We start from the raw sequence: 56,804 nt of genomic DNA on the forward strand, positions 1-56,804 counted from the left end.
GAATTTCCTGGTGGCCTTTGAGGAGGGGGTACACCCGATCCCATTCCGAACTCGGAAGTTAAGCCCTCCATCGCCGATGATACTGCTAGGACCGCTAGTGGGAAAGTAGGTCGCCGCCAGGTTCCTTTAAGAAAGGCCCGCACCAAAATGCGGGCCTTTCGCTTTTCGGGCGTACAGTGACCGCACCTCACCCAAAGCTCCGCTTTACGCGTTCAATCCACCATCGACCTCGATGGTGGCTCCGGTCACGAAGGACGCTTCCGGGCTAGCCAGGAAGGCCACCACGGCCGCCACCTCTTCGGGCTTGCCATAGCGGCCCAGCGCCGTGGCTTGTTTCAGGCTTTCGGCGAACTCGCCCTCGTCGGGATTCATGTCCGTGGCGATGGGGCCGGGTTGCACCACGTTGACGGTAATCCCTTTGGGACCGAAGTCCCTGGCCCAGCCACGGGTGTAGGCGGTGACGGCTCCCTTGGTCGCGGCGTAGTCAGCCAGTCCAGGGCCTGGGACATGGTCGGCCACGCAGGAGCCGATGGTGACAATCCGGCCGCCTTTGCCCATGAAAGCGGCGGCCGCGCGGACGGCGGCCGCCACACCGCCGACGTTGACGGCGAATTGGCGCTCCAGTCCGGCGAGGTCGCTGGTGGGGGCTCCGGTTATGCCGTAGACCGCGATGCCCGCGTTGTTGACCAGGATGTCCAGACGGCCGAAGCGTTCGATAACCGCCTCGACCAACGCCCGGACCTGGGCCGGATCGGCCTGGTCGGCCTTGATTGCGGCCGCTCGCACGCCCTTGGTTTCAAGGCCGCGCGCCACGGCCTCCGCCTTGTCGGCAGAGGCCGCGTAGCTTACGGCCACGTCCGCGCCGTCGTCCGCAAGGGCACGAGCGATGGCCGCTCCCATGCCTCGCGATCCTCCGGTGATCAGGGCCACCTTGCCCGCAAGTATTTTGCTCATGGCTCGCTCCTCGTTTTCGTCTGGACGTGTCGGCCGCCCCTCGGCGCTCATGGCATAGTGCCCATTCTCCACCGTATGATTGGGGCGGGATTTTCCGTCAACATGTTTATGGTCCAGGGCTCCGGCAATTGAACATCGCGTTGGAAGGGTGTATCCGCGCACATCGCCGTTGTTTCGGCGAGACGAGCAAAGACTTTTTTGAAGGTATACAGAGCATGCACCTTTCCCCCTCTTCCCCTATAGGCATCTTCGACTCGGGCGTGGGCGGCCTCACCGTGGCCCGCGCGGTCATGGAGCGCCTGCCCCGCGAGAACATCGTCTACTTCGGCGACACGGCCCGCGTGCCTTACGGCGTGAAATCCCGCGAGACAGTGGCCCGCTTCGCCGAGCAGATCGCCCGATTCCTTTTGGCCAAGCAGGTGAAGATGCTCATCATCGCCTGCAACACCATGGCCGCCGTGGCGTATGACACCGTGCGCGCCCTGTCGCCCGTGCCCGTGCTGGAGGTGATCGACGCGGGCGCGCGCACCGCCGTGGCCCGCACCCGCAACCGGCGCATCGGCATCATCGGCACGCCCTCCACCATCGGCTCCGGGGCGTATGTCACCGCCATACAGCGCTACGACCAAAGCGGAATGTTCCTGGCCACGGAGGCATGCCCGCTCTTCGTCCCCCTGGTGGAGGAGGGCTGGCTGGATCACCCCGTGACTCGGCTCACGGCCTTCGAATACCTCACGCCGCTTTTGGCCCAGAACATCGACACCCTTGTGCTCGGCTGCACGCATTATCCGCTGCTCAAGCCCATGCTGGGCTCGGTCATGGGGCAGGGCGTGCGTCTGGTGGATTCGGCCGAGGCCGTGTCCGAGCGCGCCGAGGATCTTCTGCGCGAGATGAAGCTTGAGAATCCGGGCCAGGGCGAACCCGAACATGTTTTCCACGTCACGGACGTGCCGCAACGCTTTCGGGAAGTGGGCGAACGTTTTCTCGGGCGCAGCCTGGGAACGGTGCGCGTTGAGAGCCTGTGCTGAACATCAACCACAGAGAAGGAACCATCCATGCCAAGCGACACCATCGTCATCAAGCAGGAGGACATCCCGGTCCGCAAGAAACAGCCCCCGCCGGGCAAGGCCATCCGGGACCCCAAGGCGTACCGCCGCCATCCCAAACACAGAAACCGCGACGACGGCGCCATGCGCCACGAAAAAGCGCCCGACGGGGACAACCCGCCGGGCGCTTCGTTTATTCCGGGGCCTTGGGTGCGTCAGGCAGTCTCGCTCAGTTTCTGCTCGATGAGGTTCTTGGCGCGAAGGGCCAGCTGGCTGACCTCGGGCTTGGATATCTGGTCGTCAGCGCCCACGGCCGTTCCCTTGTGGCGCAGCTTGTCGGTGATGAGCGAGGAGAACAACAGCACCGGGAGCTTGCCCAGGGCCGGGTCTTCCTTGATGCGCTTGGTCAGGTTGTGGCCGTCCATGGTAGGCATTTCGATGTCCGAGACCACCACCTGCACGTAATCCGAGACGGCCTTGCCTTCCTTTTCAGCCGTGGCCTTGATTCCCACGAGGCGCTCCCAGGCCTGCAGGCCCGTGGTGACCACCTCCACGTCGAAGTTGGCCTTTTCCATGAGGTCGCGCAGCATCTCACGCACCAGGGCGGAGTCGTCGGCGATGAGCGCCCGGTAGCGCTTGCTGGCCTTCCAGTCGATGCTGGTGTCCAGGCGCAGGCCCAGTTCGGGATTCAGGTCGGCTACGATCTTTTCCAGGTCCAAAAGGAAGACGATGCGGTCCTCCAGTTTGACCACGCCAGTGATGGAGTCGCCGCTCAAGGAGGAGACATAGGTGTTGGGCGGCTCCACGGCCTCCCAGCTCAGACGGTGGATGCGCGTGACGCCGGACACCAGGAAGGCGGAGGTCACCTTGTTGAACTCGGTGACGATGACCTTGGGGGATTCGTGCTCCGCGCGCTGCTTGCCGAGCCACACGGAGAGGTCCACCAGGGGGATGATGTGGTTTCGCAGGTTGAACGCGCCCTGCACCGACGGGTGTGAGACCTCGGGCAGCGCGGTGACGCGGGGCAGGCGGATGATCTCCAGCACCTTGGCCACGTTGACCCCGTAATAGCCCTTGTAGGACGTGAGGCCCGACGGGTCGCCTTCGGGCACGGCCTCGTCGAGGAAGAATTCGACTATTTCGAGCTCGTTGGTCCCGGCTTCGAGAAGAATATTGGTCTGGGCCATCGAGAGGGTCCTCCGCGGCTAGAGCGTGCGCAAAATCGCTTCCACCGAATCGATTATGTTTTTGGGCGTTGAAGCTCCGGCTGTCAAGCCGATACGGGTTTTGCCCCGCATATTTTCAAGCGGGAGTTCCGCTTCGGTCTCCACATGAGCGCAGGGCACTCCCTGGGCCTCGGCCACCTTGGCCAGGCGACGCGTGTTGCCGCTGTCGCGCCCGCCAACCACCACCATGAAGTCCACCTGCTTGGCGATGGCGATGGCCTCTTCCTGACGCTTCTGGGTGGCGTCGCAGATGGTGTGGAGTACGGGAATCTCGCGGCCGAGCAAGGCGAAAAGATAATCCCGGATGCGTTCGAACTCGGCCTCGTCCTGGGTGGTCTGGGCGGCCAGGAAATAGGCGTCGGCCGGGTCCGGGGCATAGGCCTGGATCTCCTCCAGGCTGTCGAACACGATGGCCCCGTGGGAGGCGTGGCTGAGCAGGCCGCGCACCTCGGGATGGGCCTCCTCGCCGTAGAGGAGCAGGATCTTCCCCTGGTCGGCCTCCCTGGCGATGAGCTTCTGGGCCTTCTTGACCTTGGGGCAGGTGGCGTCGGCCACGGTGAGGCCCCGGGCGGCCAGGCGTTCGTCCATCTGGCGGGGAATTCCGTGGGCCCGGATAAGCACCGTGGCCCCGGGGGCGATGGCCTCGGGCTCCTCGGAGCGGCGTACGCCCTTGGAGGCGTACTCCTCAAGCACCTGCGGATTGTGGATCAGGGGCCCGAACGTGTATAGGGGCGCGCCCGAAGCGTTCTCGGCAAGCAGCTGGTCGAGCTTGCGCAGGGCCAAGTCCACGCCCATGCAGAATCCCGCGGTTTTGGCTCTCAGGACGTCCATTCCGGTTCTCCCAGGTTGTCAGGATGGTGTTGCGGGCCGGTTGCCTGCCCGGCCACCGGTCCGGACTCGGCGATGCGCGCTGTGATTTCGCGCAAATGTTCCCACGAGGCGCAGGAGGCCACCTCCAGGCGCAGCGTGCGCGCCCCGGCCAGGTTGCGCACGTAGCGGGGCACGATGGAGCGCATGCGCAGGAGCGCCCGCTCCGGACGTCCGTGCTCGCGGATGAGGTCTGCGTGGCGTTCGATCATACGCGCGACCTCGGAGCCGGAGGGGCCGGAATGCGCGCTGTCCGGGCAGAGCAGGAATTTGCGGAACACGGCCGGGTCGTACATGGCTCCGCGCGCGAACATGACCCCGTCCACGCCGGTCTCGTCAATGCAGCGTTTGGCGTCCTCGGCCGTGAACAAATCGCCGCTGGCCATGACGGGAAGATTCGAGCGGCGCTTGAGCTCCCCGATATGCTCCCAGCGGGCCGTGCCCGAATAGCCTTGCCGGGCGTGGCGCGGGTGCAGGGTGAGCCAGGCAGCGCCTTCGTCCTCGAGGGATTTGGCGATGTCGAAAACGCTTAAGTCCTGGGCGTCCCAGCCGGTGCGCAGCTTGACCCCAACGCTGTCGGGACCGGCCTTGGCCACCATGGCCGCCACCACCTTGCGCAGCACGTCCGGGGTGCGCAGGAGCGCCGCCCCGGAGCCGGTCTTGACCACCTTGGCCACGGAGCAGCCGCAGTTCAGGTCGAACCAGCGAAAACCCGCCTCAAGGAGCATGTCCATGGCCCGGGAGAACATTTCCGGCTCGTTGCCGAAGAGCTGCACCACCAGGGGAGCGTCACCGGGGCAGGTGGCCAGGAGGTCCTTGGTCCCGGGGCTGTAATAGACCATGCCCTTGGCGCTGACCATTTCGGTGACGGCGCAGGCGGCACCCATCTCACGGCAGAGCATGCGGAAGGGCAGGTCGGAGTATCCGGCCAGGGGGGCCAGCCAGGGGCGGTCCGGGCCGATGGGGGGAAGATTCATGCGCGGGGGAACCTCGAGCCTTGGGGAATCGCGTGGCTTCCGGGAAGGACCCGGCGGCCAGTCGCGCCCGGTGAATCCTCTAACCATTCGTCTGGGTATTGGCAATGCCTGGATGAGCAACCATGCGGTTTCCCGGGGCATCCTTGACCTGGTTTTTGCTTTTGCCTATCCTCCAAGGTTCAAGCCCGTCCGCCCTGGCTTTCGGGTAATACCACCAAAGAGGAATCTATGTCGCCCAAATCCGAGCTTATCTGGTTCGATGGCGCCCTGGTGCCCTGGGATAAGGCCCAGGTGCATGTGATGACCCACACCCTGCATTACGGCGTGGGCGTCTTCGAGGGCATCCGCGCCTACAAGAGCGCCGGCGGCGGCTCCGCGGTCTTTCGTCTCAAGGAGCACGTCCACAGGCTCTTCGACTCCGCCAAGATCGTGGAAATCAAGATTCCCCACACCGAAGAGCAGATCGCCCAGGCCATCCTGGACACCCTCAAGGCCAACAAGATGGAGGAGGGCTACATCCGGCCCATCAGCTTCATCGGCACGGGCATGTCCCTAGGCGTTTTCCCGGGCAAGAACCCCATCCACACCGCCATCTGCGTGTGGCCCTGGGGCGCGTACCTGGGCGAGGAAGCCCTGCAGAAGGGCATCCGCATCAGGACCTCCTCCTTCACCCGGCACCACGTCAACGTGATGATGACCAAGGCCAAGGTCTGCGGCAACTACGTCAACTCGGTGCTGGCCAAGAACGAGGCCCTGGCCGACGGCTACGACGAGGGCCTGCTGCTGGACACCGAAGGGTACGTGTCCGAGGGCTCGGGCGAGAACGTCTTCATGGTGGTGAACGGCGTCATCAAGACTCCGCCGCTGACCTCCATCCTGTCGGGCATCACCCGCGAGGCGGTCATCACCCTGGCCAAGGACCTGGGCTACGAGGTGCGCGAGACCCGCTTCACCCGCGATGAGCTCTACACTGCGGACGAGGCGTTCTTCACCGGCACCGCCGCCGAGATCACCCCCATCCGGGAGCTCGACCGCCGCACCATCGGCGAGGGCAAGGCCGGTCCCGTGGCCATGGCGCTGCAGCGCGAGTTCTTCAAGGTGGTCAAGGGCGAGAATCCCAAGTACGCCTCCTGGCTGCACGGCTACACCATCTAATGCACCCACGCCGGGGGGCCCTGCGGCTCCCCGGCTAAAATACATGTCAGCCCAAAGCCTCACAGCGAAATACCGGCCGCAGCGCTTCAGCGACGTGGCCGGGCAGGAAGCCATCAAGCGGATCTTGTCCAAGGCGTCGGCCGAGGACAAGATCGCTCCCGCATATCTTTTTTCCGGCACGCGCGGGGTGGGCAAGACCACCCTGGCCCGCGTGCTGGCCAAGGCCCTGAACTGCGTCACCGCGCCCACGGGCGAGCCGTGCAACGAATGCTCCCAGTGCCGGCAGATCACGGCCGGGGTCTCCCCCGACGTCATCGAGATCGACGCCGCCACCCACGGCACCGTGGACGAGGCGCGCCGCCTCAAGGAAGACATCGGATACGCCCCCTTGCAGAGCCGCTACAAGGTCTTCATCATCGACGAAGCGCACATGCTCTCCAAGGCGGCCTTCAACGCGCTCCTGAAGACCCTGGAGGAGCCGCCCGGGCGTGTCACCTTCATCCTGGCCACCACCGAGCCCCACAAGATCCTGCCGACCATCATCAGCCGCTGCCAGCACTACGTGTTCAAGCGGCTCATGCAGCCCGAGCTGGAGGCCCACCTCACCAGCCTGCTGGACCGCGAGGGCATGGGCTTCGAGCCCTCGGCCGTGAGCCTGATCGCCAGGCGCGGGGCGGGCAGCGTGCGCGACTCCATGTCGCTTCTGGCCCAGGTGCTGGCCATGGGCGGACCGACGCTTCTCGAGCAGGACGTGCGCGACGTGCTGGGCCTGGCCGGACAGGACGTGTTCTTCTCGTTCATGCGCTCCTTCAAGGAGCAGGACTGCCTGGGAGTGAGCGGGCTTCTGCGCCAGGTGCTGGACCGGGGCCTGGACATCGGCTTCTTCCTGCGCGAGCTGGCCTCGTGCTGGCGCAACATGTTTCTCTTGAACCAGTCCGGCGAGAAGGCCCTGCCTGCGCTGGAGCTCACCGAGGAGGAAGGGGGGCAGTGGCTCTCCTGGGCCCGGGAGTTCGAGGCCCGGCACATCCACGCCTGCTGGCAGATGACCCTGGAGGGGCAGCGCCGGGTGATGACCAGCCTGGAGCCCGCCCTGGCCCTGGAACTCCTGCTTCTCAATCTGGCCTACATCCCCAAGCTTCTGTCCCTGGAGGCCATGAACGCGGGGTCGGCCCCGCGCCCCGGTCTTGCGGGATCGGGGGGCACGGGCGGCGCGCCCAGGCCCGCACCTCTGCAACCGGGACAAACCGGGCAGCCGGGCCAGGGCTACGCCCCTGCGCAACGGCCCGCTCCCTACGGAGCTCCGGCCCAGGCACAGCACCAGCCCGGACCGGGGCCTGCCGGCGCCCCGTATGGGGCTCCGCCCCAAGCTCCGCGATACGCGCCGCCGCAGGGGGCCGCGCCCGGGGGGGCTCCGTATGGAGCGCAGCCCCAGACCTCCCCACGGTACGCCCCGCCGCAAGGGGCGGGGCAGCCTGCATCGCGCGCCCCTCAGCCCGCTCCGTATGGGGCTCCGGCGGGCGAGAACGCCTCGCCGGGCGCTTCCAGGCCGGCGCCTTACGCAGCTCCAGCTTCCGCTCCCGGCGGACCCAGGCCGCATCCGGCTTCGGGACAGGATGGGCAGGGATCGCCCAAGGAGGGGCCGCAAAGCGACGAACCTCCGCCCTGGCGGGAGGACGACGTGCCCGCGCCCGCCGCGCCATCCGTCGCGCCGCCCTCGGCCGGGACTTCCGATAGCTCGGGGACGGCCCCGCACGAGGCTTCCGGTCGCTCCGGGAATGCCGCGCCGGGGCTTGCCTCTTCATCAGCAGGGCAGGCGCACGAAGAGGCCGGCACGTCCAGCGGCCCGGGTATGAACGGCTCTTTTGGCGGACCTGGAGAACCGGGCGCGCCCGGCATGGAAAGCTCCAGCGCCGGCAGCCCCCCTTGGGAGCAGGACGAGGACGCCTCCCCGCCGGAGGATCAGGAGTACGCCGCGCCGCCGCTAGAGGCCGCGCGTCCGCTGGGTCCGCCCACATGGAAGGGGTTCGTGAACTACGCCATGCACGAGGTGAGGAGCAATCCGCTGCTCAAGGTGGCCTTTCCGCAGATGACCGGGGCCTACGACGCCATGAACAGGGGCGGCACATTCCGGATCACCTGCAAGAACGAGTTCCAGGCGAACCAGATCAAGGGAAAGCCCGAGAACCTGGCGCTACTCCAGCGGCTGGCCAATGCCTACTTCGGGACGGCGGTGACGCTGGAACTGGCCGCCGAGCAGGGGCAGAAGCTTCTGAGCCAGAAGGAGCTGCGGGCCAAGGCCGAGCAGTCCGACCTGTTCAAGGAAGCCCGCGAAAGCATGGGCGCGTACATCATCGATGTGCGCGCCAAGAACTGACCGATATATCTACCGGAGGACGCCATGAAAGGTATGGGAGATATGCTGCGCCAGGCGCAGATGATGCAGAAGAAGATGCAGCAGATCCAGGAGGACCTGGGCAAGCGCACCGTGGAAGCCACCGCCGGGGGCGGCATGGTGACGGTGACGGCCACCGGTTCCCAGGACGTCGTGTCCATCGTGATCGACAAGGCGGTAGTGGACCCCAATGATGTGGACATGCTCCAGGACCTCGTGCTCGCGGCCGTCAACGACGCCCTGAAGAAGGCCCGGGAGATGCAGCAGTCCGAAATGGGGGCGCTCACCGGCGGCCTCAAGATTCCTGGACTTTTCTAACGAATGAAAGCCCTTCCCAAGCCGCTCGCCGACCTGGTGAGCGAACTGTCCTCGCTGCCGGGGCTCGGCCCCAAGTCGGCCCTGCGCGCGGCCCTGACGCTGCTCAAGTGGCCCAAGGAGCGCACGCAGCTCCTTGGGCGCGCCGTGCACGACCTGCGGGAGAACCTCTTCCTGTGCTCCAGCTGCGCGGGGTTGGCCGAGTCCGACCCGTGCCCCATCTGCTCGGACCCGGCCCGCAACGCCGAATCGCTGTGCCTGGTGAGCGAGTGGGACTCCATGCTGGCCCTGGAGGAGACCGGCCTGTACAAGGGCCGCTACCTGATCCTTGGCGGTCTCATTTCGCCGCTGGACGGCGTCGACCCATCGAGTCTTGAGATCGACCGCTTCCGGCGCAGGCTCTCCGAGGGCGCGGTGCGCGAGGTCATCCTGGCGCTGGGCACCACCCTGGAGGCCGAGGCCACGGCCAGCTACTTAAAAAACATGGTGGAGCGCGCCCATCCCGGCGTGCGCCTGACCCGCCTGGCCCAAGGCATCCCGCTGGGGGCCGAGGTCAAGTACGTGGACAAGGAAACCCTCAAGCAGTCCATGGTCCACAGGCAGGACCTCTGATCCCCCCATGCCCGCCGAACTGACCTGCGAGGTCCACACCGTCACCTTCTATTCCGAGGCCACCAGCTATCTGGTGGCCAAGGTGGCGGCCAAGGGCGAACCCGGCATCGTGACCATCGTGGGCACCATGGGCCAGGTGACGCCCGGGGAAACGCTTTTCCTGCGCGGCGAGTGGACCACACACGCGCAGTATGGCCGCCAGTTCAACGTGGAGTACTTCGAGCAGCGCATGCCCGCTTCGCTGACCGGCATCAAGCGCTACCTGGAGTCCAAGCAGATCAAGGGAGTGGGGCCGGTACTGGCGGCCAAGCTCCTGGGCGAGTTCGGCGACAAGGTGCTGGAGGTGATGGACGAGGACCCGGAGCGCCTGCTCAAGGTCAAGGGCATCACCCCCAAGGTGCTGGAGAAGATCACCGCCAGCTGGAACGAGCAGCGCGAGGTGCGCGGGCTCATGCTCTTCTTGCAGACCCACGACGTGCCCACCACCTTCGCCCAGCGCATCTTCAAGCACTACGGCGGGGGCGCGGTTCAGAAGCTCAAGGAGAACCCCTACGGACTGGCCTACGACATCCAGGGAATAGGCTTCAAGACCGCCGACGCCATGGCCCTGAAGCTCGGCTTCGCCCACGACTGCCCGCAGCGCCTGGAGGCTGCCGTGGTCTACGGGCTCTTCACCCAGAGCGACTCCGGGCACCTGTTCTACCCGAGGGACGAACTGCTGGAGAAGGTGGACGCCATGCTCGGCGGAGTGGGGCTGCACCTGCTGCTGGAGGCCCTGGAGAGCCTCATGCAGCAGAAGCGGGTGCGCGTGGAGTCCCTGCCCCAGCAGGACGTCTCCCACGCCGTGTACCTGACGCATTTCTACAACTGGGAGCGCGAGATCGCCGAGCGGCTTTTCGCCATCGCCTCGCACCCGGCCGCGTCCCCGGCCGAGAAGGTGGCCAAGCTCCTGCCCGCCGTTGAGGCCGAATGCGGCATCAAGCTCTCCAGCGAGCAGCACCTGGCCGTGTACCAAGCCTGCTCCAGCAAGTCCTTCATCATCACCGGCGGCCCCGGCACGGGCAAGACCACCATCACCAAGGCCGTGGTGAAGGTCCTGGATAAGCTCAATTACAAAGTGAAGCTGTGCGCTCCGACAGGGCGCGCGGCCAAGCGCATGAGCGAGGCCACGGGCTATCCTGCGTCCACGCTGCACAGGCTTCTGGGCTCGCAGCCCGGGGGCGGCTTCGCCCACAACGAGGAGCACAAGCTCAAGGCCGACGTGGTGCTGGTGGACGAGGCCAGCATGCTGGACGTGCAGCTTCTCTTGAGCCTCCTGCGCGCCCTGCCGCTCACCTGCCGGCTGATCCTGGTGGGGGACGTGAACCAGCTGCCGTCGGTGGGACCGGGCAACGTCCTGGGCGACCTGCTGGATTCCGGGGCGGTGGACCAGGCCCGTCTGACCCACATCTACCGCCAGGCCCTGGAATCCATGATCGTGGTCAACGCCCACCGCATCAACGAGGGCCAGTTCCCCCAGCAGTCCTTCAAGAAGCCTCCCGAGGCGGACTTCTTCTGGGTGGAGTGCGACGACCCGGCCCTGGTGCAGGAAAAGATCATCGACCTGGTGGCCACGCGCATCCCGCGCACCTACGGATACGATCCCCTGCGTGACATCCAGGTGCTTTCGCCCATGCACAAGGGCGAGGTGGGCACTCAGGCCCTGAACGAGCTGTTGCAGGACAGGCTCAATCCCTCGGGGCGGGAATTGGTCAGGGGAAAAAACCGCTTCCGCGTGGGCGATAGAGTCTTGCAGACGCGCAATAACTATGAAAAGGACGTCTTCAACGGCGACCTGGGTTGGATCGTCGAGGCCGACCCCCACGCGAGCGAGCTCACGGTGGATTTCGACGGCCGCCTCGTACCCTATGAGGCATCCGACCTGGACGAGCTGGCGCTGGCCTACGCCGTGAGCGTGCACAAATCGCAGGGAAGCGAATATCCCGTCGTCATCGTGCCCGTCGTCACGCAGCACTTCGTCATGCTCAAGCGCAACCTCATCTACACCGCCCTGACCCGGGCCAGGAAACTGGCCGTCATCATCGGCGGGAAAAAGGCCCTGGGCATCGGCCTTCATTCGGCCGGGACTTCAAAGAGATTCACGCACCTGCGCTACCGCCTGCAGGAATGCTTCAATCGTTAGCAGGATAAAACAAGCAGCAATGATCTTGAAAAAAACCGTCAGCCTGGTCTTGCGTACCGCCCTGGTCGGGGCGTGCCTGGTCTACGCCTTCTGGGGAGTGGACTTCGCGGAACTGGGAAAGGCCTTCGCCCGCTTCGACGCCACGGCCATCGCGATCACCACAGTGGTCTCCATACTCGGGTACGGGGCCATGGCGTTGCGCATGAATTTCCTCTCAGGATACACCTGCGGCAACGCGGTCGGGCTCAAGGCGTTTTTGTTGTCCATGGCCGTGAACAACGTCGTTCCGGCAAAGCTGGGCGAGCTGGCCAAGGCCTTCTACCTGCGCAAGGAGTGCGGCTATTCCCTGAGCCAGAGCATCAGCATGGTTTTCTGGGAACGCTTTTTCGACCTGAACGCCATCCTGGCCATGGGGTTGGTCGTGGCCTTCCACTTCAAGCTCAAGATGGCCTTTTTCCCGCTGGCGATCGGTGTGGGCAGCATCTGGGCCTGCCTGTTCTTCGTGCGCAAATGGCCCGAGAAGGCCGAGCGCATCATCGCCATCATACCCTTCGAGCGCTTGCGCGAATTCATCGTGGAAGTGAAACTCCAGCTGGTGCACGGGGTGACGCTGCGCTACCTGATCCTGCTCGGGGTCTACACGGCCCTGGTTTGGGCCCTGTACGCCGTGCCTACGTTCATGGTCATCTTCTGGGTGGCCGGGCTCAAGCTGACCATGGGCCAGACCCTGGCCGTTTTCATCATTTCCTCGCTGGGCATGGCCATGCCCTCCTCACCGGGAGCGGTGGGCGTGTTCGAAGCCGCGGTTATTTTCGGCCTGGGGCTCTTCAAGGTGGACAAGGAGCTGGCCCTGGCCATCGGCCTGCTCATCCACATGATGCAGTACATCCCCACCACGGTGACGGGGCTTCTGGTGCTGGCTAGAAGCGGGCTGTCGCTCAAGTCCATCCGGCACAGCGAAGAGGCCATGGAGGACGCATGAGCGTCGTCCCGTGCGTCCTGACCATCGCCGGGTCCGACTCCGGCGGCGGGGCAGGAATCCAGGCGGACCTCAAGACATTCATGGCTCACCGTTGCTACGGTTTGAGCGTCGTCACCGCCCTGACCGCCCAGAACACCATGGGTGTCGCGGGCATCCACGCCCCTGAGCCGGAGTTCGTGGCCCTGCAGCTGCGCACTGTCCTCGAGGACATCCCCGTGCGCGCGGCCAAAACCGGCATGCTCTTTTCCGCGCCCATCGCGAAAGCCGTGGCTGGGGTGCTTGCCGAAAGAAAGGATTTTCCCCTGGTGGTCGATCCGGTGTGCGTCTCCCAGAGCGGGCACGCCCTGCTCCAGGAGGACGCCGTGCGGGCCATCGTGGAGTCGGTGTTCCCCCTGGCGGACCTGGCCACTCCCAACCGCCCCGAGGCGGAACTGCTCACGGGCTTGGCCATCACGGACAGGCAAAGCCTCTTCGCCGCCCTCGAGCGGCTTCTTTCCTTCGGCCCCAAGGCTGTGCTGGTGAAAGGCGGGCACATGGAAGCGCAGGGCGGCATGCTGACGGACTGGCTGGCCGTTGCGGGCGAGGAGCCCTTGGCCCTGCCCGTTCCGCGCGTGGACACCCCCCACACCCATGGCACCGGATGCACGCTGTCGGCGGCGATCACCGCGCGCCTGGCCTTGGGCGATCCCCTGGCCCAGGCGGTGAAAAACGCCCAGGCATACCTCAACAAGGCCCTGGCATCCGGGTTCGCGGTGGGGCGCGGGGCTTCGCCTCCCGACCACCTGATCGGATTGCGCTGACCAGGCGCGCCAGGGTTTGGAGCGACCCGGCAGACGTTCCGGTCTTCGATTCGGGCGGCGGCGCGCGGCGCGCCCACCCCGGTTTGCGCTTAAGGCCGCGAGGTTCGGCGCTCAAGCCCCGCGCGCGGCCCGTCGAATCATGAGGCTGGCGAACTTCCGCGAGTCATGATAGGCGCGTGTCGCCTTATGCGAGAGTGGCGGAATTGGTAGACGCACCAGATTTAGGATCTGGCGGGCAACCATGGGGGTTCGAGTCCCCCCTCTCGCACCAAATCACGGTTCAGGGTGGTCCGATACGGTCCATAAGTCCTGAAAATAACTAAGAAGCCGGGCTAGAGATAGTCCGGCTTCGTCTTTTGTGGTCCATTGACATCCGCTGTTTTTGGGGGCACTTCTGGGGGCATCGTCAACGTGTCGGAACTTTTGGGGGCACTTTGACCGAAAATCCCCGGTATCACTGGATGCAGTATGCCGAGGTCCCGGAGGACCCGAACCGCCATGGCAAAGAAAGTCCTGCCTCTCACAGATGCGGCCATACGTAACGCCAAGCCTCAGGCCAAAGCTTACAAGCTGTCGGATGGTCTTGGCCTCTACGTGGAAATCCTTCCAACTGGGGGGAAGTCCTGGCGGTTCAAGTATCGTTTCGAAGGGCAGGAAAAGCGCCTAGTGTTCGGATTATGGCCGGATGTGAGCTTGAAGCAGGCCCGGCAGCGCCGTGATGATGCCCGCGCCATGGTGGCGGATGGCGTTGACCCTGGAGAGAAGAGGAAACAGGACACCGCCGCCCAAGCCGAGGCGCAAGCCGTTCAGGCCGCGACCTTCGAGCTTGTGGCTCGCGAATGGCACGCCGCTCAGGTGCGGACCTGGAGCGAAGGCCACGCCGTCAAGGTTCTCTCCACCATGGAACAACACCTGTTCCCGGTCTTCGGGGCTGAACCTATTTCCCTGCTACGCGCCCCGGCCATCCTCCCCGTCCTGCGGGCAGTGGAAGCCAAGGGCATCAACTACACGGCCAAGCGCTTACGCCAGTATTGCGAAGCCGTATTCTCCTACGCCATTGCCACGGGCAGGGCCGAACGCAACGTAGGCGCGGACCTGCGGGGCGCGTTGGCCCCCTGCAAGGTGACGAACCGTCCGGCCATCGTTGAACCCAAGGCCGTGGGCAAGCTCCTACGAGCCATGGAAGGCTATGAGGGGAGTCCTGTCACCCTGGCGGCGCTCAAACTGGCCCCGCTCCTGTTCGTGCGTCCTGGCGAGCTTCGGCATGCAGAGTGGGGGGAAATCGACCTGGACGCGGAACACGGGCCGCAATGGCTCATTCCTGCCGAGAAAATGAAGATGCGGACGGCGCATATCGTGCCTCTGTCCCGCCAAGCCGTGGAGATCATCACGGACCTTCACCCCCTGACCGGGGCAGGGCGCTATCTGTTTCCCTGCAACCGGGCCAAAGGGCGCTGCATGTCAAACATGACCATCAATGCCGCCCTGCGGCGTCTGGGCTATGACCAAGGGGAGCATTGCGCACACGGCTTCCGGGCCATGGCTTCCACGCTCCTGAACGAACAGGGCTGGCCTTCCGACGTGATCGAGCGCCAGCTTGCTCACGCCCCAAGAAATAAGGTCCGGGCTACTTACAACCGGGCGGAGCATCTGCCGGAACGGCGGCGGATGATGCAGAAGTGGGCGGACTACCTGCACACCTTGAAGGCAGGCGGCAAGGTGGTCCCTATTCACAGAGAGAATGTAGGCTGACCCCGACAGTTATGGGCGGATCGGCATAATGGTCCGCCCAAGGTGGTGTCACCCTCCTGGCACAGGCCGACCCCTACTAGCCTGGAGGAAAGGCCGGGACTGCGCCCTCCCGTCAGGAACCTCCGCTGGGCGAGTTTGACGAAACCAGCCAGGGCTGTGAGCAAAATAACAGCAAGTCCGAGTCCATGGTCCTGGAGTTGGAGGCGATCCGCGTGAGGGCAACCCTTTGGGAGCACTCGTGTCCAAGGACATGACGGTCCCGCCCTCTGTCAATCACCATCCCCAACTTCGACAACTGCCGTCATCCGGGCATTCACTTCTCTCTTCTCTACATAGAGGCCTGCGGCCTTGCCGCGAGCGATTTCGGCCGTGATGGCCGCACCCATCTGCCCGGCCTGCGCAGCCTTGTCTCTCAAGACCGCCAGCGTTGACAGGTGCTGGTCGAGCGTGAGCATAGCCTTTTCAGCTGCAACAGCCCGTAGCGCGGCAATCCTTGAGGAAATTTTAGGGTGGTCGAGGAGCTGTTTCGCACTCTGCCCAATAGAAGTTTCCTTCGTATTCACACGTATTTCGTACGATTCGCGATAAGCTGCGGACGCATTTCCATTCAAGACGAAATGTTGGGCAAACGCTTCTTGCTTCGGGGTCAGAACAGATTGTGTGATCATGCAGCCTCCTCCGGTCTTGATGACTCACAGATAACACCAGGCAAATCGAAATACACTGGACTACCTGTATATGCTCCTCGACGATGGGCTCCATGTCGGTCCGATAGCACTGCCTTAAATTTTCACAGAACTGGCCCTGGCGCGCGTCGCGGACGGGCGCACAGGGATTGGCTGGTTCGGGGAACTTGGAGGGCCTGGAGGGGTCTTTATGTAGGCCTGGCAGGAGGATGTGTCTGGGGGGCGGCAGCGCCAAAGCGAAGCGATTCTCTGTTTGGCTCTGTCAGTGCGTGAATGTAACGGGCGGCCCCGTCGCGGGCATGCCTTTCTCGATCCATGCCCGCATCAACCCAGGGATGCCCAGGAGGTCGCCAACGTCCTTGCCCACCGGTACCGGCCAGGGCACGGAGGTACGGAATTCCTCTTTCCACCACGGCCACGCCGCCTTTCCGGCCTCATCGAAGTCCAGTGCAACCAGGATCACCGGAGCAGCATTCAAAATCGCCGTGGCGGCATCATCGGGCTTCCCCCTGGCGGTTCCGAGTGCGACGGCGGTCGCGATATCCCCGGCCTCCTGGGAGATCAGGGCGGCGTCCAGCTCCGACTCGACCGACGACCACCGGATTTCCGGGTTCGGAATCGAGGACATAGAGGGACTGGCTACCGCCCCGAACGGCCCAGTACTTTGGAAAAGGGTCATCCGGGTGCCAATCCGTTCGCCGAATTTTGAGGGCCGTCACCACATCGCCGGTGGTCGTCGGGATCACCAACTCCGCCGAGAGCCAGACCCGCCTGGGCTTCCCTGACTCCGGATTCATCTCCTCGGGCAGGCCCCAAACGGTCCTAGGCTGGTAGCAGTCGGTGAGGTTCCAGCCGATGCCCACCCGTCGACAGGTCTCCGGGGGCAAACCTTGGCTGGAGACGGAGTCCTGACCATCCAAGTTCCAGGCCAGCGTTCGGTCAACCTCCTCCTGGGTCATGGACTCAGTGGCGCGAGTGGCGCGAGTGGCGCATTGTTCCAGATCATAATATATGTACCGTGTTATTTTCTCTTGATTCAAAGTGAATATAACAAATTTCTTCTCGGTAATCCCGAAACACGCGCCACTCACGCCACTCACGCCACTCATTGGGGCCTCCCCTTGGCGAACTTGAGCGCTATCCCGGCCAACATCCTGACCCCACCCGTGCTTTTGTGCAGTTGGACGCCCAGACGTTGCAGGCGTGAGGTAAACTTCTTCCGGCCCAACAGTGGCCCACCCCCCGCTTCCTCAGCCCAAGATTTATAGTCTGTATAGATGTAACCGCTCGGCGTATGCAGTCCCGGCTCCAGCACACACTGATCCTCGACGAAGGCAGCGACCTGGTCACTGTCGAGCCTCCATTCCTTCTTGGCTGCTTCGCAGGACTCGGTGCGGGTGAATTCACCGCGCTGGATGACCTCGGCCAGGGCCTCCAGCGCCATGGCCATGATTCCCGGCAACTCGCTCTTCAGCTTCTCCACCAGCTGCCGGTCCTGCTCCTCTTCCTGGAAAGTCCGGTTGAAGGTCAGGATGTTGGCCCGCCGGAAGAGGGCGTCCGAGAAGTCCCGAGTATTCGGCATGTGGTTGGTGCCGAACCAGCACGTGCAGAAGGGGTTGAAGTCGAAGGGAGGGCGCATCTTGTGCTCCGCCGTGGTGAGCTCGCCGGACACGATGGCCTTGAGCTGAGCATCGGCCATTTCATGGCCTTCTGCGATCTCGGTTACGATGTTCACCAGCCTCCCATGCAGGTGCGCCCGCTGGAAGCGATTGTCGAACTGCGAGGGCTGGACTGCGGCCACCTGTTTAGGCCCGACCAGGGCCGCCAGCACGGCCAACAGGACACTTTTGCCGTTTGCTCCCGGCCCGATGAGCAACATGAACTTCTCGAAGCGGCAGGTGGCCATGAGGCTGTACCCCATGCATTCCAACACGAGGCGCTTTTTATCCTTTTTGTCCGGGTCGTCGCGGAAGATTTCGTCCAGGAACTGCAAGAAGCGCGGGGCTGCGGCCTGCGGGTCGTACGCGACCGGTATCTGAGTGGTCCTGTAGCTCTCGCGGCAATGAGGTCGAAGTTCCCACCGATTGCCTTCCCAATACAATTCCCCGTTGCGCACGTTGACGGCGTCCTGGATGGCATCGAATGCGTGCCCAGGTCGGAAAGTTTCGTTCACGGCCAGCTTGAAAACCGAATCAACTATCGAGGCCGTCAAATCGTCGACTTCCGCGACCCGATGAACTTTCTTCTTGATCTCCAGGTCATCCATTTTGCGCCAGACACCAGCCAGATCCCACTTCCAGAAGAAATCCTGCGCATGCAGGAGGTTACCTTCCCCGTACGACTCAATGACGCGCAGGGCCGTCTCCATGTGGTTGAACTTGTCCCCGTCGCTATCGCCCCCGGAGGCGCGCGCCAGCCTGACGGCTGCCCGCAGATCATGGAGGGAGGTACCGGTCCTCTTCTTGATGAGCTTCAGCAGATATTCGACGTCGGGGACCGGTAGGCCGCTCTTGGCGATGGCCTCGGCGACCGGCCCCAGGAGTTCGTCGAAGTCCTCGGTGTCCTTGATACGCGCTTCCAACTCCTGGCGGATGCCGGACGCCTCCTCGCGATTCATGGGCGACTTTTTAGCCTGTTTGTCCGTGCCCAGCGTGTACTTCTTCTTCCCGTGCGCGTGGGAGAAGATAACAGGGGGCTTGCCGTCCTTCGCGCATATCCACCCAATGTCAGGGTCGTTGTTATAGCCCGGCTCCATCGGATCGGCGCAGCGCTTGTCGTGGAATTTGGCGGGCTCGGCCAGAATGTCACGGACGGTTACGGTAGGGCCGTTGTGGAGATGGATTTCCTGATCCTCGCAGAGTTTACCATTTTCCAGAGACCTGCGGAACAGTTCTTCGATGATGGCGAACTCGGGCTCGCTTTTGGCCGGGTTTTTGACCCTAACCTCTTTCATCCGCGTGGCGGTCCAGGCTTCCTTTTTCGCGTCCATTTTATCACGCACGACCTCCTTGGCGTGCTGTTTGAGCAGGGCGAGCTTCTTCTTCTCCTCTGGCGTCAAGTCGTGGAAGGCTGCCCGCGTATCGAGGAATTCGGCGTCCGAGTCGATGATTATGGGCTCCGGCTTCTTCTGGACCAAGCCCGGCCCGAGGACGGCCGCTCCGGCGAAATCGAGCCGTTCCGGCGACCAGACCGCCGTATCGGTGCAAGAGCGTTCGAGGAGAGCTCCAGATTCGCTCACGTCGTACCGCCCATACCCCGCAAGCCAGAGCCGGTCGTGAAGGACCTGCCCGGCCCTAGGTATGTCTGTCGCATCCCGGACGAAGAGATAAGCGCGGAGCCCGCCCGGCCCTTTCAGGCATTCACCGGTTTGGGTGTAGATATGAGACGACACGCTGGCGGTGACCACCAGCGGCGCTTTTACCAAGCCCGGAGCAACGCTCGTGAAAGCTTCAAGCAGCCGCTCGGCTGACCAAGGTGTAGAGCCGTCTTTAGGCGGATCGTAATCCGTCATCATTACGCCAGGCCCATCCGGCCACTTGAAGTTTTCCTTTTGGCGCGTGACCTGCCCAGGCTGGAGATACCCTTGCGTTCCGATGAAGCAGAACTGCTCGGGTCCCAGGCCAAAGCCCAGGGCCTGGCTCGGTTTCAAGTTTTTGAGAAGCTCGGTGAACTCCAGCGGCGTGACGGCGACGGTTTTGGAATCGCCTTCTGCCATACGACCACCGTTGGACTTCACCAGATTGCCATCTTCGCCGAGTTTAAATCCTTTGGACAGCTGTGCGGGCCGGGTGGACGTGAACACGGTCAGTTGTGCCTGGGGGCCGATCATTGATGGCCCTCCTGCCCGGCCGCCGGGACCGCGAAGATGTTCCCCATAAAATTTTGGGTAATCAAGCTGAACGAGAAACCCAGCGACACGCAGGGCCAAGACCATCTGAATACCGCGAAGGCACGTTGTAAGCGCCTCCAAAGGGGGCACTTATCCACTTCGTAGAATACGGCCAGCACCTTTCCCTTGCCGCCGGGGACCAAATGGTCCCCGAACCAGTCCAAGCAATTGGCGATCAAGGCGGCCAGGTAGATCAAGAAGGTGGGCTTACCCACCTCAGGGGCCCCAGATACGAAACCGAGCTTTCCGGTCAAGAAAGAGTCGAGAAACACCCAGACCAGCGAGAGCAGATCGAGGTTGATGATGATCCCCGACTTGTGTGCAATGATGTCAAACCCGGTATAGAAACCGGGCTTGGTCGAGTCTTCCTTCTCACCGATCGAGCCCACCCCCGCCGTGAATTTTTCCTGCCGGGCGGGCATATGGGCCAGGGCCGCCTCGATGGCAGCCGAATCGTCACCCACGGACTGCTGGCTCGCGACGGAGCCAAAGTAATAGAGAGCACCCATCACGCGCCTTCCTTGGCCCAAATGTGAGCCCCGGCCCTGAGCGCAGCCATGCAGAGGATATCGTTGGCCACGTTCAGGATAAGTTCCTCGGGAATATCATCCCGGTCCACCGTGCTGCCGTGAATCCGCCACCAACGCCCATCAGGGTAGTCGATCAGGACAGGAAGGACCGGGGCAAAATTCGGGTAAAACGCGAAGTAGCAGTTGGCTTTTTGGGATTTGTTGGGATTATTCATCGCAACCTCCCCCTCCAAAGAAGCAAGGCAACTTTCCCCACCTCTGATACTTGACAAGGTCCGCCCCTTCGTCTGAAGCCAAAATTCGGACGCTAGATACCAATCCAAATTCAGCCATATCCCACAGCACGCGAGGGGATTCGGCCGTGGTGTAAACCCTCCAAGCCCAGCCATCGAGATTAAGTCCACGGACTTCATAGAGGCTGTTGTTGCTTAACGTTGCCTTACCCATGAATAGAGGTGGTAAACCATTATTCTGGCGCCAGAGCACGTCAGATCCAGATCTCGTCCCAATGAGTCGAGAACTGAAAATGCCGTCGGCTTCAAAAGTTTCCCAAAGACCCTGAACCGAGTCAGCCGTGGTGAATATCTTCCAAGACAAATTATTGGGGTATTTTCCCCGGACTTCATACAGATTCCCGCCACCCAAAACCGCCTTGCCCTGGAGAACTGCTTGTATCCCGCTGTCCATCTGGTTGCTTCCAGGACAACCCGGCTTTGCGCCTTTGATCCGCAGCCTTCTGAACCCATTCTTCTCGAACACTACCAAAAGGCTGCGAGAAAAATCTGCGGGAAGCGAAAACTTCAAAACTTCGTCAGTAGGGCGGTGTTCTTGGGCTTCCAAACAAATCAAATGATCGTTTTCAATGCCGAAGGTGTTCCTTTTCATGACCTACCTCCCCATCTCGGCGGACGCCAAGCGGTCAACAAGAGCGGTAATGTCGGACGCCTTCCAAGCCGTGCAGCGGCCGATCCGAACGGGTTTCGGGAACTCCCCAGACGCAACCTTGGCCCACCACGTGGACTTGCTCACGGGGATGATGGCCGGGATGCCCTTGCTGGGGTTGCCGATGATGGAGGAAAGCCGGAAAAGGGTTTCCGGGATATGCGGGTATACATTCATGGAGTGATCTCCTTTGGCTTGAGGCGGCCCGGCATGGACCGCCTCGGAGATCAGCTATTTAAAGATATTGAAAACGGCGGGGCCGTATGCGGGAAAGAAAAAACCGTATACGGTTTTAATGAGGTTTTATATCAATAATTTCGAAGGCTTCTTTGAGGGCGGTACGCGCGGCATCTTCTGAGACTCGTACGCCCAACCGCTCTGTCTGACGCTCTATCTTTCCTGGGAGCGCCGATCCTTTGAGGGGTTTCGGCACTCCGTTAAGGCACAGTAAAGCCGCGATGACCCTCACGTACGTGTTCTCCTTGCGGCGGTCTAAAGGTTTGTCAGTGGGGTCGTGTATGTGCTCGTTGTTCCGAGCATTAAGCCTGTCGACGTATTTCTTTGATTCGATGTCGCCATACGCAGCTTTGCAATGCTGTATGACGTCGCGAACAGGCAGCTTAACCATGCTTAATCTATATAATAATTTTTCACTTTCGTAACTTTCGTGAGGGGCCCCCCATTGCCTTCTCTTGGGTTCATTGAAGAAGAAAGTTTCCGAAATTGAAGGCACGGGCGTCGAATTTTCAATATTATAACAAGGGCATCCACGCCTCAGAATATCTTCAATCATGACGACGGGCATCCCGACTTTTTCATGCAAATCAAGTCCCGAAATGAAAATATCGTCAACCATCACAAGCCCCCTCGGCTTTCCCCTGAATGAATTCCCCGCCCAGGCCGCCAGGGTCGCGACTTTTCAGATGGCCTATCCTAGGGGGGGAACTGAGCTGGCCATCTACATGGTTGACGCCCCCGAAGGCAAATTTGCACAAAACTACTTTTTTCAACCTATGAAACCTCGCCATGGCACTGGCCTTGAGCACCTACGCTTCGACGACTCCGTCCTTGCCCCCCGCGAAAGAAGGCTCGAGTGGTGGCGTTGCCTACGACGAGATGACTCGCCTCCAACTTGAAGACGACGGGCCAACGTGCAGAAACTCATGGCATGGGGATAGAATCACCTAGATGAGGTTTGGTACGCGGCCGGGTTGTAGGGGACAAAGGGGGGGTGTTCATGTCGGCAAGCAGCTCGAATGCCCGGCGCTACCGCGCTTGAGGGAGAACTCTTCGCGCATGGCCTGCTCGATTCGGGGGTGATCCGCTCGGCTGCGCGGATCGCGGGGGCGGCCTCGTCCATGAGCTGTTGGTGAGCGTCGGACAGGAGCTTGGCGAACTACTCCCGGGTGCTCTTCTTGTTGGGCTCCCAGGCGATGGTGTCCGAATCGTGGGGGGCGGCGGGGGTATGGCCGCTTACCCGTTTGCTTTCCAGACCGCTTGCTGCACTTCCCTTTCGGGATGGACAGGCCTTACAGGGCCTGAATCGTATCTCTCCGCACCCCGGGCGCAGAGAGAGGTGCATCGCTGAGGGTCGCGAGGGGAAAAATCCGAACCATCGGCTTAGGAGCGCAAAGCTTCGGGAATATGGCAAGGGGAAGGGGATCCATCCGGGCTCACAGACCCCAAGCTGGGCCAGGATCTCTCCTAGCGATGAAGACGGCCCCCAGGGGGGGCGTCGGGCATTTGATGTCTCGTTTTACGATAGGTTTGGACGCGGAGGTCGGCTTCCGCACTTTGCCCGGTGACGTTCAGCAGGGGCCTGACGTGGTCTGCGGGGTGGTTTGGCTTTTGCCTCTGGATATAATTTTCGGTTGTCACGAGGAATCGAGCGACTAAGTTCGGCGAGGGGGACTTCCACGATATCTCCGCGCTCAATAGTTCGACCTAGGCCCCATGACAATGCGAGCCTGAGATGCCGTATGTGGTCGGGCTCTTGGTAGCCTCCAGTATTCTCTTCGGGCTGCGGAGGTTCCATTTCTCCCGGCCAGTCCTTCACTAGATAGGTCCCGCAACGCATTGGACCGCGTTTTGGCAAGGGCTCTTGCTCCTTTCTGAATTTTTCGACTGATGATCGCTTCCATGGGCTTGGGAAGTTGTAACGCTTTAGTTGCAACAGATTTAAGACCGGAATCCTGCGTCTTTTCATTATGTTTGCTCCTATCAGCCTTTGCTGCCTGACCAGGAAAGTAGGGGGGCACATTTCATCCCCGGCGTAGCCCATGTCCATACATGTGATCCCACTTCCAGGCACTTTCATACACCCTCTCGCCGTGGTCCATGGCGGCCTTTGCCAGAACAGCCCACTTGCGGGAGGTTGGGTGGGCCTATGATAAGCTGTTCAGCGGCTCAATCAGCCCTGCATCCTCATTCTTGGGTGAATTCACCCTGGTGCTCACTCGGTACGCCCACATGTCCGACCAGGGGCGGCTGGCCAGGATGTCCGCCACCTGGGCGGGATCGCCCTTTTGGGGGTCCAGCCAGCGGGCATCGTCCTGCGGAGCGACGATCACGGGCATGCGGTCGTGCAGCGGCGAGACCAGTTCGTTGGCCTGGCAGGTGATGATGGCCACGCTCTCGATGATCTCTCCCTCCGGGCTCTCGTAGTGCTCCCAGATCCCGGCCAGGGCCAGGACGTCCTCCGGGGTGCGTGACGTGATGAACCAGGGTTGGCGGTGGCCGTTCTCCTCGTGCCATTCGTAGAATCCCTGGGCCGGGATCAGGCAGCGCCTGCGCCGCATGGCGGCCTTGAAGGACGGCTTCTCCGCCACGGTCTCCGCGCGGGCGTTGATCATCTTGTAGCCGATGGACGTATCCTTGGCCCAGGAGGGAATCAGCCCCCACTTCAGCAGACGCATCTCCCTGCGCTCGGGAGTCTGGACAACCGACTCCACCAGCTGGCCGGGCGCGATGTTGTAGCGGGCCGGGGCCTGCGGCACCTCTGCCAGTTCGAAGCGCTCCAGCAGGCGCTTACGCGGTATGCCCAGGGCAAATCGTCCGCACATGCGTCACCTCCTGTCGGAATAGCCCCCCCTAGCATGTTGCTGTGAGAAAATCACTCGAGAAGACATAGTTATTGCAGGACAATTTGTCATGTCAAAAGATACATCGTAAGTTATAGCTTGCCAAGATCAAGGACAGCTTGCTAGACCGCAGGCCATGGACGCACAGCTTCATACCAAGGGCATTGAGATGCTGGGCTTCGATCCTGGCGAGCCACTGGAACTGCCCTTGCTACTTTCCACGGTCCCGGCCGGGTTTCCTTCTCCATCCGAGGACTACATCGACCAGCACTTGGATCTGAACGAGCATGTGGTTCGCCATCCGGCGGCCACCTTCTTCGTGCGCGCGTCCGGCGAGTCCATGGCTGGGGCTAACATCCAGCCCGGGGACATCCTGGTGGTGGACCGGGCACTGGAACCGGCCAGCGGGCGAATCGTCATCGCCGCCTTGGAAGGCGAGCTCACGGTCAAGCGCCTGCGCATCAAAAGCGGACGTGTCTCCCTCGAACCGGCAAACCCCTCGTTCAAGCCCGTCGAGATCCTGCCGGACTCCGACTTCGAGATCTGGGGCGTGGTGACATTCATCATCCACAAGGCCTAGCGCCATGCCCGTGTACGCCCTGGTGGACTGCAACAACTTCTATTGCTCTTGCGAGCGCGTGTTCGCCCCGCACCTTGCAGGGCGCCCGGTGGTGGTGCTGACCAACAACGACGGCTGCATCATCGCCAGGTCCCCCGAGGCCAAGGCCCTGGGCTTCAAGATGGCCGAGCCGGAGTTCCAGGCTCGGGCCAGGCTCAAGCGCCACAACGTGGCCGTGTTCTCTTCCAACTACGCCCTCTACGGCGACCTGTCCGCGCGTGTCATGTCGACACTGTCCGAGTTCACGCCCCGGATGGAGGTCTATTCCATCGACGAGGCCTTCCTGGACATCGCCGGGATGCCGGAAGAAGCGGGGCGCTACGCCGCGCGCATCCGGGAAACCGTGCGCAAGCGCACGGGCATCCCGGTCTCCATCGGCATAGGCCCCACCAAGACCCTGGCCAAGGCCGCCAACAAGCTGGCCAAGAAGCGCCCCGAGCTTGGTGGTGTGCTGGACATGTCCTCCCTTGAGGGCCGGGAAAAACTCCTGTCAGGGCTGGATGTGGAGGACGTCTGGGGCATCGGCCACCGCCACTCCAAGCGGCTCAAGGCCATGGGAGTCATGACCGCCCAGGATTTCACGCGTCTATCGCGGGAGTGGGTGCTCAAGAAGATGACCGTGGTGGGCCTGCATACCTGGCTGGAGCTACGCGGCATACCATGCATCTCCATGGAGATGGCTCCCAAGCCCAAGCAGACCATCGTGTCCTCGCGTTCTTTTGGAAAGCCCGTGACCACCTTGGAGGAGATGGGCGAGGCCATGACGCGCCACGCCAGCCGGGCCGCCGAGAAGTTGCGTGGCGAGAAGGGGCTGGCAGGCGCGGTGCTGGTGTTCATCCAGACCAACAACTTCATCGAAGGCGAGCCCCAGTATTGGGCCAGCCAAAGCCGCGGCCTGAACCCGCCCACGTCGCACACGCCGGAGATTGTTTGTCGCGGCCGCGAGATCCTGGAGCGCATCTTCCGGATGGGTTTCCGCTACAAGAAGGTGGGGGTAATGCTCTCGGGCATCGAATCGGAGGCCTCGGCCCAGTTCTCCCTACTGCCGAGCCCAGGAGAGCGGGGCAAGCAGCTCATGGACGCGCTGGACAGGGTGAACGCCAAATGGGGCCGGGAGACTCTGTTCGTGGCGGCCACCGGGACCAAACGGGTCTGGAGCATGCGACAGAATTTCCGGTCGCCGAGGTATACGACGGTGTGGGGGGATCTGCCGTACGTAACGATTTGAAGCAAGCATCTATTGCCACCCCTGCGCGAGCTAGACGACAAGGGGCTGCGCGAGGTTCCCAGCCACAGGCTGAAGGTGATTGATTTCGGCGTGGTAGCCCTCACCGGACAGTAAAACCCGTGAAGGCCAATGCCTTGCTTGGGCGGAGCCCTCGCCCAGGAAGAAGAACCCCTCCAGGCTTGGCCGGAAGGGGTTCTTCGCGTTTGCGGGGGGCGGGAGGTCCCCGCTCCTTAGCAGGGCCACCTCAGAGCGGCTCGAAGCTCTGGGAGACGTCCCCTGATAGGGCAGTTATGCGCGGATTGAGCTTGTGGATCGGTCTGCCTTCGGTAAAATCGAGCCGCGAAAGGTCAACCCAAATCACATTTGGGTTCTCAACCCATGAGAAATACTGGTAAGACTCGGGGCTGTAGGAGGTCCGGTTCAGGATTCTATCGAGGAACTGGCGGACGTAGGGGGAAATCTTCTTGAAGGATTCCGGGGCCAGATCGTGGAGGGCCTGCCACAAGGATTGAACGGAAGGTATAATTGGACAAGATGCTGCTGAATTTCGATTAGATACCTACATCGATTCAATCAGGCGAAATCCTGGGACTTACTGGTGAACCGCCGTATGGAACAGGCTTGCCCCGCTCGGCATGCTTGGCCCGCTCGCGCGGGGTTGTGTCGGCATCGATGGCAATTTGATTCACCCACCGGTCGAAATGGTGCATGGCCTGTTGGATTTTTCCACTCATTAACCTTCATGCCAAAGTTAGCGAGCATTGCTACACTGTGGCCTTAGCAGATCATACCTTGGAAGAAGCGTTCAAAAACATACTATGACAAACAAGGCGAAGATACCATATAGCGAGCTGATGGCGGCCAGCAGTCTTCCATCTACAGTGCCGCGACGGAAAAGCAACCAGAGAAAAGTGATCGCAAATGCAGTAATGATACCAGATGCCAGCAGTGGACCGTCAAAGTGCCATGGTGTGAAAAATATGCCTAGTGCGCTCGGGACGGTGGCTTGAATCATCATCGCACCTGATATGTTTGCCAATGCTAAACGCTCTTTACCTTGGCGTACCCAAATCACGGCATTCATTGTTTCCGGAAGCTCGGTTGCTACAGGGCTAAGAAACAACGCAACAAGATGCGGCGACCAATGAAAAATTGTTCCAATGGTTTCAAGCTGATTGACGAATATATGCGAAGCTACACTGATGGCAGCTAATGCCAACACGGCTTGAAGCACGGCCCACCCTAAATGAGGTTCTTCCGCCGAGGGAAGAATTTTCAAAGGCTCAAGCGTCTCCTCCTCGGGAGCCGTGTCGCCAGCTTTGATTTCATTCCAAACATAAACCGCATAGGCTGCCAGAAAAAGGAAGCCAAGCCAGGGTTTAATTGCAAAGACAACTAGGCCAAGCGCAACTTTTACAGCAAATACAACAAGAAATGCCGCTTGGTCATGACTCAACCGCACATGATCCACTTGTACGTGACATGTTTTGCGGGCTAGGCAATTTTTATTGAGGAATAAGAAAAAGCCAACAACAGCATATGCTAGTGTTGCTAAGACGAGTGGGCCTCCCATTGCAGCACCCACACCAAGATCTTTTTGGGCAGGCGTGTTCCCAAAGGCTACGGCCATAAACGTTACGGCGCTTTCAGGAAGTGCAGTGCCGAAGGCGGCGAGGACCGAGCCAACAGCCGTTGCGCCCAGATTGAGACGACGGCCACACCATTCAATCCCGTTAACGAAGTATTCGCAGGCCCAATAGATAGCGCCTGCGGATAGCAAAAACAGAGCAAATGTTTGGAGCATGAGAACAGCCTAGCCGGGCAAGCGAAGAACCAATGGACCTACAACACGGCTCGCCCGGCTGGGTGCGCGTTGAGGCCAGTGGTCTCGCCAGGCTATCTCTGCAAGGGTGCAGAGGCTGTCCACGCCATGAAGGATCAAGTTCCCTCAAGTTTGTTGACGTGGACCCCTTAACTATCTGTTAAGGTTGGCTACTCCCCAATGACGGGTGCGATTGCTATCAATTTTTGCCGTGAACGTCTACCTGTGGTCTCAGCTGTCCTGTATTCGTTGTCGATCTGTTATAATCATAATTTCCATCCGTTGAAATGAAGATATGCTGGAAAGTCATTCAAATCTGAGGAGTTTCGATTCCATGGCTTCAGGCTGGTATAAAATTTGTTGCAACGAAACTGGGCGTCGTCGTAGGCTTTGTCCATGCCAATAAACAGATCCATGCTGGGGAGGCTGAGAAAAAGCGTTTCCCACGGTTTCATCGCTCCCTTTACATAACCGGTCAGGGGCCAGTGTTCATAATAGAAGCTTGTAAAGGTTCCTTCGCCGGACGGCAGAGTTTTCAGGGAATCGAGTTCGAGCAACTCCGCTTTTTGCGCAGCCTCCAGGATACGCGTGTGCTTGGTCGCCACGCGGACATCCATCACACGGTGGACATCCGCTCTGAGGGCCACCTGGATGTTATCGTCCCTTCCCACCGACGGGAGCCTACTGGGCAGATGCTCCCCAAAGAACGAAACTCGCTCTGCGGGCCACTCATCTGGATAGGAACTAGGTGGAAGAAACTCAGTGGGGATGCTGATCGCATAACAGCCGCAGGTGTTGGCGGTGGTTACCAGAATGGGGCGGTTCCAGGCATCGAGGGTCAGGATTACCAGCACTCCGACATTGTCCCCCGCACCCAAGTAAAAGGGAACCAAGCTGAAGGGGACCTTTGGGAAATGTATCCGGTACACGAGGTTGGTGTATGTGCCTTTGTCGGTGATGAACGGGCGGACGCCCGCGTAGATGGCCGGTAGTTCAGTGTTTATGGACACATGCTCCCGGCTCTTATCCTTCTTGGCTTCCACTCTCCCGATCCTGTTGTGCTGGGACTGCGCCCCCTGGAGGACGAAAGAAGGTGCCATCATTGCCAAGTCAGGTGTTTCGGAAGAGGCGTCGGCAGTCACCACTAGCTCTTCTTGCACGACGGATATGGAACGACCGGCGCATCCCGAAAATAGCATGACCAGCAGGAGCAACAGGAGAACAAGCCCTGCAATCGCACTTCTGCCAGACTCCCCTCCGGCCCCGAACGGTTTTGTCGGAGAAAGTAGCGGTCCCGTTGAGTAAGGCCGTCTTGGGAAGCAAGGTGGGCTCCACCGATCGAAGCTGTAGCGTCCTCCCTGGTACGCGGCTCGCCTCTTTTCGCCCATCCGTCCCTCCAAGTCGTCGTCGGAAAATGGCTCTGACTCCACCGATCAAAAGACCTGTGGAATTTGACCATATTCTAGCACCTAGGAAGCGTCAAAAGTCAACTCCGGACTCCACACGCAATCCGCAATTCGCGATATGAACCAACCTGTCGCCCCTTTGTGTAGGGCCAGTTGTTGCCGACCCTGGCTTGCCCGGACCTCGTCCGTACGGTAACAAAGGCAGATGGGGCACTCCTACGCGCGCTTGCATGGAACTCGGGAAGAAGCGGAAGTTGCTACGAACCGGTGCCGTCCGGCCTTGGGACGGTTTCGGTTCTCCCTGTGCTTGTGCCTGGCCCTCCTTCCCTGGGCATCACGGTTCTGGGCCGCCGAACCGCAAAACCCGTCTCCCGAGGCCCTGTTGGCATCCGCCCAGGAAAGATTTTCGAAGTTGACTTCCTATCGGGTGACGATGCGAACCGCATATGGAGATAATGTCGATACGATCCGCTATTTCTACAAGAAGCCCGGAAAGATCAGAATGGAATTCATGGAGCCCCATGCTGGGACCGTACTTGTCTACGACCCGGCCAAGAAAGCGGTCACCCTGCGCCCCTTCGCATCTGAGAGGGAGCTCAACTTGACCTTGGGGCCGGGAGCCAGCCTGGTGAAAGGCCCATTGGGACATCGGGTGGATGAATCAGACATCGGGGTTATGATCACGCGGGCACGACTCCTCATGGAGCATGGCCAAGCCCGGGTCCTGGGCGAGGAAAACATAGGAGGGAGGCGGACCACGATCCTCGAGGTTGAGTCTGGTCAGGGTTTTTCCCTGGCGGGGACAACCCGCTGGCTCATCAGCCTGGACGAGAAGAACTGGCTTCCTCTTCGGATCATGGCCTACGGCGAGTCCGGAAATTTGATCGAAGACCTCCGCATGGACGACCTGGAGCTGGATGTCCAGATGGACGACAGTCTGTTTCGGCCCTAGTGGGCCTCGTGAAAAGGGGGGGGCTGTGCCTCAACCACGCGTCCCCAAAGCTTGCTTGGCAAGGCTTAGCTACAGGGCAAACGGGTTGGAGCCAGAGTCCGGGCAGTGAGGATTTGCGCCAAGGAGATACGGTATGCGGACACTGAGCGTCGTGTTTTTCATGATCCTGATCCAAAGCATGGTGTTGTGCTTGTGTTGGGCTGGCCCCGTGGATAACCAAGGATATGCTGCATTGCTCAGGTCGTATGTAAAAGATGGCGTAGTCGATTATGCTGGCCTCAAAAGGAAGGAATCTGATTTGGACGCATATCTGGTTACTTTGGAACAAATATCTCCGGGCACCATGTCCAGGAATGACCAATTAGCATTTTACATTAACGCGTACAACGCTTGGACCCTTAAGCTCGTCCTGATGAACTATCCGGTCAAGTCCATCCGGGACATTGGCGGGATATTCTCAGACCCTTGGAAAATCCAATTTGTAAAAATCGATGGAAAAACAACCACATTAAACTATATTGAGCACAATGTCCTGCGTCCTCGTTTCAAAGACCCAAGGGTGCATATGGCGATCAACTGTGCTTCCAAGAGCTGCCCGCCCTTAATGTCCATACCTTTCGAGGGTGACAAGCTAGAAAGTCAACTTGATCAAGTTACTGGGGCCTTTGTCAATGATATGAAGTCGAATCGAATTGAAGGAAGAACGCTGTATGTCAGTTCAATATTTGATTGGTTTGGTGAAGACTTCGGAGGTAAGTCAGGTGTGATATCTTTCTTCATTCGTTATTTAAAGCCAGAGTATAAGGCACGCCTCGAAGCAGGACGCGGTGATGTCCAGCTGGGTTACCTGAAATACGATTGGTCTCTTAACGGAAATTAGTATATGCAACAACGTTGATACAATATATGATGTTGTGTGGTCCTTAAGGCGAGCGCTTCTCAATCTGTCGAATCACGTGCTCATCACGTGACGGTATCGTTAAGCTAAGCTGTGCCAGCCTCTCGCATATGAAAGCCTGATGGCGTGGTCGCCACAGCGGAGTTCTTCAAAACCTAATGCGCCTAATGGGCGCTTTTCAGATAGGCGATGACATCAGCGCGGTCCAGGGGGCTGTCCATCTGGATGTTCATTTTCTGTCCCGGAACCAGCTTTTCCGGACCAGCAAGCCACTTGTTCAGAGTGGCCGTGTTCCAGGTGAGGCCCGAATGCTTCAGAGCGGGTGAATAATCGTAACCGGCGACGCTTCCGGCCTTGCGACCGTAGACGCCCCGGTGCATCGGGCCCACGCGATTGGCATCGAGGGAGTGGCACCCGGTGCAGATGCTGTCGTACAGTTCCTTGCCATGCTTAGGGTCGCCCGATGACTGCTTGGCCTGGACCGAGAAAGCCGCCAGGCACGTCAGGATCACAAAGCAAGCCAGAAGCATTTTTGCAGGGGTCATGGATCGTCTCCGAGGTGGCAGTGGGCGCCCGGAGGCGCCCACTGTGTGTTTGTTACCATGAAGCGGGTCAGGCGCCGAATTGCATGGCCTTTGGCAAGGGCAGGCCGAGTACCGATTCCAGCGTGGTCCAGTGCACGGTTTCGTCGGCGGAAAGCCTCCCAGAAACTTTTGCAAGTCCACGGTCGGCAAAACTGGGGATGACTCCCAAATAGGCGTTGATAGCGCCGAGTTCAAGGCGCAGGGCCAGCTTCAGCACGTCCTCCTGGCTTTTGAGGGAGGCAGCATTGAGTGCCTTGGCATACTCAGGCATGCTCTTGGCCTCCACTGGTTTTCCCCCCAACTTCTTGATGGCATCGATCAACAGGTCCCGGTGTACCTTGTGGTCATCCTGAAACTTGACGGCTGTCTTCAACACCTCAGGCGTGAGCAGCTTGCTTTCCGCGCCGAGCTGGTAGGCAGCGATGCCCTCGTGCTCGAGTCCCAGGGCGACATTGAGGATGCCCACGTCTCCGGAGGGACCGGCGGCCTGGGCAGTCCCGGCAAGTAAAACAGGTGGGGCTAAGGCTCCGGCAGCGATGCCCGCACAGGAAAGAACGGTACCACTTAACATCTGGCGACGAGTTAGGGAATTGGTGTCGGTTGCCATTGCGAGTCCTCCTGATGAATGTTTGATCCGCAACAATGGGCTAGATACCCAAGATGGCCCTCGGCTTCTCGAGATTTACTCCTGTTGCAACAACCATGTCTGCATCGCATTGTAATTTCTCTACAGTTGGAAGATTCAAACTAGCTACCTTTACCCTGATTCATCCAGGCGGCATGGCCGCCTTCCAGGTAGGGTACGTCGTGCCCCTGGTCGGCAAGCGCTTCCTGCGTGGATTTGCTTATGGAGCCTCCCCTGGCGCAGTAGATCACGGCCCGCCCATCTTCGGGCAGGCCTCCCGCCCACTCTCCGGCCTTGGCCGGGTCCATCCGGACCGCGCCAGGCAGGAGTTCGGGGTCGGCCTCGAAATCAGCCTGCCTGCGTAGGTCGTATATCATAAGCGTCTCGCCGGACTCGATCCTGCACTTGAGTTCTTTGGCTGTGATCGTATTGGCCATGGGGAGGCTCCTCGCGTTACTACTTCTTGAACATCATCTGCACGGTCTGGAAGATAGTCTGGTCGCCGGTGAAGGTGATGTCGTTGTAGCGGTTCAAATCATACACCAGCTTGGCCTTCACTGTGAACTCGCTCCCCTTGACCCCAGGCTCCCAGGTAAGCACCCGGTCTTCACCGGCTTTTACCGGGGCTTCGTGCGGACCCTGGGCGTCGGCCTGGGAGGCGGAAATGGCGTCTGGGAGGCTCTTGTCCGCTTCCAGGAAAGACTTGTCGTCGGGCCGTTCCGCATACCAGGGGGCGAACATCCACTGCTTCTCGGCCAGGACCTTGCCCGCCTTGTCCACGGCCTGGGCCTGGAGGTAGATGCCACGCCTATTGGACCCGGAGGGGGCGGAATGGCCGGTGCCGATGTTGATGATGTGGAATTCGAAAGCGGTCTTGCCCGCCGAGGGCTGGACGATGGTCACATTAAGAGCGCCCGCCACCCGCTTCTCGGAGTGGCCCCCGGTCCATAAGTGCCTGGACACGGGCCGCGCGGGCACGTCGTAGTCCTCGGCCACTTTCCGCGTCGTCCTGGGCATGTGGCAGTCCTGACATTGTTGGCTTCCAAGCTGGGCCTTGTGGAAGTCCTCACGCCATTCATAGAAGGTGTTCGTCTGCATGCCAGGCACGCGCTTTCCTTTGGCATGGCAGTAGGCGCACATGACTGCGGTGTGGATGCGTGGCTCGACCACCGTGGCATGGGGAGCGGTCGCGCTGACATCATGAGGAGCTCTGATCTTGCCTTCCGGGGTCAGGTGGCAACTGGCGCAGGTCACACCCCCGGCCTCCTCGCCCACGGGTCTCGGCTCGGGCTTCCCGATCTCCAGAGTTTCCATGTCCGGCAGGTTGAAGGCCTTTGGGAAATGGCAGACGTTGCAGGACTTGCCGCCTGCCTCAACGTCCCGGGCGTGGACAGGGAAGGGGTCGGTTCTGGCCCCTGCATGCGCGGTCGGAGTGGCCGAGGTGGCGGCGGGCATGGTGAGGATCTTGTCGCCCTTGGTCTTGTAGACCATTTCCTTGTAGTTGATGTCGCCGCCAAAACCGGTCGCATATTCGCGGTAGATAGCCTGGTGGCAGGCCCCACACTCCTCGGAGGAGGTGGCCGTGCCTTGGAGGAAACTTTTGCTGGCCTCTTTGGCGGCCTGTTTCGGAGGTTCGTTTTGGGCCAGGAGGCTCCCCCCTGCTGCGAGCAAGGTCAAGCATCCGGTAAGAATGAAAAGTTTGAGAGTCCTCCTCATGTTCCGCCTCCTGGAGGTTTAAGTTCGCACTATCTTCTGCCTTACGATCAACACCGCCTGGAAAACCCTTCGGGCCGATTGATTAGCACGACCCATTAAGATTTTCCATGTCTTAATTGAAAAGTATCAGACACCTCGATGGAGCAGCACGCCCGCCACAGCCGCCACGGCTATGAGCAGAGGCTCGGGTACTTTGAAGCGCCACAGAACAAGCGCGCTCACTAAGCCGATGATCGCAGTAGGTACGTCAACGATGGAGCCTTGGGCCAATATGACCGTGGCCCCGGCTATGGCCCCAGATGCGGCTGCCGTGGCCCCCTTCACGAACCCCTTCAGCATAGGGTGCTCCCGGTAGCGGACGATGTATCGGCTCATGAACAGGACGAAGACGTACACAGGGAGGAAAACACCGCCAGCGGCGATGGCGGAACCCCAGAATCCTGCAACGAGATAGCCCACGAATGCGGCGGTGATGACCACCGGACCAGGGGTGATTATGCCCACGGCCACCGCGTCCAGGAACTGGCGCTCGTCGAGCCAGTGATGATCCAGAACTACCCCCTGGTGGAGGAAAGGTACGATGGCCAGTCCGCTGCCGAAGGTGAAAGCACCGGCCACCACGAAGAATCCTCCTAGGCTCAGGAGTAGGGGCATGGCCACTGCTGGAGCAGGCGCACCTCCCAAGGAAAACAAGAAAGTTCTCATCCCCTGGTGGTCCTGTTTTTTCCAGGGAGGCGAGTACAGGATGACTCCGATGATGCCCGCCACGATAAAAAGCACCGCGATCTCGGCGCGGGCGAATACCGTAATCCCGGCCATCACGGCGAACACCACCCACATGGCCTTTGCCTTCCCCACGGTGGTTTTGGCCAACCGGATTGCGGACAAGAGCACGATGGCGATGACCACGGGGCCGATTCCGTAAAAGAGAGCCTGCACCAGCGGCAGTCCCTGGTAGGCCACGTAGAAAACGGAAATGACCAGGACGATGAGATAGGTCGGGAGGATGAAGACCAGACCGATGAGCGAGGCCCCAATCGTCCCGTGCCTGATGTAGCCGATCCACATGGCCAGCTGGGCTGCCAGGGGGCCGGGCATCATTTGGGAGAAGGCCAAGCCTTGAAGGTATTCCTCGTGGGTTATCCACCCCCGGGGTTCCAAGTCTCTTTGCATGTACCCGGCCAAGGCGATGGGGCCGCCGAAACCCAGTGCGCCCAGTCGCAGGAAGTAGGCCACCAACGCCCACAACCCGACATGCTGCGGTGGATGGGTGTCTGCCATGCGCTTTGGCCTCTTACTTGGAGTTCATCGCGTCCAGGGCGGCTTTCAAGCCCTGGGCCAATTTCTCAGGCTCGTCGACTCCCCAGAAGTGCATGAAGAAAAGTCGAGGCGTCTCCCGAAGCATATGACTGTGAACAGCCGTGACCTCGATCCCGTTTTTCACCAAGGCCTTGGCCACAGGGTTCACTTCTTCGGCCACCAGCACAAAGTCGCCGGATGCTTCAGCCTTGCCGTTGACCACCCCCATGTTGATGGCGGTAGCCATGCCCATGGCGGGAGGGATCACCATTCCGCCCTCCTGGATGGGTTCCTTGCGGGGGAAACTGAACTGGGCCAAGTTGCCCCTCTTCTGACCCGTTGTCCCCAGGGTTTTCTCAACAGCGCTCCAATCCGGTGCCGCGCTGGCCGGAACGAACATGGCTTCGCCCGATGGGGTGCCCGTCGCGGCTAGGGCAGAGCGTAGTCCTTGGGCTAGCTTCGCAGGATCTCCCATGCCGCTGAAATGCAGGTAGAGGACGTTGGGGCTGGTCCCCAGAAGGTGGTTGTGCAGGGCGGTGAGATCGATGCCAGAGGAGAAGAGGGCGGCCATGGCCGGTTGGACTTCCGTTTCCAGGAGCACCAGATCGCCCATCACCATGGCTTTGCCCTTGCTCCCGACAAAACCCATCCAGGAGGTGAGGGCCACCCCGGGGGCCACGGGAATGCCCGCCTTGGTGACCTTGAGGTCGGTTCTGGGGAAGGCGACCTTGTATACTCCCCCCGCCTCCGCGCCCTTTTTCCCCAGCGCCGATTCCACGCCGTCCCAGGGGCCTGATTGCCCGAAGGCAGCCAGGGCGCTGGCCAAAAGCATCATGATAGAAATACAGAGCGTTTTCATGGTGTTGCCTCCAATACGGAATCGTCGGCCTAAGCTCCAGGACAAAAGGAGAGGCCCAGCATAGCCCACCGTATGCACCCTGGCCCCTAGGAAGAGAAGGAAAAAGTGGGAGTGATGGCGATCAAATCACGAGGCGTGGTTGACCAGGGTCTGAACAATTCCCTATCTACCAGCATGGAAAAATGCCGGTATGGAGGGCGAGCCATGCTCCAGCCAATTTCGACAAGGTTTCGGAACGCGGCATTGATCGTTCCCGCGTTCGTATTCTGTCTGGCCTTGGCCGATCAGGCCTATGCCCAAGAGGTGTTTCGGCTTGAGCACACGATTCCCCTGCCGGGCGTGACCGGGCGCATCGACCACATGGCCCTCGACGGCCAAGGAAAGCTCCTCTTCGTGGCCGCCCTGGGCAACAACACGGTTGAGGTCGTCGACCTCACCTTGGACTCGCGCATCCATAGCATCAAGGAGTTGAATGATCCGCAAGGCGTCATCTTCGTGGATGAATTCAATAAGCTATTTGTCGCCAATGGCGGAAACGGTGTGTGCAAGGTCTTTGAGGGGGGCTCCTGGAATCTTGCGAACACCATCTCGTTCCCCAGCGACGCGGACAATATCCGTTATGGCCCCGATGAGCGGAAAGTCTACGCCGGGCATGGGGACGGTGCCTTGGGAATAATCGATCCGAACACCCCTCGCTGGGTAGGGGATATTCAACTCTCGGGACATCCGGAATCATTTCAATTGGAGCGAAACGGCCCGAGAATTTTCGTCAATGTGCCCACCGCCCGCCAGGTGGAGGTGGTGGACCGGATTCAGCGCAAAGTAATCGCCAAATGGGGGTTGGGGGATGTGAAAGACAATTTCACCATGGCGCTTGACGAAGCTGGCCACCGCCTTTTTGTCGGATGTCGCAACCCCGCCAAGGTATTGATCTATGATACGGTGTCCGGAAAAGTCGTCGGGGATATAGGGATTGCTGGAGACGTGGACGATCTTTTCTTCGATGCCGAGACGATGGGTCTTTATACCTCCTGCGGCGAAGGCTTTCTTCAAGCCTTTGCGCAAAAGGACAGCGACCATTTTTTTCTCGTTAGGAATCTGGCAACGGCCAAAGGGGCGCGCACCTCATTTTTCGACTCGAAGCGGAAGCGCCTTTTCCTGGCGGTGCCAAGCCACGGAAGCCAGCAGGCGGAGATACGCGTGTACGCGGTGCGGCCGTGGTTTCAGAAGGAGTAGCTTAGTTTTTGGAGGGCGGGCAAAGGATCAGAACAGGTTCTCAGAGATGCCAAAGAGCACGTGTAAATCGTGTGTAAAACACGTGTCCCTTCATGGGATTTCATGGCCCAATGTGTTTACATAATTTACTGATATTGCTCATGAATCAAGTACGAATTGGGCGGGGCCACAGTTCTGTCACGCCAGTCACGCCGGTAAGCCCAAAGGAGCCCCTTTTACGACAGCTGTTACGATACGGGTGCCGGGAAACGTCGTAAAATCGACGCAAATTGTCGTAAATTATTCCATTTTATTCCATAATTACAGCGCATAGCCTTACACCCGCCTACCTTGGGCGCAGGGGGCCTAACTGGGGCAGGGTACACCGGCAGCGTTTGATTTTAGGGGCATTGAAGAAAATAAAATTTATTTAATTCAACTAACACAGGTGTTTATTTGCCAAATACCGAGCCATCTGCATCCGGGTGGTCCAAAGAAGTCCACAATCCCTGATGAATACGGAGAAGCTGGGCTCGAGAGAGTCCGGCTTCGTCTTTTTTGATCCATGGAATCCCGACCATCCCCCAAAAGCAAGCCCGCGAGGTAGGCCAAAAAACAGACTACGGCATCCCGGCGCTGAAAGCGACTTGCACTGAAACTCGAGAATCGCCCCGAAAACGCCCTCCACTCCCCTCTCTCACGCTTCATTCCCGTCAATTTTGCATTGACCCTCTATCTCCGCTTGTCTAGATACTGAAATATGGTTCCTTGTTTTCCTGGACTGATTTCCCTCTCCCCCGACCTGTTTTTAGGGGGATGTCCACACTTCGAAAGGGGAGCGTATGAACGAAGAAAAATATCTTTCGTTGCGCTATCTCAGGCGGCGCGCCGATGAAGTTCGCGACATATGGCAGGGGGTGACCCTCAGCGAGACCAAACAAGGGCGGCGCTGCTGGGAAGACTACTACCGGCGGCGCTGGCAGCACGACAAAACGGTGCGTTCCACCCACGGAGTGAACTGCACCGGCTCCTGCTCCTTCGACGTGTTCGTCAAGGACGGGTTGATCGTCTGGGAGGCGCAACGAACCGATTACCCCACCCCCCACCCGGATTTCCCCGATTACGAACCCCGAGGCTGCCCGCGCGGGACCTCCGCCTCCTGGTATGTGTACAGCCCCTCCAGGGTGAAGTACCCATACGTCCGCTCGGCGCTTCTCACGGCCTGGCGCGAGGCCAAGGCCAATCATTCCGACCCTGTGGAGGCCTGGGCCAGCATCGCCGACAACCCCGACAGGTCGAGGCCCTACAAGAAGGCCCGGGGAAAGGGAGGACTGGTGCGCTTCTCCTGGGAGGAAGCCGCCGAACTGGTGGCCGCCTCCCTGGTGCACACCATCAAGACCCGTGGTCCAGACCGCATCTTCGGCTTCACCCCAATACCGGCCATGTCCATGGTGAGCTACGCTTCAGGATCTCGCTTTCTGTCACTCATCGGGGCCAGCATGCTGAGCTTCTACGATTGGTATTGCGACCTACCCCCGGCCTCGCCCCAGATTTGGGGCGACCAGACCGACGTGCCCGAGAGCGCGGACTGGTACAACGCCGGGTACATCCTCGTCTGGGGCTCCAACCTGCCTCAGACCCGCACCCCGGACGTACATTTCTTCACGGAGTCCCGCTACAGGGGGGCCCGCGTGGCGGCGGTGTCCCCGGACTACTCCGAATACGCCAAGTTCGCCGACCACTGGTTGGCGGCTCGGGCCGGGACCGACGGCGCCCTGGCCATGGCCATGGTCCACGTAGTGCTCAAGGAATTCTACCTGGATCGCCAGGTCCCCTACTTTCAGAACTATGCTCGACGCTTCACGGACCTGCCCTTCCTGGTCCTGTTGGAAAAGGAGAGTGAAAACCTCAGCGCAAGGCGGTTTCTGCGAGCCTCGGACATCGGGCGCTCTGGCAACAATCCGGAGTGGAAAACCGTGGTCTTCGACAGTAGCCGCAAGGGACCCGCGGTGCCCCGGGGGAGCATCGGCTGTCGCTGGGGCGAGGAAGGGGCCTGGAACCTCGAGATGCGTGACTGCCAGGACGGACAGGAGATCGATCCATGCCTCACCCTGGCCGGAAATCCACAAGCACACTGGGTTGAGGCTTCCTTCCCGATTTTCGGGATCGAGGGCCCGGCGATGCGCCCGGGTCTGGTCCCAGCCCTCGGGCTTCGTTTTGAAGGCAAGGAACTCCTGGTGGCCACTGTCTTCGATCTTTTCGCGGCCAGCCTCGGCCTGGATCGGGGCAAAAGCGGTCGGGCCGCCAAGGATTACGACGATCCCGAAGCCTGTACCCCGGCCTGGCAGGAAGGCATAACCGGAGTGCCCAGGCAGGACGTCATCCGGGTGGCCCGGGACTTCGCCCGCAACGCGGAGGCAACGGGCGGAAAATCCCTGATCTGCATGGGGTCCGGGATCAACCACTGGTTCAACAACGACGCCACCTATCGGACCATCATCAGTTTGGCCATGCTCTGCGGTTGCGAGGGGGTCAACGGTGGCGGTTGGGCCCACTACGTGGGGCAGGAGAAGGTCCGTCCCCTGGCCGGTTGGGCCACACTGGCCTTCGGCCTGGACTGGAGCACCCCCCCCAGGCACCAGAACGGCACCTCCTTCTTCTATTTCGCCACGGACGCCTGGCGCTACGACCCAATGAACACACAGTCGATGTGCCCGCCGGACGGCAAGGGGGTGATCCCCCTTCATCCAGCCGACTGCAACGCTGTGGCAGCCCGGCTCGGATGGTTGCCGTCCTACCCGCAATTCGGCGAGAATCCGCTGGAGGTCTGCCGAGAGGCCGAAGCGAATGGGGCGGCAACGGACCAAGCCATCGTCGACCGCGTTGCCGAGCGATTGCGCTCGGGCGACCTGACCATGGCCGCTGAAAATCCTGGCAATCCGGACAACCATCCGCGCGTGCTTTTCTTCTGGCGGGGCAACGTGCTCGGTTCGAGCGGCAAGGGGCACGAATACTTCCTGAAACACCTCCTGGGCGCGGACAACGCCGTGCTCCAGGACGAGTCCGAGGTCCGGCCGTGCGAATTCCCTTGTTACCCCGCGGATCCCGACGGGAAGCTCGACCTGCTGGTCACCTCGGAAATCCGCATGAACACCAGCACGCTGTATTCGGACGTGATCCTGCCTGCCTCCCACTGGTATGAGATGCACGATCTGTCCTCCACGGACATGCACCCCTTCGTGCACCCCTTCACTCCGGCGATGGACCCCCCCTGGGAGGCCCGGACCAACTGGGACCAGTTCAAGGCCATAGCCGAGGCCTTCACCCCCATGGCCGAGAAGCATCTGGGTGTCCGCAAGGACCTGGTGGCCTCACCGCTAGTCCACGACACCCCGGACGAACTCGCCCAGCCTATGGGTCAGGTGCGCGACTGGCGCAAGGGGGAAACCGAGGCCATCCCGGGCAAGACCATGCCCAAGTTCAAGGTGGTCGAGCGGGACTACGGGGCGATTCTCAAGAAGTATGGCTCGCTCGGCCCTGAGATCAGGGGCGAGGCCGGTATAAGGATCAAGGGCCTCGCCTGGAGCGCGGCCAAGGAGCACGACCAGCTCAAGGAGCGTCTGGGCACGGTGGCCGAGGCGGGCGTGAGCCACGGCCTGCCCCGGATCGACACCGGTCGTGACGCCTGCGAGGTCATCCTGACCCTCTCCCCGGAAACCAACGGCGCGGTGGGGGTGCGTTCCTGGAAATCCTTGGAGAAAAAGACCGGGCTTTCGCTCTCAGACCTCTCCGAGGAGAAGCAGGGGCATTTCATCACCTTCGAGGCCATCACTGCGAGGCCCGGCAAGGTCATGACCAGCCCCGTCTGGAGCGGCATCGAGACCGGGGGGCGCACCTACTCGCCCTTCGTCCAGAGCATCGAACGGCTCATCCCCTTCCGAACCCTTTCCGGACGCCAGCACTTCTTTGTGGACCACGCCTGGATGCTTGCCCTTGGGGAGGGCCTGCCCGTGTACAAGCCTCCCCTGGACATGGAAAACCTAGGCACCTTGACCGGCAAGCGCATCCCACGCACCGGGCGGGAGCTCGTGCTCAATTATCTCACGCCCCACAGCAAGTGGTCCATACACTCCATCTATTCCGACACGATGCATATGACCACCATGTCGCGCGGCGGCAAGGCTGTCTGGCTCAACAACGAGGATGCGGCACAGGCGAGCATAGCCGACAACGACTGGGTGGAGTGCTACAACGCGAGCGGGGTCTTCATGGGGCGGGCTGCGGTCAGCCACCGCATCCCACGGGGCAAGGCGATCGTGTACCATGCCAAGGAGCGTTTCCTGCAGACTCCCTTTTCCAACGTGTCAGGCAAACGCGGCGGCACGCACAACAGCGTGACTCGCATTCATATGAAGCCCACCCAGATGATCGGCGGGTACGCACAGCTGAGTTACGGATTCAACTACTACGGACCAACCGGTGCCCAACGCGACGAAATGGTGTTGGTGAGAAAGGCGGGGGAGGTGCATTTCGATGAAGATTAAAGCCCAGATAGGTATGGTCCTCAATCTTGACAAATGCCTAGGCTGCCACACATGTAGCCTTCCCTGCAAGAACGTTTGGACCACAGCGCCAGGCACCGAATACATGTGGTACAACAACGTTGAGACCAAGCCGGGCATTGGCTACCCCAAGGAATGGGAGAATCAGGAGCGCTGGAAGGGCGGCTGGAAACTCAGGCGCGGTCATCTCTCCCTGGCTGCCGGAAACCGGGCTTTCAAGTTGGCCGCCATATTCGCCAACCCCGATCTGCCGCTCCTCGACGACTATTACGAGCCCTGGACCTACGATTACCAGAACCTGGCCGCGAGCCCACCCACCCGACACCAGCCCATCGCCAGAGCGCTTTCCGTGGTGACCGGCAAGCCCATCGACCCAGGGTGGGGGCCGACCTGGGAGGACGACTTGGCCGGTGTCCCCGTAACCGGGCTCAAGGACGTCAACTTTCGATCCATGGAGGCCAAGGCCTTCCTGGATTTCCAGAACGTGTTCATGCTCCATGTCCCCAGGTTGTGCGAACACTGCATGAACCCCGCCTGCCTGGCCTCCTGCCCGTCCGGGGCCATCTACAAGCGCGACGAGGACGGAATCGTGCTCATCAACCAGGAGAAGTGCCGAGGCTGGCGCTACTGCGTGTCCGGCTGCCCCTACAAGAAGAGCTACTTCAACTGGAAGACCTCCCGCTCCGAAAAGTGCATCTTCTGCTATCCCCGCATCGAGGCCGGGCTGCCTACCCTGTGCGCACATTCTTGCGTGGGGCGCATCCGCTACATCGGGGTAGTGCTCTACGACGCGGACAAGGTGCGCGAGGCAGCCGAGACACCGCGCGAGACGGACATCTACGAGGCCCAGCTTTCCCTGTTCCTGGACGCGAACGACCCGGCAGTGGCAAGGCAGGCACGACTCGACGGCATCCCCGACGCGGTGGTCGAGGCCGCCAGCCGCTCGCCGGTCCACTCCCTGGCCGTGAAGTGGCGTTTGGCTCTGCCTCTTCACCCGGAGTTCCGCACTCTGCCCATGGTTTGGTACGTCCCGCCGCTGTCCCCCCTGACCGGCGGCGACCTGGAGGACGGCATGGTGCTGGACTCCATGCGCATCCCTGTGCGCTACCTGGCCAACATGCTGACCGCCGGGAATGAAGGGCCGGTGCGCCAGGCCCTGTGCCGTCTGCTTGCACTGCGCCGCTTCATGCGCGCCAAGCGGGTTGAGAATAAACAGGCCCATGAGCCACTGGAGGAAGCAGGGCTTGCGCCGGAAACGGCCGAGGCCATGTACAGACTGCTGGCTGTTGCCCGGCTTAAGGATCGGTTTGTGATCCCCACTACCCGGCGAGAATTCGCTGAGGACGTCCAGGCACTCAAAGCCTCGGCGGGCTTTCCTGGAGGCCGGACATGAACCCGGAGCTTGCCCAAAGAGCGGCCATGGGGGGGCAGAACACAGTCTTGCCGATGCTCGACAGCCAAACGCGGCTGCTGGTTCGCTGCGCCTCGGCGCTCCTGCGCTACCCGGACGACGACTTGCGAGGCGCTGTCCGCAATATCCGGGCGCTGCTCAGCGAGATGGCCTCCGGAATGGTTCCGGTTCTGGAACGCATCCTGGACCACATGGAGGAGACCCCGATGCACCGCCTCCAGCAGGACTACGCCCGCACCTTCGACTTGGACACACAGGCAAGCCTGCACCTATCCTGGCACCGTTACGGGGACGACCCGAAACGGGGCCGGGCCCTGGCCGGTCTCATGGAACTCTACCGGGATGCGGGGTACGAGGTTCTGCCGGGTGAATTGCCCGACTTCCTTCCCTTGGTCCTGGAGTTCCTTTCGGAGTGTCCGGACTGGGCCGCCCATTGCCTCATGGATGGTTTCGGATGCCAGATGCGCAACGTGGCCGCGCATTTGGAGAAGACGCAAAGCCCCTATGCCCCCGTGCTCGGGGCCGCTCTCGACGCCTTGAGGGTGAAGGAGGAAACATGAGCTTCCTGAGCCAGTTATTTTTCGTTCTGTTTCCGTACATCTGTCTGGCCGTAATGATCGCGGGACATTTCTACCGCTACTTCTTCAACCCGGGCGGCTGGAACGCCCGGTCCAGCGAGATATTCGAAAACAGGAGACTGAAAATCGGTTCGCTCCTGTTCCACTATGGCATCATATTGGCTTTCTTCGGCCACTTCTTCGGCCTGCTCACGCCGGATGCACTCGTCTCGGGCCTGGGAATCCCTGACGAGGTGCACATGGCCTTCGCCAAGCACACGGGCAGGGCGTTCCTGATCCTGGTCCTGGCCGGACTGCCCATCCTCATCCACAGAAGGCTCAAGGACCCCCGGGTGGCCGCCACCTCCCGGCCCGCAGACATACTGGTCCTGTTGCTCATCCTGGCTTCCGCGTTGCTGGCAGCCATCCAGCTTTTCATCCTTCAGCACAACGTGCTCGAAACCGTCGCTCCCTGGATACGCAGCATCGTGATCTTCAATCCGCAGCCCGAACTCATGGACAAGGCTCCCTTCATTCTCAAGCTCCATGTGGTCATCGGCTTCATCATCTTCGCGCTGTACCCGTTTACGAGGTTGGTGCACATCGCCAGTGTCCCCGTGGTCTACCTGACGCGTCCATTCATCATTTTCAGGAGACGTGATGATTGCAGCTCCTGAAGGGTTTCGGCAAAGGGGCATGGCGATGCTGGCAGGGATGTCCCCGGCCAATTTCGCCATGGTCATGTCCACGGGGATCGTGTCCGTGGCTCTGGAACTGCTCGGACACCAGACCCCGGCCCGGTTTCTCTTCCGGCTGAACATCCTCCTGTACGTCCTGCTGTGGATGCTCTATCTGCTGCGCCCGGTCTTTTCTCCGGGCACCTTCCGAGCCGACCTTTCCGACCATGCTCGGGGGCCCGGATATCTAACCGCCATCGCAGCCACCTGCATCCTGGGAACCCAGTTCGTCCTGTTCGATCAGGCTTTTGCCATCGCGCTCGGGCTTCTGGGCCTGGGGTTGCTCTTGTGGATGGTGATTCTGCCGGGACTTTTCGTGGCCCTGGCCGTCAGGTCCGAGAAACCCAAGCTGGCCCAAGGCATCAACGGAACGTGGCTGGTGGCGGTGGTGGGCACCCAGGCCGTGGCCACCCTGACCTGCACGCTTTCCGGCCAGGCGCCATCCCCCGACGTCTTGAGTCAAGAGGTGGCCTTCCTGTTCTCGCTGTGCCTGTTTTGCGTCGGGGGGATGCTCTACATGCTGCTCATGCCCCTGATCGTTTGCCGGCTGCTCTTCTCGCCGGTTGCACCGGCCGACCTGCAGCCGTCCTACTGGATCAACGCCGGAGCGGCGGCCATCAGCACCCTGGCCGGAGCTTTGCTGGCGACCAGGGCAGGGGAATCACACTTGCTGTCCTCGGTCCTCCCCTTCGTAAAGGGGGCAACCGTGTTCTTTTGGGCCACGGCCTCCAGTTGGCTCCCCCTGCTCTTCATCCTGGGGTTCTGGCGACACTTCATTCGCCGCCACCCGTTCGAGTACTCGCCACACTATTGGGGACTGGTGTTCCCAATGGGAATGTACACGGCCTGCACCGTAAGGCTGTCACAAACGCTGGGCCTGGATTTCCTCATGGCCGTACCCCGCGGTTTCCTCTTCGCCGCCATCACGGCATGGCTTCTGACGTTTGTCGGGATGATCCGACGCACCGGTTCTTTGTTGATGCGCGCCCAGAGGAAAAAGTGATACAATTGGGGTGATGCTCTCAGGCGTCGAGTCTGAGGCTTTGGCCCAGCCCCCCCTGCTTCCCGAGTTGGGCGAGCGGGCAACCCGTTCATTGACGTGCAGGACAAGGTGAATGCCAAGTGGGGGAAAGGTCACTCGGAGGGCACCCACAGGGGCGGGAAAGTCGTCAAGTCACAGCCGAGCGTTGCGGATTCAAGCTGGGGATCGGAGTGTAGCCGAGGCAGAAAGGGGAGTAATCTGCTCCAGTAAAAAAGAGGCAGCCTCGCATTTTAGGGGCATTTTTAGGGGCATTGAAGAAAATAGGATTTATTTAATTCAACTAATACACATATTTATTTGCTTAATAATAGGCCCCCCTCTGCACCAAATCACGATCCAGGGTGGTCCAAGGAAGTCCACAAGCCCTGATAAATACTGGGAAGCCGGGCTCGAGAGAGTCCGGCTTCGTCTATTTTGATCCATTGACATCCAGCATTTCGGGGGAGCAGGGAATATGGGGGCGGAGCTCTTGGGAGCCTTGAAGTCCGGCGCGAAGACCATCCCGATTCACCGGGAGGGGCGCGGAGTGGCAAAAGCGAAGGGTAACTTCGCCGTGAGGCGCGCCGTCCTGTTTAACGAGGTAAAGAAGTCAAAGGCCACTCGAAGCAATTCAATATGAATACCTACCCAGGAGATAATCCATGTCCATGAGTCTTACCATGCGGAAGCTTGTTCTGGCCCTGGTCATTCTGACCCTGAGCGGCACGCTGCTCTATGCTCAGACTGCGCCGCCCCCTCCCAATTCGGGAGGCTCCCAGCCCGCTGGCGCAGACGTCAGTGCGCCAGATCCCGACAAAAAGCTCGTGCAGGATCGGTGGGGAGCGTCAACGGGTGCCACTTCAAAAAAACTCACGAAAAAGGACAAGTCCCCAAAAACTGAACCCGCAAGCTCTTCGGGGAGTCCTCAATAGGCGCGTGAACCCGTCCTGCTGACGGCGTGTCCACAACTCGGCCCGGCTGGGGCGGGAGCAGCACCCCGGCCAGGGCCTCCGCAACCGCTTGGAGAGCACGTATCCGACAGGCCATGCCGTATTCTCGGCGGTTCGACGGCTGAGCCTGCAGACACCGGTTCCCTTTCAAACCGAACCGTGGTGGCGTTATTTCTAGACACGATCCGCATGTTGGGTGAAATAACCTGCAGGATCATAGAGCGAACTGCCCAGGCGGAGTGGTTAGTCAGCGCTCAACCTTTGAGGAAATGGCCTGGGCTAAGCCCGTCCCTTGGGTCTCACCAGGGGCGCAAACTCAACACAGGAGTCGTCATGGCTGACTATAAATGTGGGGAGTGCAAGTATTGGCTGCTGATCGAGGGCAATGACAACCTTGGGTACTGCCGGTTCAATCCGCCCTGTATTCTTGACGAATCCTCTGGCCGTGCGCTTCCTGATGGCAGTGGAAGAATCGTCAAGCGTTGCAACTGGCCTGTGACAAAGCAGACTCAATATTGCGCGCAGTTCAAACAGGCCAAAGGACCTTCTACCAATGTCGGCTCAGAGCTCTGGGATTAGAGTGCAAGGCCGTCCCTGCGCTGGATTATAATGCGTATCGGCCCCAAGAAGTCCACAAACCCTGATAAATACTCTGAAACCGGGCTCGAGAGAGTCCGGCTTCGTTTTTATTATCCGTGGACACCCAGTATGGAGTACCTTTTGGGGGGAAGGTCAAGTGAGGGAAATCAGGCGAGCACCGAACTAGTCAGTTGCTCCACCTTGATGCCCAACGCCGTCGCGACCTTGGCCAGGGTAGCCCGGCGGGGTCTGGCTGATTTTGCCTCAATCTGCTCCAGTGCCGCAGGCGATATGCCCATCCGTGTGGCCACCTGCTCCTTGGTTAAACCCAGGTGTTCGCGCCAAGCGCGAGCGAGGCTTTTCCGCCCCTTGTTGGCGATCGCTGAAACTTCCAGGGGGATGGTCACTTCTTCGTTGCTCATGCGCGAATATAGAATGAAAGGTGAGCAGATGACAACCCAACCCGAGCTTGTCGAATTTGCCTCAAATCAAGGAGGCTTGACCAACGTTCCCCCGGCCCGGGGGCGGCCTGCTTCCCCGTCTCCAGGCTCCGATCTGTCTTCAGCAGGGGCTGGCGGTTATCGTTTCAGTACAGCAACAGACGTTAATGGCAATGATGGATGACGGGGAAGCGGTTGCAGCGTTCACCCGTGGACATCCTGCTTGTTTGGGGCGCTTGTTGGGGAATCTGGTGTCGCGAAATATTGTTATGAATTCTGACGTGAATTATTCTTTCATATCAGTCTATAGCAATGTTTTGTGCCAGGTATCTGATGACATCGGACACGCTGCGAAATAAGAATTCATGTTTAAAAAGTTTGACGGAGTTTATTTCTTGGCGTTCATGTTCAAGCCGGATCTGACTTCGAGTGAACAAGATGAATATTAGATCAGTAAGAGAACTTGATTTAACCTTGATCATGATTCCGTCATCGTCACGATCGAGCGTGAAGTTACACCCCGAGACAGTCAATAATTCCTTCACTTCCGAGGTGATTTCTTTCTCGGCCTCGATGCATCCAGGGGCGCATGATTCGTCGCAGAATCCTCTCTGAATCCGTTTGAGCATGGATATTACCAGGGAAATACGGGGGGAATTTTCTACGCCCACAATGAATTTTCAATACTACCCAGGTAGGAATAGTTCAACTGCGGGTTGCACGAAAAGATATCGAACATAAGGATTTACCCTCAGGCCTTTGTGATTCCGTGGGTAATGCGGCCCGGATGGGGGGCTACCTCCCAGGCCCGGGCCTGTACACGACCCTGCAGGAGAGGGGAGTCATGGCCGGCGATTGGGCGAACACCTTGACAGGGCAAGCAATTCCGGCCTTAAGGACAATATGAACTCAGGGTGATCGTGTATGAGAGACGGGGTGTTGTTCTCGGCAAGAGCAGCTGGATTCGTTGACCGTTCAATTTTGATGAGCAGTTGCACTGGGATGGGGTGTTGATGATGCATCGACCATGTTGAGCCATGCCCAAATCTGGAATATGAGTTGAGACAGCATTGGTATGAACTGAATATACATCATATAAGATTTCTTGAATTTAGGCGTTGCCTCATCCGCAATGGACGCTTATAAGGCAGAGTGAACGTCACATTTTTCCGGAAAAAGGGACGTGTCCTACGTACATGAGAAATCGCTGGTATAAGATGTAGGCGGATGGAGGCATAAATGAAAGAATTCTTCCGACCCTGGAAGAGGGTGAACGATCAGGAAAATTGGAACAAGGACTGTCTGGCTTTTGATGCCGCGGTGGCCGACAAGGAGCTTTCACGAAAACAACGTCTCCGGGCTGAGCGGCTCGGAAGGATGATATTCCTGCGCTGGGCTGCAGAACAATCTTCGTGCCCGGAAGATATGAGCGAGGAGCACTGGGGCGACATCAAATTGTTGATGGCCCAGTTTGGATAAATTGCGGCTTCGCCCGGGAGCGGCTGTCAGGGGGGCTGTCCGCATGCCCCCCCGCTGATCAGACGTCGCCTACCTCCAGAAACACCAGCGTCTGGTTGAGAAGCTGGTAGGCGATCTCACCGAATGTGATGGGGCCGACGAACGGCTCGGTCCTTTTCCCTTCCAGCCCGGAATACAGATAGTTCAGGATGCAGTTGCAGGAGAACGCCACGCGGTCCTCCGCCACTTGCCCCTCCGCTTCCAGGCGGTTCTTGAAGGCAGTCTCGTAATCCTCCACTGGCTTGGCGTGCTTGTATTGCAGGCCCTTGAACACCGGGGCGTAGAACGTCACTTCGCCCTCGGCGTCGTCGATCCCCTGAAAGCTGGTGTTGACCATGACCCCGTAATAGTTGGCCACCAGGGGGAGCCTGGTGTCGAGTTCGTTTCTTCTGATGTAGGAAGCGAAATCCTCCTTTACGCCGTTGACCAGCACTTCCCTGGCGGAGAAGCCGTCGACAGGGAAGGTGAGGACGTCCCCGTCGCCCTGCTCGAAGAGGTTGACGATGCCCACGTTGGCCACCTTGCCGGGAGCCAGGTCGGCGTGGAGCACGAGCCCTCCCTCGCTGAACATCGCCCCTGTCTGGCCGTTGAACACCTTGGGCGTGACCTCGCCCAGGTCGTCCAGATGGACACCGGAAATCCAGCCCACCAGGGGGCGCACGCCGAAATCGTTGTAGCCGGGGGCGTTCAGGGCGAAGGCCAGGTGGGCGATGCTCCGGGCCGGCAGGACGATGAAGCTGAAGCCGTGCTCCGCGCCGTCCGTGAACACCCGCGAGAGGCTCCCATGGTCGTAGCGGATGATCTCGAAAGCTGCCACCGCGTCCGTGACGTCCGTGACGTGGACCATGGACCTGGAGGCCAGCCCTCCCAGGGGGCGGGTGATGAAATACGGGATGGTGCCGCCTATCCAGTTGCCCTTGGGCAGTTTTCGCAGGGCGTTTTCGTCGCCGGCGAGGAGCAGTGTCCGGCCCTCGAGAATCTTGGCCTTGGTTTCCGCGATGCCCAGGATACTCTGTTCCATGGCCCCCCCTATCCGGAAATGGTCTTCAGGTCTTCCTGCGCGGCCGGGTTGCCGGTGTTCTTCGCGTAGAGCCCGTGCAGTTTTTCCGTGCACGATTTCAACATTTCGGGCGAAGAATCCTCTTCGATAAGGCGGCTGCATCTGCCGATGAAGATTTTCGCGGCCATGAATTTCAGATCGTAGTGCGCCTTGCCGGTCACGATGTCCGCCCAGACCGGGTGGGACTTGGCTGGAAGCTCCATGTCCTGTTCCTCCTGCGGAAAGTTGCGATGCCGAGCGCCGCCGGGAATCATTCCGAACGCAACGGCACGAGTACGTTGATCTCGTCGGGCAGCCTGAAGCTTTCGCGCAGCTTGGAAAGCCTCAGGCGGGCGATCTCGGTTATTTCTTGTCCCTTGGCCATGATCAGGGTGTTGCCCTCGTCGAAGATGTCCTGGCGCAGGATCATCCCCGGGAGGATGTCCTTGAAGGACAGGAACCTCGGCACGTAGCCGTCGTCGCTGAAAACCGTCTCCTCGAACGCCTTGAACAGTTCGGGAGCCAGGGCCGCCCATTGCGGGCGCAGGTTGTCGATCGCTGCCTCCTTGTCGACCCCGAGCTGGTCCAGGTCGTCGTATTGCAGGCAGATGTTGAGCAGGCGGGCCGATTCTGGCAGCGGGGATTCGTTGCTGGCGTTCATGCAGTCGATCTGGTGCCCCACGATCTCCACCACGTCGGTCATGCGCGGAATCTGGGACAGCAGCGTGGAGGCCACGGTGGCGTGCATGCGGTATATCTGGGCTTCCTCGGGGCTCAGCTCCATGCCCCGGAAGCGCTTGAAGATGATCTCCTGGGGCACCGCCACCATGCCGATCTGGGAGAGCATCCCGGCCAGCTCGTACTTCAGGGGGTTGGCCATGCCGATCCGCTTGAGGACGTGCATCATGAGCCGCTTGATGCGCTCCCCCCGGCTGAACGCCTCCGGGCTGACCAGGTTCAGGATGTCGATGAGGACCTTGATGCAGCCGCGCAACGTCCCCCGGAGGAGCTCCTTCTCGGCCATGACCAGGCGGTATTGTTCTATCCCGGCGTCGATGGCCCGGATGATCGCATCCACCGGGCAAGGCTTGGTGAGGAAACGGAAGATGTTGCCTTCGTTGACGGCAGCCACGGAGGATTCGAAATCGCCATGCCCTGTGAGCATCATCCGCACGCTCAGCGGACTGATATCCTTCACCTTGGCCAGGAACTTCACTCCGTCCATGCCCGGCATGGCCAAGTCGGAGATGACCACGGCGAAGGGGCCCAGGGAATGCAGCGCGGCGAGCCCTTCCTCCGGTCCCTCGGCGGTGGTCAGGTCGTAGCGGCGCATCAGTCCACGGCGCAGGCTGTCGAGGATATGCCTCTCGTCGTCGACGACCAGTATCTTCATGTTCACACGGGCACACCTCCGGCTTGACTCCGCGGGCCTGGACCTGTCCTTGCGGGCGCTGGCCCGCTCGGGGAGAAGGTGTATTCCCGCAAGGGCCTTCGCCTTCGCGGAGCACGCTGAGTTTCATGCGCAATACCAGAAAACTTCGGTAAGGGAACGCGGAAGTTCGAAAAACTTTTTACCGGAGCGTTGCAGTATGCTTTGTGTCCTCGTCCGGCCGTGGAGGGCGCACGGCGTGCGATGGTGTCAAAACAGTGGACAGACGCAGCGCGGGGAGCTTAATAATCCGGGGCAGGGAAGGGAGAATGCCGTCCGCTTGGGGTGGTTCGCCCGCCAGGAGGAGCCTTTCCCGCAGGGCCTGCGGTCCGCCGGTCCCCCGGAGGCCGGCGACGCCTCCCGGGCGGGCGCCGGGTGCACTACCAAACAGGAAGGCTTGCCTGGTTTATGGATCTCATCGCGTCTCTTCAGGAAACCCTCCGCGTATTCCAAAGTGTCGACGTTCTGCAGTTTCTTCAGCATGTGATCGGAGAGTACGGCTATTGGGCGCTGCTTATCGGCACCTTCCTCGAGGGCGAGACCATTCTCCTCGTGGCCGGATTCCTCGCCCATGGCGGCACGCTGGACCTCTCCTTTTGCATCCTGGCGGCCTTTGTCGGCTCCCTGTCGGGCGACCAGGCCGCGTTCTACGTGGGCAGGTGGAAGGGCAAGCAGTTCGTCGACAAGCGCCCCGCCTGGAAATGCCGGGTCGACCGGGTCCACCAGATGCTGGAGCGCTTCCACGAAGCCCTTATTCTGAGCTTCCGGTTCTTTTACGGACTGCGCAACCTGACTCCTTTCATCCTGGGCACTACGGACATCTCCGGGATTAAGTTCTTCCTGCTCAACGCCGTCGGGGCCGCCATATGGGCGGTTTCCTTCGGTTGCGCCGGCTATTTCTTCGGCACCCTGGTGGCGAGCGTGCTCAAGGACGTCCACCACATCGAGATGATCCTCCTCATCGTGGTGGTCCTCGCGCTCTTGCTGGCCTGGTTCTTTCGCCGCCGCAAACGCAGGAAGGTCGACCAGGCATGCCTGGCCAACCTGGCGCAAACCGATCAGGAAACGCCTCCGGAGGGCGGATCCCGGCCTGGCGGATCCGGAGAAAACTGATGTTTTTCGCCTCGACCGGCAACTCGTGAGCATCATTCCCTCTTTTATGGTTCCCGAAGAACTCAATTTGACGCTATGGCTTGATTTTCACAGGGTTTTGCTCCAATAAAGAACCATTGTTTCCTCCCGCGCTGCCCGTCGCGCTCCTGAACAGCCCAGCGCGGCGGCAACATCTCACAACGAGAGGTTCCATGTCCGGTCAGTTGCCGGATGAAGACGGCCGCATCCTGGAAGCGGCAAGAATATGCGCCAGAGAGCTCGACGGCTTGTGCCGCGGGTTTCTGGAGTCCTTTCATTCGTGCGAGCGGGATTTCCTCCGCCTCGGCGATGCCCTGCACGGTTTCAACGCCACCGCCTCCGACGTTTCGCGCCGTTGCGCCGAACTGGCCGAGCTGACTTCCGGCGAGGCGGTGTCTTCGGCCACGTCCAAGCTGAGTTCCCATCTGGAGCACATGGTCGCCGCCTGCGCCGGCAGCACCGTGGGGCGAGAGGTAGCCGGACTGGAAACCATCGCCTCGGTTGGCGGCAAACTTTCAGAAAATATGCGTGACTTCACCCGGCTGGTGAAGCACCTCTCCATGCTTGGCATCTCCACGCGCATCGAGAGCGCCCGACTGGGAAGCCAGGGGCTCGGCTTCAGCACTTTGGCCGACGATGTGGAGAAACTGGCGGGCAAGATCGAAAGTTCCTCGGAAAGGATATCGAGCCGGGCCATCGAGTTGACCAAGCAATGCCACGAGGCGTCCAAGAGCATCGTGGAGATGGAGAACACCCGGAAAAACTACTCCCATTCGGCAATGGAACTTCTCGAGGCCGACCTCGACGCCCTGGACAAGCTGCGCGAATCGTCGAACCGGACAGCGGCCGAGATTTCGGACGAGGCCGCCAGCCTGGTGTCCAGCGTGTCCGAGGCGGTGCTCTCCATGCAATTCCATGACATCATCCGCCAGCAGCTCGAACACGTTGCGGAAGCGACCTCCGAAGTTAGGTCCATGGCTGCGGCCGGCCCGCAGACCGCAGCCGGACACGACGCCAGGGACTGGGAGGAGCTGGCCGGCTGGATGCGGAGCGTGCTCACGTTGCAGCACTCGCAGTTGGACAACGCGCACGGACGCTTCTCCCAGGCTATGGAGTCGCTGTGCTCGAGCCTGCGCGACATAGCCGGCCGCGTGGGCAACATGGCCTCCAAGGCGGGCGGGTTGGGCTCCGGTGATGCCGGCCAGCGCGGGATACTCGGCCAGATCGAGCAGGAGATCCGCAGCATCGCCCAGGCGCTCAAGGACTACGCCACGCTGGAGACGCGGATGTCCGCAGTCATGGGCGAGGTGGGAGGCTCCATCCGGGAAATGGCTTCTTCGGTGTCCGAGATCGAGGAGGTCGGCTCGGAGATCGAGCTCATCGCCCTGAACGCCTCCGTGCGGGCCGCGCACACCGGCGAGGAGGGCAAGGCCTTGGGCGTGCTGGCCTCGGCCATCCAGAAGCTCTCCGTGGACGCCAGGAGCCAGACCGACAAGATCGCCGCGCTGCTCGCCTCGGTGGACGCCGGCTCCCTGGACGTGGAAGCCATCGCCGGGGCCTCGGTGGACGCGAAAACTTTCGAATCCTCGATTGCGGAGCTGGACGCCGAGATGGCCAACCTCAAGGCTTTGGACGAGCACGTGGCCCAGGCCGCCCTGTCGGTTCAGAAGGAGGCGTCCCGCCTCTCCTCCGACATCGAGGCCACTGTGTCGTCTCTGGATTTCCAGCAGGGCCTGCTCTCGGCCATGGCGGCGGCGGAAGACAGGCTGAAGGAACTTTCCGGGGAACTGGGCGCCGTTTTGCCCAAGGACCTCGTGGTGACGCATTCCCCCCAGCTGCGTGAGATGCTCGAGCGCTACACCATGGACGCCGAGCGCCTGGTGCACGAGGACGTGCTGGGGATCGCCCCTGGGCAGCAGGCCGTCCTGGACGGCGGGGACTACGGCGACAATGTGGAATTGTTCTGAAACCGGAGCATGGGGTCATGGATAACGATACGCCCCCGGCCGCAACCGGCGGGGAAAATCAGGTGTTGGCCCTTTCCGGTGAATACGGCATCGGCGAAATCTCCTCGCTCAGGCAGGAGTTCTCCGACTCGCTGGAATCGACGGCGCAGGAATTGCGCCTGGACCTGGCCGGAGTGGAGAAGGGCGGCCTCCTCTTCTTCCAGCTGCTTTTCTCCCTGGCCGCGCAGGCGCGGCTGGACGGAAAAAGGATCGCATTGGATTTGCCCCTGCCGGAGCCGTTGCGCCAGGCCGCAGGAGAGCTGGGCTTGACCCAGAGGGATTTCGAACAGGCGTTTTCCTACGAGGTTTCAGGATGAAGACCATCATGACTGTGGATGATTCGGCCAGCATACGCCAGATGGTGGCGTTCACCCTCAAGAACGCCGGGTATGCGGTCATCGAGGCCGTGGATGGGAAGGACGCCTTGAGCAAGCTTCAGGGCAAGGTGGACATGGTCATCACCGACCTCAACATGCCCAACATGGACGGCATCTCCCTCATCAAGGGAGTCCGCGCCCAGGCCGCGTACAAGTTCATACCCATCGTCATGCTGACCACCGAATCCCAGGCCGGGAAGAAACAGGAAGGCAAGGACGCAGGGGCCACAGGGTGGATCGTCAAGCCCTTCAAGCCCGAACAGCTCCTGGCCGTGGTCCAGAAGGTGCTCAGATAGCCTGACTCTTGTAACGCGCCGCAACCGGACCAGGCATGGAAGACATCCACCGCAAAGCATTCCTCGACGAGGCGTTCGACCTGCTCCATGAGCTGGAAGCGGCCCTGCTCGAGCTTGAGGACTCCCCCGAAGACCACGAACTCGTGAACCGGGTCTTCCGGGCCATGCATACCCTCAAGGGCTCCGGGGCCATGTTCGGCTTTGACGACATCGCCCAATTCACCCATGAGGTGGAGACCGTCTTCGACAAGGTCCGGTCGGGCGAGGCCCAGGTCACCAAGCGCCTGCTGGACCTGACCTTCGAGGCCAGGGATCACGTCAAGCTGCTGCTCGATCACGACGGGGAGGACCTGAGCGCTTTCGTCCCCCAGGCCGAAAGGATTCTCGAGGGCTTCAGGTCACTGGGGTCGGGCGCGGGAGCCGCCGCGCCCGAGGCCGCGCCCGCCGTCAGGAATGTCTGCCTGCCCGAGACCCCGGACAGCACGGGATCGGTCTTCAGGGTCCGCCTCAAGCCGACACCCGGCATCTACGCCACGGGCAACAATCCCGAGTTCCTGCTGGAAGACCTCAAGGGTTTGGGACCCTCCATGGTTTTCGCCCACATCGAGGGCATCCCGCCACTGCGCGAGCTCGATCCCCAGAACTGCCACGTCTGGTGGGACGTTCTGTTGACCACGGACGTCTCCGAGAGCTGCATCCGGGATGTGTTCATCTTCGCCGAGGACGAGTGCTCCTACAGCATACAGGGCGTAGAGGGCACGGACGACACCGAACTCAAGAGGCTCGGCGAGATCCTCGTGGACCGCGGCGACATCACCCCCGAGGGCGTGACCAAGGCGCTCAGCAGCCAGAAACGCCTCGGGGCCATCCTGTCCGAGGCGGGCCTTCTCTCCGACAAGAGCGTGGAAACGGCCCTGGCCGAGCAGGGACTGGTCAAGGACCGCCTGGAACAGAAAAAAGGGCCGGACGCCGCTTCCAGCCTTCGGGTGTCCACCACCAAACTCGACCTGCTGCAGGATCTGGTGGGCGAGTTGGTGATCGTGCAGGCCCAGATCCGGCAGCTGGCCCCCTCCCTGGGCAACCCCCTGATGCTTACCCTGGCCGAGCAGCTCGAACGCTTAAGCGACGATATCCGCGATTC

The 56,804-nt window shown here is 60.7% G+C and carries 51 protein-coding genes, 1 tRNA gene, 1 rRNA gene and 1 riboswitch (1 of these 54 running past the window's edge); of the genes, 28 read left to right on the forward strand and 25 right to left on the reverse strand.

What is annotated here, in order from left to right; all coding sequences use genetic code 11:
• Positions 1-6 precede the first annotated feature (6 nt).
• Positions 7-122: ribosomal RNA gene (gene rrf, locus ML540_RS16270) — 5S ribosomal RNA — on the forward strand.
• A gap of 82 nt (positions 123-204) precedes the next feature.
• Here the strand turns inward: rrf and ML540_RS16275 are convergent.
• Positions 205-954: an SDR family NAD(P)-dependent oxidoreductase gene (locus ML540_RS16275; protein WP_243363790.1), complete on the reverse strand. Its 750-nt coding sequence runs from the start codon at positions 952-954 to the stop codon at positions 205-207.
• A gap of 215 nt (positions 955-1,169) precedes the next feature.
• Between ML540_RS16275 and murI the strand changes: the two genes are divergently transcribed.
• Complete coding sequence (gene murI, locus ML540_RS16280) at positions 1,170-1,982, forward strand: glutamate racemase (protein ID WP_243363793.1); 813 nt, start codon at positions 1,170-1,172, stop codon at positions 1,980-1,982.
• A 233-nt stretch (positions 1,983-2,215) separates the two neighbouring features.
• Here the strand turns inward: murI and ML540_RS16285 are convergent, their stop codons facing one another.
• From ML540_RS16285 to ML540_RS16295, 3 genes are read right to left on the reverse strand one after another with little or no spacing between them, the layout of a single operon-like run.
• Positions 2,216-3,187, reverse strand: coding sequence for a chemotaxis protein (locus tag ML540_RS16285; RefSeq protein WP_243363795.1), 972 nt, complete (start codon positions 3,185-3,187; stop codon positions 2,216-2,218).
• A gap of 18 nt (positions 3,188-3,205) precedes the next feature.
• Positions 3,206-4,057, reverse strand: a complete 852-nt coding sequence (ispH, locus tag ML540_RS16290; RefSeq protein WP_243363806.1) for a 4-hydroxy-3-methylbut-2-enyl diphosphate reductase — start codon at positions 4,055-4,057, stop codon at positions 3,206-3,208.
• A complete protein-coding gene (locus ML540_RS16295; RefSeq protein WP_243363809.1) occupies positions 4,045-5,070 on the reverse strand; it encodes a tRNA dihydrouridine synthase in 1,026 nt (341 codons plus the stop codon). The genes ispH and ML540_RS16295 overlap by 13 nt, the downstream gene beginning before the upstream one ends.
• Before the next feature lie 228 nt (positions 5,071-5,298).
• On the opposite strand from ML540_RS16295, the gene ML540_RS16300 reads away from it, so the two are divergent.
• The 9 genes from ML540_RS16300 to ML540_RS16340 all read left to right on the forward strand — a co-directional run bounded on the left by ML540_RS16300 (position 5,299) and on the right by ML540_RS16340 (position 15,260).
• The gene (locus ML540_RS16300) at positions 5,299-6,225 is read left to right on the forward strand and encodes a branched-chain amino acid transaminase (protein WP_243363811.1); all 927 of its coding nucleotides are present in this window, start codon (positions 5,299-5,301) and stop codon (positions 6,223-6,225) included.
• Between the two features lie 43 nt (positions 6,226-6,268).
• Positions 6,269-8,599 (forward strand): DNA polymerase III subunit gamma/tau, encoded by a 2,331-nt coding sequence (gene dnaX / locus ML540_RS16305; RefSeq protein ID WP_243363825.1) that lies wholly within the window; start codon positions 6,269-6,271, stop codon positions 8,597-8,599.
• Between the two features lie 24 nt (positions 8,600-8,623).
• Positions 8,624-8,935, forward strand: a complete 312-nt coding sequence (locus tag ML540_RS16310) for a YbaB/EbfC family nucleoid-associated protein (RefSeq protein ID WP_243363835.1) — start codon at positions 8,624-8,626, stop codon at positions 8,933-8,935.
• A 3-nt stretch (positions 8,936-8,938) separates the two neighbouring features.
• Positions 8,939-9,544, forward strand: coding sequence for a recombination mediator RecR (gene recR, locus ML540_RS16315; RefSeq protein ID WP_243363837.1), 606 nt, complete (start codon positions 8,939-8,941; stop codon positions 9,542-9,544).
• Positions 9,545-9,551: 7 nt separating this feature from the next.
• Entirely contained in the window at positions 9,552-11,726 is a 2,175-nt protein-coding gene (gene recD2, locus ML540_RS16320) for an SF1B family DNA helicase RecD2 (protein WP_243363838.1), read from the forward strand.
• Positions 11,727-11,745: 19 nt separating this feature from the next.
• Positions 11,746-12,708, forward strand: coding sequence for a lysylphosphatidylglycerol synthase transmembrane domain-containing protein (locus ML540_RS16325; protein ID WP_243363839.1), 963 nt, complete (start codon positions 11,746-11,748; stop codon positions 12,706-12,708).
• Complete coding sequence (thiD, locus tag ML540_RS16330; RefSeq protein WP_243363840.1) at positions 12,705-13,508, forward strand: bifunctional hydroxymethylpyrimidine kinase/phosphomethylpyrimidine kinase; 804 nt, start codon at positions 12,705-12,707, stop codon at positions 13,506-13,508. The genes ML540_RS16325 and thiD overlap by 4 nt, the downstream gene beginning before the upstream one ends.
• A gap of 188 nt (positions 13,509-13,696) precedes the next feature.
• Positions 13,697-13,779: transfer RNA gene (locus tag ML540_RS16335), tRNA-Leu, on the forward strand.
• Positions 13,780-14,006: 227 nt separating this feature from the next.
• The gene (locus tag ML540_RS16340) at positions 14,007-15,260 is read left to right on the forward strand and encodes a tyrosine-type recombinase/integrase (RefSeq protein ID WP_243363841.1); all 1,254 of its coding nucleotides are present in this window, start codon (positions 14,007-14,009) and stop codon (positions 15,258-15,260) included.
• 269 nt (positions 15,261-15,529) lie between these two features.
• Here ML540_RS16340 and ML540_RS16345 read toward each other — a convergent pair whose 3' ends face one another.
• The 9 genes from ML540_RS16345 to ML540_RS16385 form a co-directional block, all read right to left on the reverse strand.
• Positions 15,530-15,928: a terminase small subunit gene (locus ML540_RS16345; RefSeq protein WP_243363842.1), complete on the reverse strand. Its 399-nt coding sequence runs from the start codon at positions 15,926-15,928 to the stop codon at positions 15,530-15,532.
• Between the two features lie 280 nt (positions 15,929-16,208).
• Positions 16,209-16,574 carry a toprim domain-containing protein gene (locus ML540_RS16350; protein WP_243363843.1) on the reverse strand — a complete coding sequence of 122 codons (366 nt, stop codon included), beginning with the start codon at positions 16,572-16,574 and terminating at the stop codon, positions 16,209-16,211.
• Between the two features lie 477 nt (positions 16,575-17,051).
• A complete protein-coding gene (locus ML540_RS16355; protein ID WP_243363844.1) occupies positions 17,052-19,775 on the reverse strand; it encodes a DNA primase family protein in 2,724 nt (907 codons plus the stop codon).
• Positions 19,772-20,344: an AAA family ATPase gene (locus ML540_RS16360; RefSeq protein ID WP_243363845.1), complete on the reverse strand. Its 573-nt coding sequence runs from the start codon at positions 20,342-20,344 to the stop codon at positions 19,772-19,774. Before ML540_RS16360 ends, ML540_RS16355 begins: the two co-directional genes overlap by 4 nt.
• On the reverse strand, positions 20,344-20,580 hold the full coding sequence (locus tag ML540_RS16365; protein ID WP_243363846.1) for a hypothetical protein: 237 nt from the start codon (positions 20,578-20,580) through the stop codon (positions 20,344-20,346). The genes ML540_RS16360 and ML540_RS16365 overlap by 1 nt, the downstream gene beginning before the upstream one ends.
• Positions 20,573-21,250 carry a hypothetical protein gene (locus tag ML540_RS16370; protein ID WP_243363847.1) on the reverse strand — a complete coding sequence of 226 codons (678 nt, stop codon included), beginning with the start codon at positions 21,248-21,250 and terminating at the stop codon, positions 20,573-20,575. Before ML540_RS16370 ends, ML540_RS16365 begins: the two co-directional genes overlap by 8 nt.
• Positions 21,251-21,253: 3 nt before the next feature.
• Positions 21,254-21,484: a helix-turn-helix transcriptional regulator gene (locus ML540_RS16375; RefSeq protein WP_243363849.1), complete on the reverse strand. Its 231-nt coding sequence runs from the start codon at positions 21,482-21,484 to the stop codon at positions 21,254-21,256.
• A gap of 115 nt (positions 21,485-21,599) precedes the next feature.
• Positions 21,600-22,163 (reverse strand): hypothetical protein, encoded by a 564-nt coding sequence (locus ML540_RS16380; RefSeq protein WP_243363851.1) that lies wholly within the window; start codon positions 22,161-22,163, stop codon positions 21,600-21,602.
• A 1,528-nt stretch (positions 22,164-23,691) separates the two neighbouring features.
• Entirely contained in the window at positions 23,692-24,369 is a 678-nt protein-coding gene (locus ML540_RS16385; RefSeq protein ID WP_243363854.1) for an SOS response-associated peptidase, read from the reverse strand.
• 154 nt (positions 24,370-24,523) lie between these two features.
• Here ML540_RS16385 and ML540_RS16390 point away from each other — a divergent pair, with 154 nt between their 5' ends.
• Both ML540_RS16390 and ML540_RS16395 read left to right on the forward strand, forming a co-directional pair.
• Entirely contained in the window at positions 24,524-24,967 is a 444-nt protein-coding gene (locus ML540_RS16390; RefSeq protein ID WP_243363856.1) for a LexA family protein, read from the forward strand.
• A 4-nt stretch (positions 24,968-24,971) separates the two neighbouring features.
• Complete coding sequence (locus tag ML540_RS16395; protein WP_243363859.1) at positions 24,972-26,234, forward strand: Y-family DNA polymerase; 1,263 nt, start codon at positions 24,972-24,974, stop codon at positions 26,232-26,234.
• An 805-nt stretch (positions 26,235-27,039) separates the two neighbouring features.
• Here the strand turns inward: ML540_RS16395 and ML540_RS16400 are convergent.
• On the reverse strand, positions 27,040-28,038 hold the full coding sequence (locus ML540_RS16400) for a sodium:calcium antiporter (protein WP_243363868.1): 999 nt from the start codon (positions 28,036-28,038) through the stop codon (positions 27,040-27,042).
• 2 nt (positions 28,039-28,040) lie between these two features.
• Positions 28,041-28,247, reverse strand: a riboswitch (yybP-ykoY riboswitch).
• Positions 28,248-28,322: 75 nt separating this feature from the next.
• Entirely contained in the window at positions 28,323-29,099 is a 777-nt protein-coding gene (locus ML540_RS16405; protein ID WP_243363870.1) for a hypothetical protein, read from the reverse strand.
• Between the two features lie 796 nt (positions 29,100-29,895).
• Between ML540_RS16405 and ML540_RS16410 the strand changes: the two genes are divergently transcribed.
• On the forward strand, positions 29,896-30,414 hold the full coding sequence (locus tag ML540_RS16410) for a sigma-E factor regulatory protein RseB domain-containing protein (RefSeq protein ID WP_243363872.1): 519 nt from the start codon (positions 29,896-29,898) through the stop codon (positions 30,412-30,414).
• 133 nt (positions 30,415-30,547) lie between these two features.
• The gene (locus tag ML540_RS16415) at positions 30,548-31,294 is read left to right on the forward strand and encodes a DUF547 domain-containing protein (protein WP_243363875.1); all 747 of its coding nucleotides are present in this window, start codon (positions 30,548-30,550) and stop codon (positions 31,292-31,294) included.
• A 182-nt stretch (positions 31,295-31,476) separates the two neighbouring features.
• On the opposite strand, the gene ML540_RS16420 is transcribed toward ML540_RS16415, so the two are convergent.
• The 6 genes from ML540_RS16420 to ML540_RS16445 all read right to left on the reverse strand — a co-directional run bounded on the left by ML540_RS16420 (position 31,477) and on the right by ML540_RS16445 (position 36,395).
• Positions 31,477-31,857 carry a c-type cytochrome gene (locus ML540_RS16420; protein WP_243363877.1) on the reverse strand — a complete coding sequence of 127 codons (381 nt, stop codon included), beginning with the start codon at positions 31,855-31,857 and terminating at the stop codon, positions 31,477-31,479.
• Between the two features lie 67 nt (positions 31,858-31,924).
• Positions 31,925-32,503: a ferritin-like domain-containing protein gene (locus ML540_RS16425; RefSeq protein WP_243363879.1), complete on the reverse strand. Its 579-nt coding sequence runs from the start codon at positions 32,501-32,503 to the stop codon at positions 31,925-31,927.
• 140 nt (positions 32,504-32,643) lie between these two features.
• A complete protein-coding gene (locus tag ML540_RS16430) occupies positions 32,644-32,958 on the reverse strand; it encodes a rhodanese-like domain-containing protein (protein WP_243363881.1) in 315 nt (104 codons plus the stop codon).
• A 19-nt stretch (positions 32,959-32,977) separates the two neighbouring features.
• Positions 32,978-34,237, reverse strand: coding sequence for a multiheme c-type cytochrome (locus ML540_RS16435; protein WP_243363884.1), 1,260 nt, complete (start codon positions 34,235-34,237; stop codon positions 32,978-32,980).
• 126 nt (positions 34,238-34,363) lie between these two features.
• On the reverse strand, positions 34,364-35,518 hold the full coding sequence (gene chrA, locus ML540_RS16440) for a chromate efflux transporter (RefSeq protein ID WP_243363886.1): 1,155 nt from the start codon (positions 35,516-35,518) through the stop codon (positions 34,364-34,366).
• A 13-nt stretch (positions 35,519-35,531) separates the two neighbouring features.
• Positions 35,532-36,395, reverse strand: a complete 864-nt coding sequence (locus ML540_RS16445; protein ID WP_243363889.1) for a DUF1259 domain-containing protein — start codon at positions 36,393-36,395, stop codon at positions 35,532-35,534.
• Positions 36,396-36,599: 204 nt separating this feature from the next.
• Between ML540_RS16445 and ML540_RS16450 the strand changes: the two genes are divergently transcribed.
• From ML540_RS16450 to ML540_RS16480, 7 genes are all read left to right on the forward strand, one after another.
• Positions 36,600-37,631: a YncE family protein gene (locus tag ML540_RS16450; RefSeq protein WP_243363891.1), complete on the forward strand. Its 1,032-nt coding sequence runs from the start codon at positions 36,600-36,602 to the stop codon at positions 37,629-37,631.
• A gap of 821 nt (positions 37,632-38,452) precedes the next feature.
• On the forward strand, positions 38,453-42,154 hold the full coding sequence (locus ML540_RS16455; protein WP_243363893.1) for a nitrate reductase subunit alpha: 3,702 nt from the start codon (positions 38,453-38,455) through the stop codon (positions 42,152-42,154).
• A gap of 13 nt (positions 42,155-42,167) precedes the next feature.
• Positions 42,168-43,565, forward strand: a complete 1,398-nt coding sequence (gene narH, locus ML540_RS16460) for a nitrate reductase subunit beta (protein WP_243364372.1) — start codon at positions 42,168-42,170, stop codon at positions 43,563-43,565.
• Positions 43,562-44,143: a nitrate reductase molybdenum cofactor assembly chaperone gene (gene narJ, locus ML540_RS16465; protein ID WP_243363895.1), complete on the forward strand. Its 582-nt coding sequence runs from the start codon at positions 43,562-43,564 to the stop codon at positions 44,141-44,143. Before narH ends, narJ begins: the two co-directional genes overlap by 4 nt.
• Positions 44,140-44,817, forward strand: a complete 678-nt coding sequence (gene narI, locus ML540_RS16470) for a respiratory nitrate reductase subunit gamma (protein ID WP_243363897.1) — start codon at positions 44,140-44,142, stop codon at positions 44,815-44,817. Before narJ ends, narI begins: the two co-directional genes overlap by 4 nt.
• 19 nt (positions 44,818-44,836) lie before the next feature.
• A complete protein-coding gene (locus ML540_RS16475; RefSeq protein ID WP_243363899.1) occupies positions 44,837-45,880 on the forward strand; it encodes a tellurite resistance/C4-dicarboxylate transporter family protein in 1,044 nt (347 codons plus the stop codon).
• A gap of 1,301 nt (positions 45,881-47,181) precedes the next feature.
• Positions 47,182-47,427 (forward strand): hypothetical protein, encoded by a 246-nt coding sequence (locus ML540_RS16480; RefSeq protein WP_243363901.1) that lies wholly within the window; start codon positions 47,182-47,184, stop codon positions 47,425-47,427.
• A gap of 167 nt (positions 47,428-47,594) precedes the next feature.
• On the opposite strand, the gene ML540_RS16485 is transcribed toward ML540_RS16480, so the two are convergent.
• A complete protein-coding gene (locus ML540_RS16485) occupies positions 47,595-47,849 on the reverse strand; it encodes a helix-turn-helix domain-containing protein (RefSeq protein ID WP_243363903.1) in 255 nt (84 codons plus the stop codon).
• 1,257 nt (positions 47,850-49,106) lie between these two features.
• On the opposite strand from ML540_RS16485, the gene ML540_RS16490 reads away from it, so the two are divergent.
• A complete protein-coding gene (locus ML540_RS16490) occupies positions 49,107-49,346 on the forward strand; it encodes a hypothetical protein (protein ID WP_243363905.1) in 240 nt (79 codons plus the stop codon).
• 58 nt (positions 49,347-49,404) lie between these two features.
• Here ML540_RS16490 and ML540_RS16495 read toward each other — a convergent pair whose 3' ends face one another.
• The 3 genes from ML540_RS16495 to ML540_RS16505 are packed head-to-tail and all read right to left on the reverse strand — an operon-like array spanning position 49,405 to position 51,817.
• On the reverse strand, positions 49,405-50,406 hold the full coding sequence (locus ML540_RS16495) for a DUF6976 family protein (protein WP_243363907.1): 1,002 nt from the start codon (positions 50,404-50,406) through the stop codon (positions 49,405-49,407).
• Between the two features lie 8 nt (positions 50,407-50,414).
• Complete coding sequence (locus ML540_RS16500; protein WP_243363909.1) at positions 50,415-50,648, reverse strand: hypothetical protein; 234 nt, start codon at positions 50,646-50,648, stop codon at positions 50,415-50,417.
• Between the two features lie 47 nt (positions 50,649-50,695).
• Positions 50,696-51,817, reverse strand: coding sequence for an HD domain-containing phosphohydrolase (locus ML540_RS16505; protein ID WP_243364382.1), 1,122 nt, complete (start codon positions 51,815-51,817; stop codon positions 50,696-50,698).
• A gap of 519 nt (positions 51,818-52,336) precedes the next feature.
• Here ML540_RS16505 and ML540_RS16510 point away from each other — a divergent pair.
• The 5 genes from ML540_RS16510 to ML540_RS16530 form a co-directional block, all read left to right on the forward strand.
• Entirely contained in the window at positions 52,337-52,966 is a 630-nt protein-coding gene (locus ML540_RS16510) for a DedA family protein (protein ID WP_243363911.1), read from the forward strand.
• 191 nt (positions 52,967-53,157) lie between these two features.
• The gene (locus ML540_RS16515) at positions 53,158-54,951 is read left to right on the forward strand and encodes a methyl-accepting chemotaxis protein (protein ID WP_243363914.1); all 1,794 of its coding nucleotides are present in this window, start codon (positions 53,158-53,160) and stop codon (positions 54,949-54,951) included.
• 17 nt (positions 54,952-54,968) lie between these two features.
• Positions 54,969-55,307, forward strand: coding sequence for an STAS domain-containing protein (locus ML540_RS16520; RefSeq protein WP_243363916.1), 339 nt, complete (start codon positions 54,969-54,971; stop codon positions 55,305-55,307).
• Positions 55,304-55,663 carry a response regulator gene (locus tag ML540_RS16525; RefSeq protein WP_243363918.1) on the forward strand — a complete coding sequence of 120 codons (360 nt, stop codon included), beginning with the start codon at positions 55,304-55,306 and terminating at the stop codon, positions 55,661-55,663. The genes ML540_RS16520 and ML540_RS16525 overlap by 4 nt, the downstream gene beginning before the upstream one ends.
• 35 nt (positions 55,664-55,698) lie before the next feature.
• Positions 55,699-56,804 carry the 5' portion of a chemotaxis protein CheA gene (locus ML540_RS16530; RefSeq protein WP_243363921.1) on the forward strand. The gene runs 985 nt beyond the window's last position, so the window shows 1,106 of its 2,091 coding nt (coding positions 1-1,106); its start codon is at positions 55,699-55,701; its stop codon lies off the right edge, out of view.

The organism is Fundidesulfovibrio terrae, from assembly GCF_022808915.1.
GTDB lineage: Bacteria > Desulfobacterota > Desulfovibrionia > Desulfovibrionales > Desulfovibrionaceae > Fundidesulfovibrio > Fundidesulfovibrio terrae.

Excerpts from the sequence above, each read along its gene's own strand:
- ML540_RS16345 (WP_243363842.1), bottom strand. The coding sequence starts at position 15,928 with ATGATCACACAATCTGTTCTGACCCCGAAGCAAGAAGCGTTTGCCCAA.
- ML540_RS16420 (WP_243363877.1), bottom strand. The coding sequence starts at position 31,857 with ATGACCCCTGCAAAAATGCTTCTGGCTTGCTTTGTGATCCTGACGTGC.
- ML540_RS16350 (WP_243363843.1), bottom strand. The coding sequence starts at position 16,574 with ATGTCCTCGATTCCGAACCCGGAAATCCGGTGGTCGTCGGTCGAGTCG.
- narJ (WP_243363895.1), top strand. The coding sequence starts at position 43,562 with ATGAACCCGGAGCTTGCCCAAAGAGCGGCCATGGGGGGGCAGAACACA.
- murI (WP_243363793.1), top strand. The coding sequence starts at position 1,170 with ATGCACCTTTCCCCCTCTTCCCCTATAGGCATCTTCGACTCGGGCGTG.
- ML540_RS16295 (WP_243363809.1), bottom strand. The coding sequence starts at position 5,070 with ATGAATCTTCCCCCCATCGGCCCGGACCGCCCCTGGCTGGCCCCCCTG.
- ML540_RS16415 (WP_243363875.1), top strand. The coding sequence starts at position 30,548 with ATGCGGACACTGAGCGTCGTGTTTTTCATGATCCTGATCCAAAGCATG.
- ML540_RS16365 (WP_243363846.1), bottom strand. The coding sequence starts at position 20,580 with ATGAATAATCCCAACAAATCCCAAAAAGCCAACTGCTACTTCGCGTTT.
- thiD (WP_243363840.1), top strand. The coding sequence starts at position 12,705 with ATGAGCGTCGTCCCGTGCGTCCTGACCATCGCCGGGTCCGACTCCGGC.
- ML540_RS16360 (WP_243363845.1), bottom strand. The coding sequence starts at position 20,344 with ATGGGTGCTCTCTATTACTTTGGCTCCGTCGCGAGCCAGCAGTCCGTG.
- ML540_RS16455 (WP_243363893.1), top strand. The coding sequence starts at position 38,453 with ATGAACGAAGAAAAATATCTTTCGTTGCGCTATCTCAGGCGGCGCGCC.
- ML540_RS16380 (WP_243363851.1), bottom strand. The coding sequence starts at position 22,163 with ATGGTTGACGATATTTTCATTTCGGGACTTGATTTGCATGAAAAAGTC.
- ML540_RS16525 (WP_243363918.1), top strand. The coding sequence starts at position 55,304 with ATGAAGACCATCATGACTGTGGATGATTCGGCCAGCATACGCCAGATG.
- ML540_RS16505 (WP_243364382.1), bottom strand. The coding sequence starts at position 51,817 with ATGAAGATACTGGTCGTCGACGACGAGAGGCATATCCTCGACAGCCTG.
- ML540_RS16515 (WP_243363914.1), top strand. The coding sequence starts at position 53,158 with ATGTCCGGTCAGTTGCCGGATGAAGACGGCCGCATCCTGGAAGCGGCA.
- ML540_RS16425 (WP_243363879.1), bottom strand. The coding sequence starts at position 32,503 with ATGGCAACCGACACCAATTCCCTAACTCGTCGCCAGATGTTAAGTGGT.
- ispH (WP_243363806.1), bottom strand. The coding sequence starts at position 4,057 with ATGGACGTCCTGAGAGCCAAAACCGCGGGATTCTGCATGGGCGTGGAC.
- ML540_RS16475 (WP_243363899.1), top strand. The coding sequence starts at position 44,837 with ATGGCGATGCTGGCAGGGATGTCCCCGGCCAATTTCGCCATGGTCATG.
- ML540_RS16325 (WP_243363839.1), top strand. The coding sequence starts at position 11,746 with ATGATCTTGAAAAAAACCGTCAGCCTGGTCTTGCGTACCGCCCTGGTC.
- ML540_RS16310 (WP_243363835.1), top strand. The coding sequence starts at position 8,624 with ATGAAAGGTATGGGAGATATGCTGCGCCAGGCGCAGATGATGCAGAAG.
- ML540_RS16500 (WP_243363909.1), bottom strand. The coding sequence starts at position 50,648 with ATGGAGCTTCCAGCCAAGTCCCACCCGGTCTGGGCGGACATCGTGACC.
- narH (WP_243364372.1), top strand. The coding sequence starts at position 42,168 with ATGGTCCTCAATCTTGACAAATGCCTAGGCTGCCACACATGTAGCCTT.
- narI (WP_243363897.1), top strand. The coding sequence starts at position 44,140 with ATGAGCTTCCTGAGCCAGTTATTTTTCGTTCTGTTTCCGTACATCTGT.
- ML540_RS16370 (WP_243363847.1), bottom strand. The coding sequence starts at position 21,250 with ATGAAAAGGAACACCTTCGGCATTGAAAACGATCATTTGATTTGTTTG.
- ML540_RS16410 (WP_243363872.1), top strand. The coding sequence starts at position 29,896 with ATGCGAACCGCATATGGAGATAATGTCGATACGATCCGCTATTTCTAC.
- ML540_RS16485 (WP_243363903.1), bottom strand. The coding sequence starts at position 47,849 with ATGAGCAACGAAGAAGTGACCATCCCCCTGGAAGTTTCAGCGATCGCC.
- ML540_RS16355 (WP_243363844.1), bottom strand. The coding sequence starts at position 19,775 with ATGATCGGCCCCCAGGCACAACTGACCGTGTTCACGTCCACCCGGCCC.
- ML540_RS16480 (WP_243363901.1), top strand. The coding sequence starts at position 47,182 with ATGGCTGACTATAAATGTGGGGAGTGCAAGTATTGGCTGCTGATCGAG.
- ML540_RS16340 (WP_243363841.1), top strand. The coding sequence starts at position 14,007 with ATGGCAAAGAAAGTCCTGCCTCTCACAGATGCGGCCATACGTAACGCC.
- ML540_RS16395 (WP_243363859.1), top strand. The coding sequence starts at position 24,972 with ATGCCCGTGTACGCCCTGGTGGACTGCAACAACTTCTATTGCTCTTGC.
- ML540_RS16495 (WP_243363907.1), bottom strand. The coding sequence starts at position 50,406 with ATGGAACAGAGTATCCTGGGCATCGCGGAAACCAAGGCCAAGATTCTC.
- ML540_RS16445 (WP_243363889.1), bottom strand. The coding sequence starts at position 36,395 with ATGAAAACGCTCTGTATTTCTATCATGATGCTTTTGGCCAGCGCCCTG.
- recD2 (WP_243363838.1), top strand. The coding sequence starts at position 9,552 with ATGCCCGCCGAACTGACCTGCGAGGTCCACACCGTCACCTTCTATTCC.
- ML540_RS16285 (WP_243363795.1), bottom strand. The coding sequence starts at position 3,187 with ATGGCCCAGACCAATATTCTTCTCGAAGCCGGGACCAACGAGCTCGAA.
- ML540_RS16300 (WP_243363811.1), top strand. The coding sequence starts at position 5,299 with ATGTCGCCCAAATCCGAGCTTATCTGGTTCGATGGCGCCCTGGTGCCC.
- ML540_RS16385 (WP_243363854.1), bottom strand. The coding sequence starts at position 24,369 with ATGTGCGGACGATTTGCCCTGGGCATACCGCGTAAGCGCCTGCTGGAG.
- ML540_RS16490 (WP_243363905.1), top strand. The coding sequence starts at position 49,107 with ATGAAAGAATTCTTCCGACCCTGGAAGAGGGTGAACGATCAGGAAAAT.
- ML540_RS16390 (WP_243363856.1), top strand. The coding sequence starts at position 24,524 with ATGGACGCACAGCTTCATACCAAGGGCATTGAGATGCTGGGCTTCGAT.
- ML540_RS16450 (WP_243363891.1), top strand. The coding sequence starts at position 36,600 with ATGCTCCAGCCAATTTCGACAAGGTTTCGGAACGCGGCATTGATCGTT.
- ML540_RS16275 (WP_243363790.1), bottom strand. The coding sequence starts at position 954 with ATGAGCAAAATACTTGCGGGCAAGGTGGCCCTGATCACCGGAGGATCG.
- ML540_RS16400 (WP_243363868.1), bottom strand. The coding sequence starts at position 28,038 with ATGCTCCAAACATTTGCTCTGTTTTTGCTATCCGCAGGCGCTATCTAT.
- ML540_RS16520 (WP_243363916.1), top strand. The coding sequence starts at position 54,969 with ATGGATAACGATACGCCCCCGGCCGCAACCGGCGGGGAAAATCAGGTG.
- ML540_RS16375 (WP_243363849.1), bottom strand. The coding sequence starts at position 21,484 with ATGAATGTATACCCGCATATCCCGGAAACCCTTTTCCGGCTTTCCTCC.
- ML540_RS16435 (WP_243363884.1), bottom strand. The coding sequence starts at position 34,237 with ATGAGGAGGACTCTCAAACTTTTCATTCTTACCGGATGCTTGACCTTG.
- dnaX (WP_243363825.1), top strand. The coding sequence starts at position 6,269 with ATGTCAGCCCAAAGCCTCACAGCGAAATACCGGCCGCAGCGCTTCAGC.
- chrA (WP_243363886.1), bottom strand. The coding sequence starts at position 35,518 with ATGGCAGACACCCATCCACCGCAGCATGTCGGGTTGTGGGCGTTGGTG.
- recR (WP_243363837.1), top strand. The coding sequence starts at position 8,939 with ATGAAAGCCCTTCCCAAGCCGCTCGCCGACCTGGTGAGCGAACTGTCC.
- ML540_RS16430 (WP_243363881.1), bottom strand. The coding sequence starts at position 32,958 with ATGGCCAATACGATCACAGCCAAAGAACTCAAGTGCAGGATCGAGTCC.